Below are 56,720 nucleotides of genomic sequence, written 5' to 3'. Positions count from 1 at the left end.
GGCGGCGACGGGGGCGGATATCCTTTTGGGGAATACCTATCATTTGATGCTGCGCCCCACAGCGGAGCGGATTGACCGTTTGGGTGGGCTGCATAAATTCATGAACTGGGATAAGCCGATCCTCACGGACAGCGGCGGATTTCAGGTGATGAGCCTCGCGGGTCTACGTAAAATGAGTGAGGAGGGGGTTAAGTTTTCCTCTCACATTGACGGGTCCAAACATATGTTGACACCCGAGCGCTCGATGGAAATTCAGAAACTTCTCGGCTCCGATATCGTCATGTGTTTTGACGAATGCCCCGCGTTGCCAGCGACCGATGCCGAAGTTGCGAAATCAATGCAAATGTCGATGCGGTGGGCGCAACGTTCACGCGATGCCTTTGGCGACCGTCCGGGGTACGCGTTGTTTGGTATCCAACAAGGCGGCGTCACGCAGGATTTGCGGGCAGAAAGCGCGGAAAAACTGCGCGAAATTGGGTTTGATGGCTATGCTGTTGGCGGCCTTGCCGTGGGCGAGGGGCAGGAGGCGATGTTTGGGGTGCTGGACTATGCGCCCGACATGTTGCCCACCGACCGTCCGCGTTATTTGATGGGCGTCGGTAAGCCCGATGATATCGTTGGGGCCGTGGCGCGGGGCATCGATATGATGGACTGTGTCCTTCCCAGCCGTTCTGGTCGCACGGGTCAATTGTTCACGCGCAATGGGGTGATTAATATCAAAAACGCGCGCCACGCGGATGACCCACGCCCCTTGGATGAAGCTTGCACATGCCCCGCCTGTTCCAACTATTCCCGCGCCTATTTGCATCATGTTTTCCGCTCGCAAGAGATGATCTCGGGGATGCTTTTGACGTGGCACAATCTGCACTATTTCCAAGAGTTGATGTCGGAAATGCGCGCGGCTATTGCTGTCGGCGCTTTTGAGGCGTTCCAAAAGAAATTCCACGAAGATCGGGCGGCAGGAGACATTGAGCCGCTCTAGATGGGCCTTCAAGATTCAACTCCTGCGCGAAAATGTGCTGAAGGTGAATAATTCGTGAAGTCCCCGTGATTATTGCCAAAAAACGTGGATATCTGCGGATTAACATCTAATTTGGCTGAAAACCCTGAGGGCACGCGTGTTTGTGCCCTTGAAATAAGCCCCACATAAAGGCATTCTTACCCAAAGCTTTGCCGGAAACGGTTGAAAGTTCGGGGACAGGCCCCCAACTATAAATCCGACACGGAGAAGATACCGGTTGCCGCCAAGCGGGGCCATTTCTTCTTGCTAATAATAAGGACTGAACATGCACGAGCAACTTAATTCCTCTTATCCCGTACTTCCATTGCGCGATATTGTGGTGTTTCCACATATGATTGTGCCGCTTTTCGTTGGTCGCGATAAATCTGTCCGCGCCCTCGAAGAAGTGATGGCCGATGACAAACACATTCTTCTCGCAAGCCAGATCGATCCCGCTGTGGATGATCCGGATAGCGACGGAATCTACAAAGTTGGCGTTTTGGCCAACGTGCTGCAACTGTTGAAATTGCCCGACGGGACCGTGAAGGTTTTGGTCGAGGGTATTCAGCGCGTGCGCATTAACGAATATCTCGAGAATGCTGAATTCTTTGAAGCAACGGCGGAGTTCCTTGAAGAGGTACCCGGCGAAGAAGACATGATTGAAGCCCTTGTGCGTTCGGTTGGCGAAGAATTCCAGCGCTATGCAAAGGTTAAGAAAAACATCCCCGAAGAAGCGCTCGCCGCTGTATCCGACGCCTCGGATAGCGCAAAGCTTGCCGACCTTGTGGCCGGTCATTTGGGGATCGAAGTCCAACAAAAGCAGGAGCTTTTGGAAACCTTGCCGATCGACGTGCGGCTTGAAAAGGTTTATGGCCTCATGCAGGGCGAAATGTCTGTGCTTCAGGTCGAGAAAAAGATCAAAACCCGCGTCAAAACCCAAATGGAGCGCACCCAGCGCGAATACTATTTGAATGAGCAAATGAAAGCCATTCAGAAAGAATTGGGCGACGGCGACGAAGAGCAAGACGAAGTTGCAGAGCTTGAAGAACGCATTGCCAAAACCAAATTCTCCAAGGAAGCGCACGAAAAGGCGAATGCGGAGCTGAAGAAGCTCAAAAACATGAGCCCAATGTCAGCCGAGGCAACGGTTGTGCGCAACTATCTCGACTGGATGCTGTCCATTCCGTGGAACAAGCGTAGCAAGGTTAAAAAAGACCTAGCGGCGGCTGAAAAAGTGCTCGACGATGATCACTATGGCCTCGAAAAAGTTAAAGAACGCATTGTGGAATACCTTGCCGTTCAGCAACGCAGCAAGAAGCTGAAGGGCCCCATTCTTTGCCTCGTTGGCCCTCCAGGGGTGGGGAAAACCTCGCTCGGAAAATCGGTTGCCAAGGCCACGGGGCGTGAGTTCATTCGCATCAGCCTTGGCGGCGTGCGCGATGAAAGCGAAATCCGTGGCCACCGCCGGACGTATATTGGCTCCATGCCGGGTAAAATCATTCAGGCTTTGAAAAAGGCCAAAACGTCGAACCCGCTAATTTTGCTCGATGAGATCGACAAGATGGGCCAAGATTTCCGTGGCGATCCCGCGTCTGCTATGCTGGAAGTGCTTGATCCGGAACAAAACTCCACATTTGTGGATCACTATCTTGAGGTCGAATATGACCTTTCTGATGTGATGTTCCTGACAACCTCGAACAGCTATAATATGCCGGGTCCGCTCTTGGACCGGATGGAAATCATTCCGCTTGCGGGTTACACAGAAGATGAAAAAGCCGAGATCGCCAAGCAACATTTGATCTCAAAGCAGATCAAAAATCATGGTCTTCGCAAAAATGAATTTGAGGTCACAGATGGGGCGCTCATGGACATTTTGCGGTACTACACACGGGAAGCTGGTGTGCGGAACCTTGAGCGTGAGTTGGCGAAATTGGCACGTAAAGCTGTGACCATGATTGTGCGCAAAAAGGAAGAAATCGTGCGTGTGACCTCCGACAACCTGTCTGAGTTCCTTGGCGTGCGGCGTTTCCGCTATGGTTTGGCCGAAGAAGAAGACCAAGTTGGTGTTGTAACGGGCCTTGCTTGGACCAGTGTTGGCGGTGAACTGCTCTCGATCGAAGCGCTTAAATTGCCTGGCAAGGGTCGGATGAAAACAACCGGCAAATTGGGCGACGTGATGAAGGAAAGCATCGAAGCTGCGAGTAGTTTTGTGCGCTCCATTAGTCCCGAAATTGGGGTGAAGCCACCGGTGTTCGAGAAAATCGACATCCACGTGCACGTTCCAGAGGGCGCGACTCCAAAAGACGGGCCAAGCGCTGGTGTTGGCATGGTGACGTCGATTGTGTCTGTGTTGACGGGAATCCCTGTGAAAAAGGACATCGCCATGACCGGCGAGGTCACGTTGCGCGGCAATGTGTTGCCCATTGGCGGCTTGAAAGAGAAGCTATTGGCGGCGTTGCGGGGCGGGGTGAAAACCGTTCTCATTCCAGCAGAAAACGAAAAAGATCTGGTGGATATTCCGAACAACGTCAAAGATGGTTTGACGATTATTCCGGTGTCGCATGTGAGCGAAGTTCTGAAACACGCTTTGGTCTCTAAGCCGGAGCCGATTTTGTGGGATGAAGAAGCCGAGGAAGCTGCGCGGTTGGCGTCAATTGCAAGTCAAAGCAGCAATCCGAACCACCCAGTCGCACACTAAGACTAACACCTAAGAAGTTTTAGGGCGTCGAGAAATCGGCGCCCTTTCCGCATGCGCTGTGTTGCGTTTTTGAAATATCTCTTTGAATACTATGCGGTTTCTTTCGAATGAGTAGATTGTTAAGGAGGGATCAGATACGCTGTTCCCATAATCGAAACAATTGGACAGCCTCATGACCACATCTAGCAAAAAAACAACATTGAGCGAAAAAGCCACCACGGTTGAGCCAAAATCTGTCCCAACAGAGGGAACCGCTCCTCGCACGGTGGAGGGTGTTACTCCTTCGGAGAACGTCACAGAGCGCGCTCCCGAGATGAAAAAGAACGATTTGATCGATCGCATCATTGCCAAGAACGGTATGAAGCGAAAAGACGTTAAGCCATTGGTCGAAACCCTGCTTTCCGTTCTTGGAGAGGCGATTGGCAAGGGCGAAACGCTCAACCTTCAGCCCATGGGCAAGCTTGTCATTAAGAAAACAAAAGATATGCCCAATGCAACAGTGACCGTCTGCCGCATTCGGCGCTCCAAATCGCTTTGATCGCTTGGTTCTTCGAAAAGTGGCCATAATCGAGGCCGCTTAGTCCGTGGGACATCCAAGGTTTTCGTACTTTCTTTAGAACCAAAAAGATCGCGTTGGGTTGCCCTCCCTTTGCGTTGGGTTGCTCTCCCTTTGCAGGGGCGTTAGCCGTTTGAAAAAACACAAAGTACGAGGCCCCAATGTCGAAATTCCCTCCTATATTCATATTGCGGCACGGCCAGACCGAATGGAATCTTGGGCATCGGTTGCAGGGATCGCTGGATTCTCCTCTGACTGCGCGTGGCAAGGAGCAAGCGGTCGTGCAGCAACGCCTTCTGGCGGTGGTGTTCGCGCGAGAAGCGGCGCAAGTTGTGGTGAGTCCCCTCGGACGAACCCGTCAAACCGCCGAGATTGCCCTGCGCGGTCATAAGCTTGTTTCCCCTCCAAGATTCGATCCACGTATTGCTGAAATTTCGGCGGGGCTCTGGGAAGGTTTGGAACGCAGCGAAATCAAGCGGCTTTGGCCAAGTTCTTGCCAAGCACCCTGTGATTTCGAGTATTATACGGGGGCGATAAACGGGGAGGGCGTTGATAAACTTCGCAAAAGGTGCACTGCGTTTCTCAACGAACTTACCACGACAACTGTTCTCATAACGCACGGAATTTGCTCAGTAATGTTGCGAGGAATCCTTTGTGGGTTGGACCATCAGGCGATGTGCAAGTTGCCACTGACTCAAGGATGTATCTTTGAAGTTCGCGATGGCGTGGAAGTAATTTTGCAAGAAGCAAAATAATCGCATTTTTGCTCTTGCATCCCCCCATGTGCCTAGGCTAATTAGCGCTTACCGGGTCGTTAGCTCAGTTGGTAGAGCGCTTCGTTTACACCGAAGATGTCGGGAGTTCGAGCCTCTCACGACCCACCATTTATCCCAAAGTACCGTATGAATTTCAAAACGCATCATCTGTTGATGCCTGTTTGACGTCGAGCTATTTCAACGGTTTTCCCTGCTGTTATGGGGCAATTAGAGCTTCGGTTTACTGAAAAAATAAGCCTGAAAATATTTGTTCACTTTCCTTGCTCTTTTCGGACGAACGCGGCTTGACGCCAGCAACCGCGCACCCTAAAAGCAGCCTCACGCTTGGGTAGTTACTCAAGAGTGCAGCACGCGGTTGTAGCTCAGCTGGTTAGAGTACCGGCCTGTCACGCCGGGGGTCGCGGGTTCGAGCCCCGTCAACCGCGCCACTGCACTTTTGGAAGACGCCCGTTGCGATGCGCGGTTGTAGCTCAGCTGGTTAGAGTACCGGCCTGTCACGCCGGGGGTCGCGGGTTCGAGCCCCGTCAACCGCGCCACTTTCCTTTTCTCAAAGTAAAATTTTCGCCGCAGGGCACATTACGCCACTTAAGCGTTCCTAGGTTCCGCAGAAGGTCGCATAGACGCGTTCATCGTCCTTTGGGGCGTCCATGAGCGTTTTATCCTCGGGCCGCTCGTATGGGGTGCTTAGTGCTGCGTGGAGGGCCGCGAAGGGCGCGAGGTCGCCTGTTACTGCAGCTTGGATCGCTTGTTCGACGCGGTGATTGCGGGGAATGACGGCTGGGTTTGCGCGGGCCATCACTGATTCTGGATCGCTCTCCGATTCAAGGCGCTCTTTCCAGCGAATCTCCCAGTTCTCAAAACCTGTGGGGTCGCTGAATAACGCGGCGCTCCCTCCATGCGACAGTGACCAGAAAAACAGCGTAAAATCAACTTCCTCGGCGGCCATGATTCCAAGCAAATCGACGAGAAGAGGGCGGTCGGAGGCTTTGGCCGCATCAAACCCAATTTTCTTGCCAAACACGGAGAGCCACGCGCGATGAAAACGCGGAACAAAGCTGTTTACGGCTTGGGTCGCTTGGGCAATGGCCTCGTCTTGTGGGCCCATAATTGCAATCAAGCTGCTTGCGAATTGTGCGAGATTCCATGCGGCAATATCGGGCTGGCTTTGATAAGCATAGCGCCCTTGCTGATCGATGGAGGAAAACACACGCGTGGGATCAAATCCGTCCATGAAGGCACAGGGGCCATAGTCGATGGTGATTCCACCCACGTGGCAATTATCGGTGTTCATCACGCCATGAATAAAGCCCAAACCCATCCATTGCGCCACAAGATCAGCTTGCGCGTTGACGGCGGCTTGCAAGAGGCCAAGCGGGCCATCTACTTCGGGATAGTGCCGCGCGATGGCAATGTCCGTCAGTAGGGTAAGCGCTTCGGTATCGTTGCGGTAGGCGAAGTATTGAAAGGTGCCGACGCGTAAGTGGCTACTGGCCACACGCGTGAGGATAGCGCCGGGGAGGGCTGTTTCGCGTTGGACGCGCTCCCCCGTCGCGACAATGGCGAGGGCCCGCGTTGTGGGGACGCCGTAGGCATGCATTGCTTCGCTCACGAGGAATTCCCGCAAGACGGGGCCAAGCCACGCGCGACCGTCGCCGTTGCGCGAATAGGGGGTGGGACCAGAGCCTTTGAGCGCGATGTCGAAACGTGCGCCTGTAGGGGTGAGGACTTCGCCCAGAAGATGCGCGCGCCCATCGCCAAGGCGTGGGACGAAGTTGCCAAATTGGTGTCCGGCATAGGCCTGCGCGATGGGCTGCGAGCCTTCGGAAATGGCATTGCCTGAGAGCATGTTGAGCAGGTTGTCGCTGTGGAACAGATCTTCGGAAAGCCCAAGTTCCAGCGCGAGTTCCTGATTGAGCGCCAAGAGTTCCGGCGCGTCAACAGGTGTCGGGGCCGCCTCCGCGAACATAGTTTTTGGAAGGCGTGCATAGGAATTATCAAATTTAAACAGTGCCATGCGCGCGCCTTTTAATGTTGTTTCGGTCTAAAGCCGCCCGATGCGCTCCGTTAAAAGAGCGAAAAACCCGTCGGCGTCAATCTCGCTCATGAAGGTAGCATTCGGCGCGCGGTCCGTCACCCCCCACCAATCGGCAACCGTCATTCCAAGCGTCAATTCGGAGGTGGTTTCGATCTCGACATTGACGAAACGGCCTTGAAATAATTCGGGTGTAATCAAGTACGCAATGACGCAGGGATCGTGGAGCGGCGCGCCGAGGGAGCCGTATTTTTCTTTGTCAAAACGCTCAAAAAAGTCTGTCCACTCGGCGACCATTTTCCCTGGAGCCGTCCCTAGCGCACGAAAGGCATCCACCCGCGCGGCGGTGGTCAAAGCTTTGTGGGTAACGTCGAGGGGCATGACAGTGATTTTTATGCCAGATTTAAAAACAATATCAGCGGCTTCTGGGTCGACGTAGATGTTGAATTCTGCGGCGGGAGTGATGTTTCCTACTTCAAAGTACGCACCGCCCATGAGGACGATTTCTTGGACACGCGCAACGATATCGGGTGCTTTTTCAAACGCCACGCCAATGTTGGTGAGGGGACCGAGCGGGCAAAGCGTAACGGTACCAGCGGGTTCCGCGCGCAGGGTTTCGATGATGAAATCCACGGCATGACCCGCAGTCAGCGCCATCGTCGGTTCAGGCATCACCGGGCCATCAAGACCGGTTTTTCCGTGCACATGCTCTGCGGTGACCAATGGGCGTTTCATTGGCGCGTCGCAGCCCGCAAAAACCTTTGTGTCGGGCTTTCCCGCCAATTCACAAACTATGCGCGCGTTCTTTTCTGTGAGCGGCAAGGGCACGTTGCCAGCGACAGCAGTTATCCCCAAAACGGTTATGTCTTCAGGGCTTCCGAGCGCCAAAAGGATGGCGACGGCGTCGTCTTGGCCGGGGTCGGTATCGATGATGATTTTGCGGGGCGTTTTATGTGCATTCATTAACTTGGCTTCCTATCGTGAAGTCGAAGATTGCGCAGACAAACACGGATTTGCAAGTAAAGACTTGGCTATAAATGCAAACACCCCCGCACAATTGGCAGGGGTGTTTTCGTTTGGTCAGACCGAATATTAACCGTCAAAATCTACTGTTTCCGCAAGGCGAATGGCCTGTGCGCGCAACTGTGCGATTTCCATCAAGTTGGTCTCGTCTGCGGTGAATTCACCCCAGCTTGCAACAACAGGATCGACGCTTGTTCCCGGTGCTATTGGGTATTCAAAATTCTTCGCAGCGTAGATTTCTTGAGCTTTGGAGGACGCCAAGAATTCCATGAATTTCACGGCATTGTCCCTGTTTGGTGCATATTTCGTCATCGCGACACCAGAGATGTTGACGTGTGTGCCAGAGCCTTCAAACGTTGGGAAAACGATATCAACTGAGTCGGCCCATGCCTTTTGTTCCTCGTCGGCCAACATTTGGCCCATGTAATAAGTGTTGCCGATCGCGATGTCGCATTCTGCGGCCCAAATCGCCTTGATCTGTGCGCGGTCGTTGCCTTGGGGTTTGCGCGCGAGGTTGGCTTTTACACCTTCAAGCCATGTGGTGACATAGGCCTCGTCATGGTGCGAAAGCATGGCTGCGATCAACGCTGTGTTATAGGCGTGCGTTCCAGAACGGGTACAGATGCGCCCCTTCCATTTCGGATCTGCGAGGTCCTCATAGGTTGTGACTTCGCCGTCAGCGACACGTTCTTTGGACGCATAGATGACGCGGGCTCGGGTGGTAAGGCCAAACCATTCATTGTTTTCACCGCGCAGGTTAGCAGGGATATTGGCGGTGAGGATTTCGCTCTCGACAGGTTGGGTGAGGCCCGCTTCGATGACCGAATTCAAACGCGCAATATCGACCGTCAAAATGACATCAGCGGGGGTGCGATTGCCTTCGGCGGTCAGTTTTTCAACCATGCCTTTTTCAAGGAAAGCGACGTTCACGTCGATGCCTGTTTCCGCGGTAAAAGCTTCTGTGAGGGGGGCGATCAGTTCTGGTTGACGATAGGAATAGACATTCACTTCGTCGGCAAGAACGGGGGAAGCGAGGGCCAAAGTGGCAAGCGTAGTGATCAGGCGCATGGTATCTCCGAGTAAAAAGGTGCGAATTGTATGAGGGCTTTTAATCTGACTAAAACACTCAGGTCAAGAGTGGAGTGGATAATACCCCACTAAAATAATCGGAATAATTGTCGCGGGTAGATTACCCTGTTGTAACTGCGCGCTTTTCTAGGCGTTTCACAGCATCCCACAACGCGTCCATTTCAGCCAGATTGGACTCGACCGGAGTTTTTCCCTGCTCCGCAAGTAGGGCTTCGATCCCCTCAAAGCGCCGTGTAAATTTGGCGTTTGCAGCACGGAGCGCGGCCTCTGGGTCGACTTTCATATGGCGGGCAACATTGGCCATGACGAAAAGCAAATCCCCGAATTCTTCTTCAACTTCGGTTTGGGTAAGCTCTGCGCGTGCCTCGGCGAGTTCGTGGGTTTCCTCAACAACCTTATCCAAAACCTGCGAAATATCGGGCCAATCAAAGCCGACCCGCGCCGCACGTTTTTGCAATTTCACAGCCCGCAGCAGGGCAGGAAGCCCAACGGCCACTCCCTCCAGAGCACCTTTTTGTTCTTTGTCGGAACGCTCGGCGGCCTTGATTTTTTCCCAATCAACTGTTTGTTGCGCTGCAGATTTGTCGCGGCTTTCGTCACCAAAAACATGCGGGTGGCGGGCGATCATTTTGTCGCTGATGTTTTGGGTGATGCTTTGGAAGGTGAAATCTCCGGCCTCGGCACCGATTTGCGCTTGAAACACGACTTGAAGGAGTAAATCGCCTAATTCGCCCTCAAGTTCCGCAATGTCACCCCGTTCAATCGCGTCGGCAACCTCATAGGCCTCTTCGATCGTATAAGGGGCGATACTGGCGTAATCCTGTTCGACATCCCAAGGGCAGCCCGTTTCGGGGTCTCTTAGACGCTCCATTATGGCCAAAAGTCGTGAAATTTCGCCATTTGACGTCAGGAGAGGTTGTTGTGCCATTGCAGCGCCCTTTTGTTTCAGAAAGACTATGGCGAGTTAGACAAACGACGGCATGGGAGTCCAGAGCAGATGGCAGTTATCAATCGGATAGGGGATCTGAGTGCGGAAATGACCACTTGGCGTCGGGCATTGCACGAGAACCCAGAGCTTGGCTTTGAATGCCACGAGACAGCTGCGTTCGTCGCTCAGAAACTTCGTGAATTTGGGGTGGATTCGATTGAGGAAGGCATCGCCAAAACGGGGATTGTTGCGATCATCAACGGCCAAAAACCTGGCCCCACAATTGGCCTGCGCGCCGATATGGATGCTCTCCCGATGCAAGAAGAAAGCGGCGTAGAATATGCGTCCAAGAATGACGGAAAAATGCACGCCTGTGGCCACGATGGACACACGACGATGTTGCTGGGCGCGGCCAAATATCTCGCGGAAACCCGCAATTTTTCGGGGCGGGTAGCATTGTTGTTCCAGCCTGCCGAAGAAGGCGGCGGCGGCGGCGAAGTGATGTGCCAAGAAGGCGTCATGGACCGCTTTGACATCCAAGAAGTCTATGCCATCCACAACGCGCCCGAAGTGCCTGTCGGCAAGTTTGAAACCTGCGTCGGGCCGAATATGGCAGCGGTTGATAGCTTTGATATTTTCATCAAAGGGACCGGCGGACATGCCGCGATGCCGCACGAAACCGCCGACCCGATTATGGCTGCTGTCGCGCTTGCGCAAGGCATCCAAAGCATTGTGAGTCGCAATCACAAAGCGACCGACGATTTGGTGGTATCTGTCACACAAATTCACGCGGGGACCGCCGACAATATTATCCCCGATACGGCCTATATCAATGGAACCGTGCGCACCTTTTCAAAGGATGTACAGGCCATGGTGATGAAACGGCTTGAGGAACTTTGTAGCGGATATTCAAGCGCTTACGGGGTGCATGCAAAGCTAGTTTATCACAAAGGTTATCCGGCCACGATCAACCACGCCGCGCAAACCGCAAAGGCCGCAGAAGTGGCACGGAGCATCGTGGGAGAGGCCAATGTGGACGAAGACGCAAGTCGGATCATGGCCGCCGAGGACTTCGCCTATATGCTCGAAGAACGCCCCGGGGCCTATCTTCATTTGGGGCAGGGTATGGGCGCGCAAGTTCACCACCCCGCCTATGTTTTCAATGATGAAATCCTACCGATTGGCGCGTCTTTCTTTGCCCGTATGGTAGAAAACTCCCAGCCTTTAACCTGACCTTCATTTAGAGAATTGACACGTAATGATTAAACTACTCATGGGATTGGTGGGGGTCTTGGCCCTTTTTTCGCTCTATGTCCGATTGGCACCTAGTCCTGCATCACTGTGGCACCGTTCGGTTCATGACATAGCGGAACCGTCTGAGAAGAGTTATCGGACCACGCTTCAGGGGATCGATTTTTTGCAACTGCATGATCTTATCCTGCAAACGGACCGCACCAAGGTTCTGGCGGGCTCTCCCGAGGAGCGGCACGTCACCTATATCACCCGTTCAGCGCTTTGGAACTTCCCAGATTATACCACAATTGAGCAATCAGGATCCGAGACGACGATTGTTGGCAGGTCAAGATTTGGGAAAAAAGATCTTGGGGTGAATCAGGCGCGTATCCAAGGATGGGTCGCGGATTTGATACAGACCGGAGGATAGGCAGCCCTCGGATTGTTCGCGCCACATTGGGTTGTTGAGCGACATCTCGCAGCGGGCGGTAAACATACGTCCATCAACCTGTAAGCAGACGGTTTGACCCAGTTCGACGCGACTTCCTGTTTTATCGGTGCAATAGCATGAAACCTCAGGCAGCGGTGGCGCAGCAACGCTTTGGTTGGCCGTTTCGGCAAGGCTTGCTGTGCCCAGCAAAGCAAAAATTAAGCTTAAACCGTTCATATGACGATCTTAGCACATTTCGCCCCCTTGACCAAATCCGGCAGATAACGCATTTCCATAGCATGATAGCAACAGACACACTCATGCAGATCCTGCAACGGTTTCAATTTCTCGAAGCTTCTATGGCGGAGGGAACGTCTGATATTGCGGTCCTGGCCAAGGAATATTCCGACCTTAAGCCCGTGGTTGATGAAATTCAGTCCTATCAACAGCTCACCAGTGATATAGCTGATGCCGAAGAGATGCTGTTGGATCCCGAGATGAAAGAGCTGGCGGATGAGGAGCTGCCCGTTTTGCGCGCCCGTCTTCCCCTCGCTGAATCCGCTTTGCAACTTACACTCCTGCCCAAGGATGAGGCCGATGCTCGTCCCGCGATGTTGGAAATCCGTCCCGGAACGGGGGGCGATGAGGCGGGGTTGTTTGCAGGCGATTTGATGCGCATGTATCAGCGCTATTGCGACAATCACGGGTGGAAATTTGAGATCATTGAATACAATGAAAGTGAGCTTGGCGGGGTCAAGGAATTGGTTGCGCGGATTTCGGGCGAAAACGTCTTTGCGCGCCTGAAATACGAAAGTGGCGTGCATCGTGTTCAGCGTGTGCCGACAACCGAAAGCGGCGGGCGGATACATACGTCGGCGGCAACCGTTGCCGTGCTTCCTGAAGCCCAAGATGTTGATATTAATATCAACACCAATGATATTCGCATCGATACCATGCGGGCTTCCGGCGCGGGTGGGCAACACGTCAACACCACCGATTCCGCCGTGCGGATCACCCATATCCCTACAGGCATCATCGTTGTGAGCGCCGAGAAATCGCAGCACCGCAACCGCGAAATCGCGATGACCGTGCTCAAAACACGGCTCTATGATTTGGAACGTCAAAAGCTGCACGACGAACGCTCTGCCAGCCGCAAAAGCATGGTGGGGTCGGGCGATCGTAGCGAACGTATCCGCACCTATAATTTCCCGCAGGGGCGCATGACCGACCACCGAATCAACCTGACCCTGTATAAACTTGATCAGGTGATGGCTGGCGATTTGGATGAAACCATTGACGCGCTTACCACCCATGCTCAGGCCGAGCTTTTGGCCGAGATGGAAAATTGATCGCTGAGAAGACGGGGGCGGTTGCCCTTTTCGAAGCAGTTCGACTTCTTAAAGGGGCGGGGGTCGCCGATCCCGCCACCGACGCGCGTATTTTACTCGCGCATGCCTTAAAAACGGAACGCGCGCGCCTCACTTTGGTGGATCAGGAGCCGATGTCCAGCGTGGCCCTCGCGGAGTATGAGACACTTATTGCGGCGCGCATGGCCCGCCAACCCGTGTCGCAAATTATCGGCCTGCGGGCCTTCTATGGGCGCGACTTTCGGGTGACGCCCGATGTCTTAGATCCGCGTCCAGATACGGAACTTGTGATTGACTTGGCCCTTGAACGCCCTTTTGAGCGGGTGCTTGATCTTGGCACCGGCAGCGGCTGCATCCTGCTCACTTTGCTGGCGGAGACCAAGGCCACGGGGCTTGCGACCGACGTGAGTGCGGCCGCGTTGGTTGTGGCGCGCGGCAACGCCGAAGCGCTCAACCTTACCAGCCGCACTGAATTCATAACGAGCGATTGGTTCGCTGACATTCCACCACAGGCTTTCAATCTAATCGTGTCCAATCCTCCCTACATCAGTGCACAGGCCATGCAAACCCTTGCACCCGAAGTGCGCGACTGGGAACCGCATGGTGCCCTTACGCCGGGGGGAGACGGACTTGGCCCGTACCAAATTCTTACCCAAAACGCGCCCAGATACCTTGTGCCAAACGGACGCCTCATCGTGGAAATCGGTTTTGATCAAGGTCTACAGGTGGCTCAAATGTTTGAACAGGCAGGCTTCACACAGGTTGCTGTTTCCAAAGACCTTTCCAACAATGACAGGGCTGTTTCGGGGGTTTGGGCGGAAAATTGACGGAAATTTCACACGTATTGTGCGAAAATCGCCTAATGATGCCTCTAAGATGAAATTTATGCTTGTTTTACGCGCGGGGTCGTGTTTACTCCTGATTAAGGTAAGGCGGCGGATGCTTAATAGGCGGTCCCCCTTGCTGATAAGCCAGAAATCGTCAGGGCCGGTATAGAAACCCCACGCAAGAGGCGCGGCATGGACCTTACGACTGCCATATAGGGCTGGATAGAAAAAAATATGAGATCTTCCAAAACACGCTCACGCGGTAAGAATAACCGTAGCCGTTTTCCATCAAACAATGGTGGAAACTTAACCAATCGGGTTTTCGATAGTTCGGGACCTGAAGGTAAGGTGCGCGGGACGCCACAGCAAATAATCGACAAATATAACCAACTGATGCGCGATGCTCAGTTGTCAAATGATCGAGTCGCTGCAGAGAATTTTGCCCAGCATTCCGAGCATTACACCCGCCTGTTGGCCGAAAATATGCGCGAAATCGAAGAGCGCCGTGAAAGCCAAGAAGCCCAAAACCGTGACCGTCAGGCGCAGCGCGACAGCGAGCGCACGGAGCGGTTCGAACGTCAAGAAACGCAGGCCGCAGGTACTTCCCCGATTGAACCGCCCGTACAATCCGCTCCGACGCCGGTTGCCAAGCCAGATACGCCGCGCCCCTTTGTTCAGCCTGATTTGGGTTCTGGCCCACAACCTGATTTGTTGGATACAAGCACTGATAATAGCGGATTGGTGGATACGCCTGAGGCCAAACCGCGCAAGGTTTCTAATCGCCCGCCGCGTAAGCCTAGGACTGAAAACCCAGTTGCCGCCCCAGTAGACGGGGCCGAGCCAGCTTCAGAAAAGCCAAAACGTGCCCCGCGCCGTCGTAAGCCAATCGAGAAAAATGTCGATGCGGGTACACCTGCTTCAGAGGCTGCTCCCCGGTCCGAGCCAACAGGCGAGTAGGTCTTTAAAATTCGTTAAAGAGAGGGCTAAAGGGAAACCTTTAGCCCTTTTTTATGCCTAGAGTTTAGGGTTTGGCTAACTCACGGGCCAAGGCACAGAATTGCTCAATGGACAATTGCTCTGCGCGTTCGGTGGGTTTGATGCCCGCTGCCATCAGACGATCCTCGATGTCGGGTGCTTGCCCTTTGAGGGCTGCGCGGAGCATTTTGCGGCGTTGATTGAAAGCCGCAGCCACAACGCGGGACAAAACTTTGGGGTCGGCCTCAAACAACGGTTTTTCGCGCATTTGTAAATGAACTACGGCAGAGTGAACCTTTGGCGCGGGCGTGAAGGCCTCGGGTGGGAGACTCATGACAATACGGCAATCACAGCGCCATTGCGCCAAAATCGCGAGTCGCCCGTAGGCTTTTCCACCCGGTTCGGCGACGATACGATTCGCCACTTCGCGCTGGAACATCAAAGTCAGGCTCTGCCAAAACGGCGGCCATACGGCGGGGGTGAGCCAGCGTACCAACAGTTCGGTTCCCACGTTATAGGGCAAGTTGGCCGCAACACGGATGGGCGGTGTCAGCATGGACAATGGGTCGATTTCCAGCGCGTCGCCGTTGATCACCTCAAGTTGCCCTGGATAGACAGCGGCAATTTCCGCGAGTGCGGGGAGGCAGCGCGCATCTTTTTCCACGGCCAGTACGCGGCGCGCGCCTTCGGCCAGCAAACCACGGGTCAACCCGCCCGGGCCGGGGCCGATTTCGAGAACATCGCATTGCGTTAGGTCCCCCGCTTGGCGGGCGATTTTGGACGTCAGATTGAGGTCGAGTAGAAAGTTTTGCCCTAGGGATTTCTTGGCGGAAAGTTGGTGGTTTTCGATCACCTGCGCGAGCGAAGGGAGGGAGTCTATTGTTGCCATTGTTCGGTCCTAATTTTGCGCACGCGCAGTCGCCATTTTATGCGCAAGTTTGAGGGCTTCGATAAGGCTTGTGGGTTCAGCAATCCCACGGCCAGCAATGTCAAAAGCGGTGCCATGATCGGGCGAGGTGCGCACGAAGGGAAGGCCCAGAGTGACGTTGACACCGCGATCAAAATCGAGCGTTTTGATCGGGATCAGGGCTTGGTCGTGGTACATACAGACCGCTACATCATAGCTCGCACGGGCGCGCGCATGGAACATGGTATCTGCGGGCAGGGGGCCGCGAAGGTCCATTCCTTCGACCTGCATTTGCGCGATCACACCGTTGATCATGTCGAGTTCTTCACGCCCCATTGCCCCGCCTTCTCCAGCATGTGGGTTGAGGCCCGCGACGGCAACTCGAGGTTTGGATATGCCGAAGTCGCCCTGCAATCCGGCGACTGTAATCCGCAAGGTTTCGCGCAGCAATTCGGGGGTGAGTTGTTTTGGAACTTCGCTCAACGCAATATGGATTGTGACGGGTACAACGCGCAACTGATCACAGGCCAGCAGCATCACTACGCGCTCCACCCCTGCCAAATCCGCTAAAAATTCCGTGTGGCCGGGAAAGGCAAATCCAGCGCCATCTTTAAGGGCTTTTTTGTGGATGGGGTTGGTGCAAACTGCGCTGGCTTGGCCGGATTGAACCAATTTAACCGCCCTTTCTATCACGTCGATCACGCCTTGGGCGTTGGCCGCAGTGGCGGTTCCGAAGTGGTTCTGCGTAGCAAAAGAATGGGGCAAAACGGGTAGGCCACCGGCCATCGCGCTTGCGGCTTCATTTGGGTGGTCAATCAAAACATGGGGCACCGACCCCACCAAGTGGCGCGGATCGGCGATGAGGAAAAACGGCACAGATCCCGACAGTTCAGACCAAGCCTTCTCGGATATTTCCATACCCACGCCCGCAGGTTCGCCACAGGTTAAAGCAATCGGTGGAATCATGGTTCGCGGATCAAAGCGGTTGCCCGCAATTCAGCTAAATACGCATCGGCATAAGATGTGACGCGCTCGTTAATCAGGCGGGTGCGAAGGGCGTTGCGAGTCTCGTCCTCAACGATTTCGGCCGTGCGCCCACAAAGCATAAGCACCACCAAAGTCTGTCCGTAGTTGCGGGTTAAATTCGCCGAGACTTCGCCTTCGTCAAGTTTCGCAAGCTCTACCGCGATGTCGCTTGGCACGTCTGACTGGGCTTGCGAGATGATCTCAAGCTGCTCCTCGGTTGAATTGGGATACAGCCCATATAGATCGTCGCAGGAATCAGCAGTGTAACGCAGACTCATTGCTTGCTTCACGACGTTCGGTGCGCGCCCGCCTGGTAAATAGAGCCGTGCGTATTCCACCGCGAGGGCCGTCGGGATTGGCGCAGCCGTTTCCTGAATTGCACGCATTTGAAAAAACAGCAATGCATTTGGAATTTCAATAGGGTCGGTGATTTCACCGGGGGCGAGTGTCAGGAGAAGAGGGCGAAATGCAGGCGGCAAATCAGCGAGGGACAGCCAGTCTAACTGGCCACCATTTGGCGCGGATTGCGAAACGGAAACGGCTGTTGCTGCTTCGGAAAAAACCTTTGTACTCGTGATCTTCTGGATTTCGGCGCTAATGACGGCCGCGCGTTCTTGGTTCTCGGGCGTGTCAGCCGGAAGGACGATTTCGCCCAACAGCACCCGCACGCCACCGGTTTGGGACGACAGAGAAAGGGCGCGGTCAACTTCCGCCTCTGAGACGCGCCCGCGTTGACCAAAGAGCGTGCCCACTACCTCGCGCCAAAGGATGCCTGAAGCGACGAAATCCCGAAACGTTTGAACGTCAATGCCCTCTTCGGCCATGGCTTGGATGAACTCTTCTGGCTCAAGCTTTGCGCGCCCAGCGAACTCAATCATGCCTTGGTTTATGGCCTCGTCCTCAACGGAAATACCGAGGCGCTCAGCGGCATCCAAATAGAGACGCTCATCAATCAAACGGTCGGTGGATTCTTGGGTGAGGTTGCCAGCGGTGCCCAACGCTTTCAAGAAGAGGGCGCGTTGTTCGAGTTCATATTGTGTGATGATGCGCTCGTTGACTCGCACCACAATGTCAAATGGACCCTGAGCCTGCGCACTAGGCACGGCGCCAAGCACGAGAAAAACGGCAAGGATCGTATGAAAGAAGTGTTTAGGTACTGTCATTGCTACTGGGCCTTGTTATTTGTCATTCTGGTCGTCACGTCGCATGATTAATTGAAACGCCTGCATTTTTGAACCGACTTCTTGGGTTTTGAGCCATCCGAGCCAAACCCAGTAAGAGCAACGGTCATGCCAACACTCGTTGAAGGGTCCACGTTATCGGAGGAAGTGAAGCGGTGCGAGAGCGAAAGGTCAATCTCAACGCATTCATTTTGATAGGTTAAGCCGAAACCCGCTTCTGTGGGGGTGACGGCGGCCAAATCATAGCGCCAATATACATCACCAGACCACGTTGAGTTGATCAGGTAGTCAGCATCAAACGTCCATTCCGAAGTGTTTGTATATCGATCAAGCGCTGGTTCCGGTGTAAGCCAAATATAGCCTGTTGAAATATTATACCGATCATCGGTGTAAGTCAGGAGGTTTTCACTACGCGTAAACGAGAAGTCGTCGTCAATCAGGGAGTGCGATGCAAAGGACAATCTGTTTAGGATATCGACTTCAAAAGACGCTAACCAATCCGATTGAAAACCGGCTAATCCCGACCCTTGGTAGAACAAATCGGGGTCTTGGGCGCGCACCACCCTCCCAACGGTTGCTCCAAAGGTTAATCCGTCTGGGCTAACGCGTTTGTAAGTTAACCCAATATTGGCCCATGTCCCCGCTTCGCGTCGATCCAATCCGGGAAAACGGTTGCCCGAGAACATGTTACCCGGGTCCAATGTGGCGTCTTGGCTGTCTTCATTTGGCGGGAAGTCGCTTTGAAGAGGGCTGTAAAACACTTGAACGATGGGTTCCAAAAGGTGCTTTGTGCCATCCTGAGATGACTTCATGAGCGGCCAGCGCAATTCGGCCCCAAGGGTGCCATAAGTTAGGAACTCGGACGGCGGATATGTCGTATCTTGCTCAATACCATACAGTTCGGCCCCCACATCCGCCCCCGCGGAAAAGAGCATGCCGTTGCCAACGAGCGCTGTCTTTTTCCAACTTAGAAAGGCCGCGCCGCGTTGCACGTCCCGTCCGACAATGTTTTCGTCGGATTGGCGCTGTGCGGCATGAAAGGAGGCAGAAAACGTTGCCGATCCACCAACGCCGACAGGAAAGAAACGTCGCTCATAGACCGAGTCAAAGGCGAGGTTGGGCAAGGTGGCATTGTCGTCGCCTTCGCGCAGGGATTCCGCATTGGAAAGCGCGGTGCTAATATACTCATATCGTTTCGCCCGCGACAAATCGATGGTGCTGTTGAGCAAATCTTGGTCCGAGAAATCATAGGTCAAAAGATAGTCATGATCCGAAACGATTTCGGCGCGAATTTTCAAGATAAAGTCCTGTGCCACAGCGAGTTCACCACCGCCAAAGAGATACCCGCGCGTGATGTCGGGCATGATGTCGTCCTTCGAAATCGCACCCTCAAATTCAAGCAATCCGTTCTGGAAGGCTTGGCGGTAACGATACTCCATCGTATTGGTATTATTGGTAACAAGAGGGGCGAGGGTGAGGTCTTTTGAGGTGCCAAAGGGCAGAAAATACGGAATCCGCACACCTTGGCCCAACTGGGAATTCGACACGAGGGACGGGATGAGAAAACCACGTGTGCGTTCGAGCGATGGGCCGGGAAGGCGCATGTATGGCAAGTAAAAAATAGGCACCCCCATGACCCGTAGTTGCGCTTTTTCGAAATAGAGTTGTTTTTCCAATTGGTCGTGTACGATGCTTTCGGCCCGTATTTCCCAAAGCGGTGTCGGGTTGCTCGCACAGACCTCACAGGAGGACGCAACCGTTTTGTAAAGGCGGGTATAGCGGCCGTCGACGCGTTGAATTTGGTTCGCGGCCATTTGCAATTGCTGGTTTAGAACAAGACGCGCGCCGACAAGAAGACCCTCTTGAAGGTCGCGATCCAACGCACCACTATCCGCCAAGATCAGAGTTTCCGTGCCCCTTGTTAGGCTCATGGGCCCCTCGATCAGCAGCGTTTCTTGTTTGGATTGATAGGTGATTTTGTGCGCCTTCAAATGCGCTCCGTCAAAGAAAACCTCGACGTTCCCCGTTGCGACCAAATCGCCGTCACTGTTCACTGAAATTGCATCGGCCACCAGACTTGCAGGACCATTCTGTCCCTGTTGGGTCGTGGTTTGCGCATGGGCAAACGTGGTGGGGATTGCAAACGCCACAAGTACCGCGCTAGCCAAAATGCGTGTCACAGGACGGATTTCGAACATTACCCGTCCTCCATATGTAACAAAAGGGCCATCGCGATAAAGATCGACACGATCGGCGGTGACCACGTGGCAAGGGCAATCGGCAATTGTCCGTTTTCTCCAAAAATTTGAAGGAAATCCCGAAGGAAGAAAAGGCTAAAGGCGAGGAGAATCGCGGCTAAAATCATCACCCCAGTACGGCCAAAACGCGTGTGGCGCATCGTGAAACCCGCGCCAATCATCACCATAGCCACAAACATCAACGGCATTGCCAACTCGCGATACAGCCAAGCCTTGTGTTTAAGGGCAGAGAAACCGGCGCGTTCCAGCTGATCGATATAATTTGGTAAATCCCAAATCGAGATCGCATTGGGCGTTCCAAAACTGTCGCGAATTTTGTCAACAGTCAGGTCGCTTTCAAGGGCAAAATCTTCCAACAGAATGGCATCGCGCTCTGGGTTTGTACTGCCTTCAAGGGGCCATCTTTTGACCCCGCTCAATGCCCAGTATCCGTCCTCAAGCACCGCTGTTGCGGCCTCAATGCGCGTCAACGGGTCGCCTTCCTGACTGAAGATAAGGAACGTCACTTGCTGCAATTCGGTGCCGTCAAGATTGGCTCCTGCGGCGCGAATTACCGTTTGGTTTTCGCTGTCCACCTGCCGAAGCCAAAGGCCCTCCGCGCTGATCGACATAACAGAGGATTGGTCCGTCGTGAATTGGCGCGACACATATTCATATTGCTTTTTTGTGGCGGCCACGATGGGATTGAAAACCGCAACTGTGATGACCCCAAACAGAAACGCGACGATCACCGGCGAGATCAAACTTTTGATCGCACTTCGACCAGAGGCGCGAATGACAACCAATTCGCTACTACGTGCAAGCCCCAGAAACAGCGCAAGGGTCGCGAGCACAACAACAAGTGGCAAAATAGCATACATCGAACTCGGGGTATTGAGCGCCGCAAGGGTAATCAGATCGGAAAATCCAAGATCGACATTGCCAAATTTGCGAATTTGTTCAGCAATGTCGAGCAGAAAGGCAATGCCCAAAAAGACGGAAAAGACACCAAAAATGGCTTTCAAATACTTGCGTGCCAAATAGAAATAGAGAGTCATCGCGCCCACCTCCGCAATTGGGCAAGGACTTGCGGATTGGCGGCAAACCAAAGCAGGGTACCGGACATTCCGACACCAACAAGCGCTGGAAGATAGGCTGCCCACCAAAAGTTTGCGGCACGTAAACTCATGTCGAGGGCTGCCGAGTCGACAGCCTTCACAACAATCAACAGCACAAAGGCAAATCCAATCTGCGGCCAGAGTCCGAAGCGGCTAAACCCACCCAAAAGAAGGCAGGAAAACCCGATAAGTGCGCTCACCAACGCCAAGAGAGGTTGGGAAAGCCTTTGATGCGCGGCAGACAGCATACGGGCTTCATTGACCTTCGTTTCCGCGAGGAGGGCAGGTGTCGGATGTAACAACTCCCAAGTGGATAACTCGCTGATCGTTCGGTTTCTTGTCGAGGGCGCGGCGATTAGGTCATTGATATCAAAAACTAAATCCTGAAAACTTGTGGTAAACAGCCGTTGCCCCTCCGCCCGCAAACTTTGCGCAATGCCTTCAAGCATCAACAACTTTGGTCCAGAGGCGTCTTCCACCAAAAGCGCGCGTTTGGCCGTATATGTGGTTCGGACGCCCTTAGAGCGTGCATCCGATAAAAGGATCTCATTCAGGGCTCCGTCAGGTGAAATATTGCGAATATAGAGCGTAATTCCCTTGGTCGGATTTAAAAATGTCCCGTCCACCAAAAGGCGCGCGGTGATGTTTCGCGACAATTCTAACGATCGGATTCCAATCTGTTTCGTCGCCGCAGGGATAAGAACGTGGGACAGAATGCTCATCATAATCGCCACAATAAACCCGAAAACGATCACCGGACGCGCCATGCGATACGGGCTGAAACCTGCCGACTGGACAACAACCATTTCGCTCTCAGACGAAAGTCTATTCACCGCGTAAACCGTTCCAACAAAAGCAGAAAATGGCAAAACAAGGACGATGACGCGTGGCAAAGCAAGCGCGGTAAGTTCAAGGAAAACGCCAGCCGATTGACCGCTTGAGATGATTTGATCAAACAGAGATACCGCGCGATTGACCCAATAGACCAGCACGAGAACCAAGGAAAAGAAACCAAAGAGCACCATCAGTTGCGACAGGACATATCTGTCGAATCTCGCCACGTGAATCCCCTCGAAATCTTGGTTGAATTGGGTAAACTTATCGGAATATTGCGCTGGGGAAAACTGCTATCTGGTCATGTCGCCGTTTGGAGGCTACCAATATGGGGACACATTCAAAGGAGTCTCTGATGACCACACCCATTGCCCTGTATTTTGACGACATAAGTTTAGATTCGATCGCAAAACAAACTGGACGCATTGTTGTGTTTTTAGAGCCTCACGGGAGGCTTGATCGTTCATCTCGGCGGATTAACCGTATTACAAAGGGTGCACTTGGACGGTTTATCTTGAGTGATGCTTTTGAAGAAATGAAGGAAGGAATGGGGCTTGATTTGGCCTATCCGTCGGGCATGTTGGCAACTGCCATTCAGGTTATTCGCCTTTCCCGCAATCCAACAATCGAAAATGCACGCAAAGCAGGGGCCACTATCGCCAAGGGCTTAACCAAAGAAAGCACTTTGGTTTGCGCCAATACAATTGGCAAAGCCGCCGAGATATCGTTTGGGCTTGCCTTGCGGTCCTATGATTTTACACCCCATAAAACCAGCGGTGTAAAAGAACGCGGCGAAGTGCGCTTTCAAGTCGGAAAGCCTGAAGATATTGCTGCGAAGGCCGCTCCGTTTGCCGCTCTTGCAGAAGGGGTATTCTTCACCCGCGATTTGGTGAACGAGCCTTCGAATGTTCTGACAACCGATGATTTTGCAGCGCGTTTGGCGGCCATGCAAGACCTCGGTTTAGAGGTGGAAATCCTTGAGGAAGCCGAGCTTGAAAAACTTGGTATGGGCGCGCTCTTGGCCGTTGGGCAGGGCAGCGAAAGTGCTTCTAAAGTTGTTGTTATGCAGTGGAACGGTGGCGGAAAAGAAGCGCCTTTGGCCTTGGTCGGCAAGGGCGTTGTGTTCGATACGGGGGGCATTTCCATCAAGCCCGCCGCGGGCATGGAAGACATGACAATGGACATGGGCGGTGCGGGTGTTGTTGCGGGCGTTATGCGCAGCCTCGCGCTTCGTAATGCCAAAGCAAATGTCGTGGGGCTCGTTGGAATCGTTGAGAATATGCCCGACGGCAAGGCCATGCGTCCGGGCGATGTTGTGACCTCGATGAAAGGCGACACGATTGAGGTTTTGAACACGGACGCGGAAGGGCGTCTCGTTTTGTGCGACGTGATGTGGTATGCGCAGGAACGGTTTAAACCCTCAGGGATGATCGATCTGGCGACGCTGACGGGTGCAATTATCGTTGGGTTGGGCCATGACAACGCTGGCGTGTTTTCCAATAATGACAAATTCTGTGATCGCTTCCTCAAGGCGGCGCGCACTGAGAATGAAGGCGCATGGCGGATGCCCCTTGGCGCCAGCTATGACAAGCTTTTGAAATCCCCGATTGCCGACATGAAAAATATTGGTGGACGCGCGGCAGGATCGATCACGGCGGCGCAGTTCCTTCAACGGTTTGTCCAAAAGAAAACGCCATGGATACATCTCGATATCGCGGGTGTGGCTCATATTAAAACCGGCACAGATCTTGCACCGGGCGGGGCAACTGGATGGGGTGTTGTTGCCATCGACCGCCTAATTCGCGATCGTTTTGAGGACTGATGGGACAGGTCTATTTCTATCACGTCACCCAAAGTCCCATTATTGCAACGCTGACAACCCTGCTTGAAAAATCGCTTCAGGCAGGGTGGCGTGTCGCTGTGCGCGGGGTCGATGCGGGATCTCTGGCACAAATCGATGATGCTTTGTGGCGCAACCCGCGTGACGGATTTTTGCCGCACGGCCTTGCGGGTGGCCCACATGATGCCGACCAGCCGGTATTGTTGACCACTAAATCGGAGATCCTTAACGGCGCGACCTGTTTGATTTCCCTCGAAGGGGCGACGCTTTCACCCGAGGAAATTTCTGCATCCGAACGGGCCTGTGTTTTGTTTGACGGGACCGACCCCGAGTCCGTTGACCGCGCGCGCGCGCAATGGAAAACCCTGACGTCTGAGGGGGCGAAGGCGATTTATTGGTCAGAAGAAACGGGCTCTTGGGTAAAAAAGGCCGAGAGCTCCTAACGGCGCAAAATCATTCTGTCGCCAGCGATTTCAATGCTGCTCATTTGGCTCAGATAGGACATCCCCAAAAGGGATATATTGAGGTCGCCTTGATTTACATATGCGGCAATTCTGGGCGTTTTGATCCCATTAAACTCAATATCCGCCAATTGGACCCGCGCGGTTTTTACAACGCCATTTGCGGTATTTGCTGTGCCGAAAAACTGTAGGTCGTTTACATCAATTCCCAGTTTTTGGGCATCAGTTTGGCTCAAAACAATGTCAGTGGCTCCCGTATCGACAAGGAATTCGAGACGAGTATTCGAGATCGTGAGTTCGGCGTAAAAATGGCCATCGCGGTGGCGCACGAGCGTGATGATTTCACCGTCGCCGTCCTGAAAGGATGACTGCGTCGCGTGGTCGGATTTGATGTTTTCCCAGAGGCCGTAAGCGGCGACGAACCCGACGAAAATCAGGCCCCAAAGCGCGCCCTGTTGTAGAGTTTTTCCCATGGATTGGCGGTTTTGGACAAAGAACCAACTGGCAATGACAGTGCCAAGAAGAACCAAGTAGATCAATCGTCCTGTGTCGTCTCCGCTCATGAAAACCTCTTTAGTTCAATGGATTAAAGGGCAGACTGAATGAAGCCCTGTATGCCGTCTAGTATGAATTGAATGGCGAGTGCTCCCAATAGCATCCCAAGAAGACGTGTTACAACGTTGATCCCCGTTGGCCCTAAAATGCGCTCAAAAGGGCTTGCTGCAAAGAAGAGCGCAAGGGCACACAGCAGCACCGCAAACATGGTGAGCAAAATTCCGATCAAGCCGATTGTGCCCTCGGAATGGCCGACAAGCAGGATCATAGTCGCGATGGACCCAGGCCCTGCAATCAGAGGGGTTGCGAGGGGGAAAACCGAGGGGTCGTCGAAATCTTCCTCGCTTGTCGCTTCGGCGGCTTGGTCGCCACGGCGTTTTGAGCGGCGATCAAACAGCATATCAAGCGCAGTTAGGAACAAAAGAGCGCCGCCCGCTATGCGGAAAGCGTCCATTGAAATGCCGATAAATCCCAGAACGGTTTCGCCGAGAAGTCCAAACAGAGTGAGCAAAACGGCCGCGGTTGCCACGGAACGCACCGCTATTGCGCGGCGGCGATGTTGGGACATCCCTTGGGTCATCGCCACAAAAAGCGGCATCAATCCAATCGGATCAATGATCACGAAAAGGGTCGCGAATGCCGGAATTAAGATCGTAAAATCCAAACTTAACCTTCTGCTTTTTCAAGCCTCTCTAGCGATTTCATCCACATGGCTTCGGCACGATCCGTCGCGTCACGTACTTCGCCGTATTTCTTTTGCCAAACCTCGGCTTCACCCGATTTACCTTCTTCATAGATAGACGGATCGGCAAGTTTCTTGGCAAGACGATCACCCATATCGTTGAGTTTTGCGACTCTTTGTTCACAAACTTTCACGTCGGCGCGCAGCGCTTTCATCTGATCCCCAGTTGGACGTTTGCTCTTGGCGGCAACTTTTGGGCTGCGTGCCTTTTTGGGGGCATCGCTCGTGAGTAGCAACTTGCGATAGGCTTCCAGATCGTCCTCGAACGGATGCACGGTGCCATCTTTTACAAGCCACAACCGATCCGCGACCAGCGAGAGGAGGTGCATGTCGTGCGACACCAAAATAACGGCCCCTGTATAGGCGGTGAGCGCCTCAACGAGCGCTTCGCGGCTTTCGATATCAAGGTGGTTGGTGGGCTCATCGAGGATGAGGAGATGCGGTGCGTCGATTGTTGCCAAGAGGAGCGAAAGCCGCGCTTTTTGGCCGCCAGAAAGCCGACCTACAAGGGTGTCGGCCTGATCTGCCCCAAGGCCGAAGCCTGCGAGCCGCGCACGGTGACGGGCGGGCAATTCTTTGGGGCGCACCCGACGCAAGTGGTCGAGCGGATTTTCATCCACATGGAGTTCGTCGACTTGGTGCTGGGCAAAATATCCGATCCGCAGCTTATTGTGCGAATTCATCCGACCACTCATGGTTTCCAAACGGCCTGAAAGCAGTTTCGACAGGGTCGATTTCCCTTCGCCGTTTTTCCCAAGCAGCGCGATGCGGTCGTCTTGGTCAATCCGCAGGTCGAGGCCTTTCAGGATCACCTTGTCGCCATAGCCCACGCTTGCGCTTTCCATATTAATAATCGGTGGTGACAACTCTTCTGGCTCAGGAAACGAGAACCGTTTGAGCGCGGATTCGCTCGGTGTGCTGATTGGCGTCATTTTTGCGAGCATTTTTACGCGGCTTTGGGCCTGAGTCGCTTTAGAAGCTTTCGCCTTAAAGCGGTCAACAAAGCTCTGAAGGTGGGCGCGGCGGGCGTCTTGCTTCTTAGATTCGGAGGCCGCAGCGGCCAATTTCGCGGCGCGTTGTTCGGCGAATTTGTCGTATGGCACCTGATAGAATGTCAGTTTCTTGTCTTCAAGATGCAGGATCGAACCAACCGCCCGATTGAGCAACCCACGGTCGTGCGACACGATCAAAACGGTATGCGGATATTTGCCCAAATAGTTCTCAAGCCACAAAGCGCCCTCAAGATCGAGGTAGTTTGTCGGCTCATCGAGGAGCAATAAATCGGGTTTTGAAAACAGCACAGCCGCAAGAGCGACCCGCATGCGCCAACCGCCCGAGAAATCCGAACAGGGGCGTTTCTGGGCCTCGGAATCAAAGCCAAGACCCTTAAGAATCTGGGCTGCGCGGGCTTCGGCACTCCATGCGTCAATGTCGGTTAGACGGGTCTGCACTTCGGCAATCCGGTGGGGGTCGGTGGCGGTATCGGCTTCCGCCATCAAGGAGGCGCGTTCCGTATCGGCGGCCAAAACTGTATCAATCAAGGACACTTCGTTTGACGGCACTTCCTGTGAAATGCCGCCCATGCGCGCGCCTTTGGGCATCGTGATGGAACCGGTTTCCAACACCAATTCGCCCCAGATGAGGCGGAAAAGAGTCGTCTTCCCCGTGCCATTACGACCGACGATGCCAACTTTGTGGCCATCAGGAATCGTAACAGATGTGTTCTGCAGGAGCGGGCGGCCATTGACCGAATAAGATATATCAGAAATTTTCAACATGGGCGGGGTTTGCCCCATTGTGAGGGCGCGGTCAATCGCCGCTTTTCAACCGAGCAAGGGCATGCTAGCAGAGCGGCGATATTTTCGCGGGCTTTTGCCTGATTGTCCAACCCGATAGGAGCCCATCATGGCTGTTCAACGCACTTTCTCGATCATCAAACCAGACGCTACAAAACGCAACCTTACAGGCGCAATTGCAGCAAAATTCGAAGAAGCTGGCCTGCGCATCGTTGCATCCAAGCGCATTCAAATGACACTTGCTCAAGCAGAAACATTCTATGGCGTACACTCCGAGCGTCCTTTCTTTGGCGAACTTTGTGAATTCATGATCTCCGAGCCAATTGTTGTTCAAGTTCTTGAAGGCGAAGACGCAATCGCGAAAAACCGCGAAGTTATGGGCGCAACTAACCCAGCAGACGCAGCAGCCGGCACAATTCGCAAAGAATTCGCACTTTCAATCGGCGAAAACTCGGTTCACGGTTCCGACGCTCCAGAAACAGCAGCAGAAGAAATCGCGTTCTTCTTCTCTGGCCTTGAATTGGTTGGCTAAGCCTTTTTAGGTTTACCAAAGGAAAGCCCGCGCCTTAACTGGTGCGGGCTTTTTGCTTTTTGGGGAACAGGGGCAGAAACGCTGGATTAACCTTTGGCGAAGTCTGATTAAGCGCTGAGGTGAAACGATATTCAGTGCAAACGTCCGATTTAGCCACGGCGGTTGATTGAGGCCTAGATCAACAAGCTGATTGCGCTTGAAAATGCGCGGGCGTCTATTTCTTTGCGCGGACCCCGATTTCGTCGAGAATTTTTTCGATCCCGGCCAATGGCGCGGCCTGTGTGCTATCTTTTATCTGATCGAACCGCACCCTAAGCGCTTCTTTCTCGGCACCTTTACAGTCGTTCCACGGGCGGCCCTGAAGACCCATCACCAGAGCGTAATAGCCAATGAAATGCGGACGCGTGCCTGCCGTGACGAGTTTGCGATAGGTCGCATCCGGTCCAAGCTCGCGTACCTGCTCGGCGGAGTGAATTCCGGCGCGCGCAAAAAGGTCGACCGAGGCTGGCCCAATATTGCGAATGACTGAAACGGGTTCGTTCTGTGACACTTAAATGTTCCGTTAATCGTTGGTGACTGGGAGCGACACTGCCTCAGGGTTTGCGTCTGGTGCCATGTCGCGGATGGTTTGCCAAACGGTTGTGAAAAGCCCCGCCAAAACCGGCCCCAAGACAAGGCCAACCGCGCCAAATACCACCAGCCCGCCCAAAGTTCCGATCAAAATCTGAATGTTGTGGATTTGCGCGTCCCGCCCAACAAGGATCGGACGCAGGAAATTATCAATCGTCCCGACAACAAGGACCGCCCATAGTCCGAGCGCAATGGCTGGACCCGTTTCCCCCTCAACACCCAAATATATCGCCCCCGTGAGCACAACTGCGGTCGGGCCGAGCGCAGGAATGATGGAGACAATTGCCATCACAACGGCCCAGAAAACGGGCGCACTAATTCCGGCAACCCAGAAGCCTAGGCCACCGAGGGCCCCTTGGGCGATGCCAATTAAAAGCGTGCCTTTCAGGGTTGCGCGGCTGACGGAAATAATTCGTTCGTTGAGCGCAGCTTGGAGGGGGAGGGGGAGGGTTGAATACGCCAAAACCTGCGAAATAATGGAGGTTTTCATTTGGAGGAAATAAAACATGGAGTAAATAAACACAAAAAGGTGCAGGAAAAAGAAGGCGGTTCCTTTTGTAAGCGCTCCTAAAACGCTGGCGAAATACGTTGCGAAAGTTACAACCAATTCCTGAATTTTCGCGCGAATTTGGGGCAAAGCATCTTCAAGGTCGCTTTGAAAGGGAACCCAGTCGGGAATCTCAAAATGCGGCGGATTCTTTGCAATGGTTTGATAGAGACCCACAGCCCCCGTCGTGAGAGACGAGGCTTGCTCGGCTGCCATAAACGCGACGCCGATCAGCGGGGTAATAATAGACGCGAGTAATACGAGCAGTGTCACGACGGTCGCGGGGCCGCGCCGATTTCCCAGATGTCTCAGCACGAAATTATACAAAGGTTCCGACATCTCGGCGACAATTGCTGCCATGATGAGAGAGACCAAAAACGGACGTGCGACGTCCAAGTAAAGAAATGTAACGATAACCGTCAAAACAACGACAGGTATCCATTGTTGCGCGCTGGATTGGGTGAAACGAATGTTGCTTGGGCGGTCAGTGTCCAATCGTCTTCCCCTTTTTTGCGACGCGTAAAGAATCCATTCTCCGAAATAATCCTATACTTTAGAGGGGGCGATGTTAAACTCTTTTGTGCACGGGGGATTGAATGAAATTTATTTAACGATTGTAATTGGCTGGGGGGCTTTGTTGCGGAAAAACGCGTGCAGTTTTTCGCGCAATTATGGCTAACAGGATGGCTGCGGAACCAAGAAAATGAACAGGAGCACAAGCTATGGCGACGAAAGCGGAACTCGAGGCGGAGCTGGCTCAACTTCGAAAGGCGTTAAGCGAAATCAAGAACGTGACCTCGCAAGAGGACGTTCAAACGGACACTGCAGCAGCCCAAGCCGACTCGTCTGGGCTGTTTGAAGAGGGCGAGTTTGCGGGGCTGGTCCATCAAGCATTGGAAGACCTCGAAACACTGCCGCACCGCAAGCCAGTCCTGACAGCGTTGGGAATATTTTTCGTTGGCTATCTGTTCGGACGTTCTGGGCATAGGGGGTAGTTATGAGCCGTATTAGCAGGAATATAACAATCATTTTACGTGCTGAGCGCCTGATGGCGCAACGGCGCATGGCGGTTTTGCGGCGTCAAACCGTGATGATGGTGATGGCAGGGATTGCCGCGGGTCTTGGCATAGTCATGCTAAATGGCGCCGCGTATTTTGAACTAGCGACCCAAGTGTCAAAGCCGATGGCGGCCTTGATCGTGGCGTTTGCCAACTTCCTCGTGGCGGGTCTCTTTGTGTCCATTGCCAATCACCAAAACGCAGATGCCGACGTCGCAAGCGTTGCCGAAGTGCGGGATTTGGCTCTTGAAGATTTGGAAGCAGAAATTCAAGATGCGACCCAAGAAGCAAAACTCCTCGCTCAAAGTGTGCGCTCTATGGCGCGCGATCCATTTGCGATGTTTGCACCGGGTTTACTCAATGGCGTTGTTGCAGCCTTGTTAAAGGCGTTGAAAAAATAGGGTCCTAATCTGTGGCTTCTAGGAGCCAAAGTTTAGCAGTAAAGGAATTAACAAATGAAACATTTAACACTCAAAGCTGCGATTTTAGGGTCCGTTTTGTTTTTACCGAGCGTTGCAGGCGCTCAGACCAGCGCCACGGAGGCGGCAGAAACGACCGCGGTCGCGGCCACAGAAGAAGCGCTCTTAACCGCTGAAGAGCTACAAACACTCGTTGGCCCCGTCGCGCTGTATCCAGACACGTTGTTGATCCAAATATTGGTTGCGGCGACGTTCCCGCTTGATGTGATGAAGGCGGATCGGCTGATTAAAGACAACGAAGGTGTCGAACCTGAAGCGTTGAAGGAAACCATTGATGCGCAAGGCTGGGACGAAAGCGTTGCTGTTTTGGCTGCGGCCTTCCCAGATGTTTTGGCCGATATGGCCGAGCATGTCGATTGGACGGATACCATAGGCACAGCAATGCTGGCCCAAAGTGACGACGTTATGGTCGCCGTCCAAAACCGGCGCGAAGTGGCGAATGCCAGCGGTGTTTTGGTGTCAGGGGACGAGCAAACAGTTGAGGTTACGAAGGGGGCGAGCGGCGAGGAAGCCATCGTCATTCAACCCACCGACCCCGAAATTGTCTATGTGCCTCAATATGATTCAAATGTTGTTTATGTGCAGGAAAGTAACAGCACAAACGACGTCCTGACCGCAGGTTTGATCGGATTCGGTTCATATTTAGTGTTGGATGCAATTTTCGACAATAACGACCCTTGGAACGATTACTGGGGATGTCGCAACTGTGGTGGTTGGGGCGGTGGGCCGATTTATCGAAATCCGAATATTGATATCGGCGTTGATGGAAATGTGAATATTGGCAACAAAATTGGGAATAATAACGGTAACAACCTTGGCAAAAATAATGGGGATAGAAGCCGTGCGGGCAATTTTGGCGGTTGGCAGCCCGACGAGCGCCGCAAAAAAGATGCTCAGAAGAAGATAACTAATAAACGCGGCCCGAATGGCGCCACAACCTTGCCTGCGAAAACGCCCAATCGGGGCGACGACATGCGGGCCAACCTCGCGAAGTCGACGGGAACAAAAGACATTTCAAGAGTTCAGAAGCCCCGTGATGCCGTTGCCAAGTCCAAACGGCCGGCTGGAGCAGCTAAGGTCGGAACCGCAAATAAAAAGGCTGCGGTAAACCGGACGGGGGCACCTCCCACGAGAGACGGTGCCAAGGCAAAAGCTGGTGGCGCAAACAAGGCAAAGGCAACGAAGAAAAAGGCGGCGATACAAAAGCCAAAGGCAGCAAAAAAGCCAAGAGCCAAACCCGCAGCAAAGAAAAACACAGCCATGAAAAAACGGCCGTCCTCTCACAGTGCTAAATCAGGTAAGGCTCGTGGTAAGGCTGCTAGTGGCGGAAGAAGGAGATAAGAGCATGAAACACAATCTTAAAATGAGCATCTCAGGTTTCGCGTTTTTGGCGTCAACTCTTCCGACTTTTGCCGCAGACGGACCTGCAACCTATGCCACTCCGCAAGATGCGCTCGAGGCATTTGTCGCCGCTCTCGGGAACCGCGAAGCTGTGCTTGAGGTTTTTGGCACCGATGCGACGGATGTCTTAGTGTCTGGTGATGCCCAAGAAGATGCTGAAAACCGCGCCGAAATCGAAGCGCTGATTCAAGAAGGGTACCGCTTCCAACTTGACGAAGAAAACCGTGTAACGTTGCTTTTGGGAGCCGAGGCTTGGCCGTTTCCAATCCCATTGGCCAAAACGGATACGGCGTGGGCTTTTGATATTGAGGCGGGGCGTGACGAAGTGTTTTACCGCAGCATTGGCCTGAATGAACTTGAAACGATCGATATGATTGAAGCGTATGTCGAGCTTCAGTTGGCCTATCGCCTTGTTGATCACGACGCGGACGGGGTGTTGGAATTTGCCGCCTCTATTCTCTCAAGCGACGGCGCGCGGGACGGGTTGGTTTGGGCTGATGAAGACAGCCCGCTTGGCGAACGCATCGCATTGGCATCGTTAGATGGCTTTTCGGATGGCGAAACTGATCAAGAAGCCGAGCCATTCGGCGGCTACTATTATCGTGTGCTTCAGGGGCAGGGCGCGTCCGCTCCGGGAGGCGCGCTTGACTATATCGTCGGTGGCAACATGATCGCGGGCCACGCGCTTTTAGCGGTCCCTGCGACCTATAATGAAACCGGTGTTCACAGCTTCATCGTCTCGGAAAACGGGCGCGTCTTTGCGGCGGATTTGGGGGAAAACAGCCTTGATGTCGCCCTTGAAATTCTGACGTATAATCCGGACACCGCCTGGAGCCCTGTGGAATAATCTGTCTAAAAGCCTCAAGGCTTCTATAATCTTGTGGCTGCTTTAGAGACAAAAACTTCAGGAGCCGCCACAAAATAGCGTGGGGCTCCTTTACAAATTTACGACAGGTACGGAGACGTGCCTAAAAATTGTTTCTTACACTTCGTGGGGAAATAAAATTGAACTCATGGGGTAGGGTACGCATGAAACTCACAGGCCAATCGTTTTTCCAAGCAATCACTTTTGGGGCCGCACTTTTTGCGTCATCACAGGTCAGTGTTGCCCAAGAAGCGCCCTCCGGGCCGATGGTTTCGATTGCCGTAGCGCATACCGAGGGGTTAGTTTTGGAAGCTACCTTTATCGGGCGTGGCAAAGCGATTGATAAGGTTGATATTGTCGCGCGCGTTAGTGGATTTCTGCAGGATTTCTTGGTTAAAAACGGCGCAGATGTCAAAAAAGGTGAAGTCCTGTTTAAGATTGAACCTGGAACTTATGCTGCCAACCTTGCCGCGCGCAAGGCGGATAAGGCTTCTGCCGTTGCCCAACTTAAACTGGCGCAAATCGAACTTGATCGAAAGTCGGAATTGTTGCGGCGTGAGTCTGGCACCGTCGCGGATCGTGATATCGCGCAGGCAAATTTTCAGGTCGCCGAAGCCAATATCGAAATTGCGGATGCGACGATTCAGTTGGCAGAACTTGACCTAAGTTATACCAGTGTCGCCGCGCCTTTTGATGGGCGGATTGGCCGCGCGAACCCAAGTGTGGGCGAATTGGTTGGCCCGACGACGGCGCCCTTGGTCACCCTCATTCGCACCGCACCAATTTACGTCGAGTTCTCGCTCACCGAAAAGCAGTTGGTGAACTTTTTGCAGGTTCATGACGCTTCGCTTGAAAACCTTGCCAATGGCTCAAAAGCGCTGGATGTATTTGTTTCCCTGCCAAATGGGACGCAGCTTGAGGAGGTTGGCCACATCGTTTTTGCCGACAATCGGATTGATCCCGAAACCGGAACGGTGAGTTTGGATGTCGAATTTCCCAATGATAATGGCCTGATTTTTGATGGATCTTTTGTGAGTTTACGTATCGAAGATAACGCGCCAACCGATGCACTCCTTATCCCCCAAGCCGCCGTTCAGCGCGATCAGCGCGGCGATTTCGTCTTGGTGGTTGGGGCCGAGCAAACCGTCGAGCAACGTTACGTGACTTTAGGTCGTCAAGACGGGGTTTCGGTTGTCGTCGACGACGGTCTTGTCGAAGGTGAAGCCGTCATTATCGAGGGCCTACAGCGCGTGCGCCCAGGGGTTGAAGTCAATGCCATACTCGCGGGCAGTGCAACCTCCGCAGAAGGGAACTAAAGCGTGTTTTCTTCTATTTTCGTCGCACGCCCCAAAATGGCGATCGTTATTTCCTTGGTGTTAACCATCATGGGCGTCATCGGGTATTTCGCCCTTCCGGTTGAACAATACCCCTCCATTACCCCGCCCGTCGTCAAGGTGAGCGCCAATTATACAGGCGCAAACGCGGAGACCGTCGAAAGCACGGTTGCTGCGGTTATTGAGGCCCAAGTGAACGGCGTGGATGACATGATTTATATGTCCTCCGACAGTACGGACACAGGCTCGTATTCGCTCTCGGTCACATTCAAAGTTGGAACCGATCCCGATCTTGCTGCCGTCAATGTGCAAAATCGTGTTGCACAAGCGATGTCCTCTTTGCCCGCTGAAGTTACAAATTCGGGGGTGGTCACGCAGAAAGCCTCGACCAATATGTTGCTTTTGGTGACACTTCTGTCGCCCAATGGGACCTACGACGAGGTGTTCCTGTCGAACTATGCGGCGATCAACCTTCGGGACGCGTTGGCGCGGGTGAGTGGGGTGGGCGAAGCCACCATCATGACCAATTTCGAGTATGCGATGCGCATGTGGATGGACCCAAATCGCATGGCCAGCCTTGGCATTGCGCCCAGCGATCTCATTGCGGCAATTCGTGAGCAGAACCTCGAAGTATCCGCCGGTCAAATCGGATCAAGCCCTGTCCCAACGGGCCAACAATTCCAATATACCATCGTGTCCAGAGGGCGCCTCACGACGGTTCAAGAGTTTGAAAACATTGTTCTGCGCACGGGCGAGGCGGGCAGTATTGTCTTGATGAAAGACGTGGCGCGCGTGGAATTAGGCGCGGGATATTACAGCGCATCGGGCCTGTATTCGGGCCAAGCCTCAACCGTTTTGGCAATTTACCAAGCGCCAGGAGCCAATTCGCTGAAGGTTGCGGAGGGGGTTTCGCTGGAGCTTGAGCGGCTTGCTCAAGCGTTTCCCGACGATATCGTCTATGACGTTCCCTTTGATTCTACACGATTTGTACAGCAATCTTTGGATGACGTTTTAACGACACTGATGCAAACATTCGTCATTGTTATGGCTGTTGTGTTCTTCTTTTTGGGCAGTGCGCGCGCGACACTTATTCCGGCGATTGCGATCCCTGTTTCCTTGATTGGCGCCTTTGCGTTTATGCTCATGTTTGGCATGTCGCTCAATACAATCTCGCTTTTCGCTTTGGTGCTCGCCATCGGGATTGTGGTTGATGACGCAATCATCGTGGTTGAAGCCGTTGAATCCATTATGGAAAAAGAGGGCCTGAGTGCCCCCGACGCCACACGCAAGGCCATGGGGCAAATCACGGGGCCTATTATTGCGACGACCCTCGTTTTGCTCGCGGTTTTCGTGCCCGTGACGTTTATGCCGGGCATTACGGGGCGCCTCTATTCACAGTTCGCGACGACGATTTCCGTGGCCGTGGTGATCTCCTCGATCAACGCGCTCACACTTTCGCCCGCTTTGTGTTCGATCATTTTGAAAAAACGCGGCGGCCCTTCAAAAGGCGTTCTTGCCCTTTTTGACAAGGGCATCGGGTTTGTACGCGGCGGATATGTGGGCATCGTAAGCCGCCTTGTGCGTGTTCCGTTGATCGGCCTCGCAATCGTTGCGGCGGTTATTTTTGGCTCCGGTGGTTTGCTCAAATCCCTTCCTGCAGGGTTCCTTCCCATCGAAGACAACGGCTATTTGTTTGTTGATATCCAACTTCCGGACGCAGCATCGCTTGAGCGCACAGAAGCCGTTACGGAACGTTTCGACGCGAAAATACGGGAAATCCCCGGAGTTTCGTCAACAGTAAACGTGAACGGATTCAGCCTGTTGAATGGCGGTGGATCGAATGGCGCGATGATTGTGACCAATTTGGAGTCGTGGAATGACCGCACGACAGAAGCCCTCAGCGCGAACGGCGTTTTGAGCGAAATTCAAGCCCTCGCCAGTCAGGAAATTGGCGCTAGTATTATTGCGTTCAATCCGCCAGCGATTTCTGGTCTTGGCATGAGTGCAGGTGTCGAAATGAAGGTGCAGCAAACGGGGGGCGGGACGACCCAAGAACTATCTGCGGCCCTTGGCTCCCTCGTTTATGCCGCCAATCAACGTCCCGAAATTGCACAGGCCTATACGACCTTCCGTGCCAATGTTCCGAAGGTCTATGTGGATTTGGACCGTGAAAAGGCCAAATCCCTCGGGGTTTCGGTCGCAGATGTTTTCTCCACGCTTCAGGCCTATATGGGGTCGTTTTATGTGAATGATTTCAATCTGTTCGGGCGCGTTTATCGGGTGATGATCCAAGCTGAAGGCGAATATCGCAACAAGATCGAGGATCTTGACGCTCTATATGTGCGGTCGCAAACGGGCGCGATGGTTCCGATGGGTGCGCTGATTACCATATCTAATGAGCTCGGCCCTGTGGCGCTCAATCGCTATAATATGTTCCGCTCCGCAACTGTGACCGCAATCCCCGCTGAAGGGCTTTCTACGGGCGATGCGATCCGCGTGCTGCAAGAAGAGGCGGTGAATGCGCTGCCACCGGGGTATTCCCACGAGTGGACGGGTATTGCGCAACAACAGCTCGACGCGGGTGGTTTGGTCGTTGTTATTTTGATCTTGGCGATTGTCTTTGGCTATCTGTTTCTCGTTGCACAATATGAGAGTTGGAGTCTGCCGGTTGGCATCCTTCTGTCGGTGACTGTGGCACTGTTTGGGGCCTTGTTGGCGGTTCAATTCACAGGAGGGGACGTCAACCTGTATACCCAAATCGGGATGATTATGTTAATCGGACTCGCCTCCAAAAACGCGATTTTGATCGTGGAGTTCGCGATCGTGCAACGCCACAATGGCATGACCATCCGCGAAGCCGCAGTTGAGGCCACATCAAAACGGTTCCGCGCAGTTATGATGACGGCCTTGTCCTTCCTTTTGGGGGTCGTTCCGCTTGTTGTTGCCAGTGGCGCAGGAGCCGCGAGCCAGCAAGCCATCGGGATTGCAGTGTTTGGAGGGATGCTTTTGGCGACAGTTCTTGGGGTTATACTCGTGCCAGTGTTGTTTGTTGTCCTGCAAAGTCTGCGTGAGTGGTTCAAGGGGTTAACGACAAAAGGGGCCAAGCAAACGGACAGCTAAACCTTTGCCCGCTTTCAATACATCAAGAGGGCGGGCAAATATTACACTTATGCCCGCCGCTAGCCTTAAGTCGGCGTCTTGATGCGAAATGGGTATGCTTTTCGCCATTAGGGCGCTCGCGCGTACAATCTGTCGGCAAGGAAACTACCAATTTTGGCTGCTATCTCCATTGTCAATCCGGTGTATGCATCCCATTCAGCATCGAGGCTCGGTGGTGCATTTGGGAACAACACACCGCCTTCGCGTCCTAAATAATCCCGTGCAACTTTGGCGTTTGAGGTCGCGACATCCTAATATAATTTCAATCTTTCCGCGGGGCAAAATACTTTCCCACCTAGAAAGGTCAGTTTTTTTTCCGAAAATTGTCCCAGAAAAATGAAATAGAGGGTGAATTTGGACCGATACGTCGCTTGGTTGGCATCGCGCTAAGAAAGGCTTCCGTTGTGGTCGCCAAAGAGTACCTAATCATCGCTAAAGTTAATTCCAATTTCGTCAAAAGACATTTTCACAACGGTTAGGTGCCCGTTGCCTATGTCAAAAAACGCAATCAAAATATTGTCCGCTTCAAACACACGCGCCCATTGCGAAAGTTTATCATTGTAATCGGACCAACTTTGACGCGCTTTTAAGTATTCTGTGCGGTCAATAACTTCGCCGCCGTTTTTCTTGTTTTCTTTAAGTGCTGCATCTATCAAATGGTCCTGTCTGCGTAGGAAAATTGTTGGAAACACGTCGAAGCCTGAAAAGGGCTCCGCATTTTCTCATGGAGAGTGGCGAAAGAGGTTTCCGAGCAGTTGATGCGCTTCGTACCAAGAAACCTTCAATGGTTGTCGGTGCTGTTTTGGGCAGCCCTCCGTGTAATAATAGCTTTGGCATCCAACCTCGTCCTTGATTATTGAAACTGCGCAAACGTTGGTTCTGTTGGAACACTGGATGCTGGGGAACAGATATTTTTTCATTGAAATGATCAATTTAGTCGGTGGAAAGATTTTAGTGTGAAACCCGCCACATAAGTGCGCCAAATTTCAAGCAGTGCTCGCTGCCAGATGCTTAAGGGGGCATTTCCGTGTTTTTCCGAGGAGGACAATCTTCATGGGGAGACCCTTGGATAGAAGGTACTCGTTTTGGGAAACCACTGGTAAGATGTGAGCCATAAGTTGCTGCCAAAACGAGGGCCAAACCTGAGTGGTTAGATGATTGACGCGGGGTGACGCAAATTCGGGCTGGCTTCAGCTGGGAATTTTTCGCGCAGAGAGAGTTTATCGTATCGTGCTATTTTGTCTAATTTGCTAGTAATAGGACGATACCTCTCGTTTGGGGGCAGCTTTGGAGAATCTCTTCCCTTTGTCTAGGAAAACCACCCTCATTCTTTTGATCTTGGCCACCGCTTTTCTATGCGCGCTGCTGGTGTATTTTGTTGGTTTGAACCTTCCATCACCCGAAGAGTTGACAATTTGGCTGCGTGGTCTTGGTGCATGGGGACCGTTTGCGATTATCGGTCTGATGATACTGCACAGTTTCATCCCTTTCCCCGCCGAGATTTTGGCCATTTGCGCTGGAGCTGTCTACGGAACACTTGTTGGTAGTGCGCTGGTTTGGGCTGGGGCGATGTTAGGGGGGGTGCTGGCTTTTTATCTTTCTCGACTGCTGGGGCGGGATGTTGTCCACGCGTGGTTGTCGCCTAGCCAAGCTAACACGCTAGACCGCTGGGCGCAGGATCAGGGCACGTTCACCTTGCTCATCAGTCGCTTTATTCCGGTGATCTCCTTTAACCTTGTGAACTATGCAGCAGGCCTCACAGGTGTTCGTGTTTGGACCTTCGTTTGGACCAGTGCTGTGGGAATTCTCCCAATGACGGTGATGTCGACATATTTAGGGTCACAAATGAAAACAATGGACTGGCCAATACTTTTGATTGTTTCGACCACGGGGATTTTTGTCGTCATTCTGGGGCACAGCTTCGCAAAGTCGAGGAAATGGATTTAGCAAAGTGGAGAAAAAATGACACGTCTGCCCTTTGCGATACACCGATAAATTACCTCTACTATTGAGCGGAACTTCTGCTAAGTTCACCCCCGAAACGGCATCACGCGCCCCATAGGAAAGCTGAATGATATGAACCGACTAGAGGGAAAATCCGCCATGATCACAGGGGCGGCGCGGGGGCTGGGGCTTGGCTTTGCCAAGGCGTACCTTGCTGAAGGCGCAACCGTCGCCATTGCTGATATCAACTTGGAGGCGGCCACGCAAGCAGCGGCCAATCTTGGGCCCGCAGCCTATGCGGTCGAAATTGACGTGACCCAGCAGAGTAGCATCGATGCGGCGATTGAGGCTGTGGTCTCGCGGGCAGGGAAGCTGGATATTCTTGTGAATAACGCGGCGCTTTTTGATGCGGCGCGCACGGTGGATATCACGCGGGCGAGTTATGAAAAGCTTTATGCGGTGAATGTCGCGGGCACGTTGTTTACGATGCAAGCGGCCGCGCGCCAAATGGTCAAACAGGGGCACGGTGGCAAGATCATCAACATGGCGTCACAGGCGGGGCGGCGGGGCGAGCCACTTGTCGCGGTCTATTGTTCAACCAAAGCGGCAGTGATTTCGCTAACGCAATCAGCGGGGCTTGATCTTATCAAGGATGGGATCAACGTTAACGCCATTGCGCCGGGAGTTGTGGACGGTGAGCATTGGAAACACGTCGACGCGATGTTCGCCAAGCTTGAAGGCAAACCGCCGGGCCAGAAAAAAGCAGAGGTGGCTGCGAGTGTTCCTGCGGGGCGCTTTGCGGTGCCCGCAGATTTGGCGGGAATGGCGGTGTTTTTGGCGTCTTCCGATGCAGACTATATTGTTTCGCAAACCTACAACGTCGATGGCGGTCAATGGATGAGTTGAAATTCATGCGCTAGATGCGCGTGTAAACGAGGCGCCTTGCCGCCAGTCCATCTCGCAGCGGGCGTTTACCCCTTGAACTCTGGAATGATGAAGGTCAGCATCTTATACTATTCGAAGGGTCGACTAAATTGATACCCGAGAACGTGTGACACCCCACATAGAATAAAGGATTTTAAGAATGAAAACTGCACAGGACTATCTGGACGAAGCAAATGCAGTCGTCCCAAAAATTACTGTCGAAGAAGGCATTGCAAAGCATAGAACTGGCAATTCTGTATTTGTCGATGTGCGTGACAGCGCGGATATCGCGGCGTCAGGCACCATCGCCGGAGCGGAAATGGTTAAGCGCGGGATGATTGAATTTCTAGCTGACGACTCTCATGCATTGCACAATCCAGCCCTCAAAAAGGACGCCGATATTGTTCTTGTATGTGGTGTCGGTGGACAGGCCGCGCTCAGTGGCAAGACGTTGAAGGATATGGGTTTTAAGAACGTTTCAAACGTTGGTGGTTTTTCATCATGGAAAGACGCCGGCGGACCAGTCGAAGGCTAGTCGATGAATGTGTGAACCGATTGGGGGGCTCAGGTCCCTCGATTGGTCTGATTTTTTGTGACGAGGGGCGTGTCTGTGATCCCGTGGGGGGGAGAATTCTCCCACTTGGCGAGAGCACGCATCTTTGGTCGAATTTTGGGTTATCGTAAGGGGAATAATCATGCAGTTTGAAAGTATTATCGTCATGTTGGTGGTCGGCGCTCTCGCTGGCTGGTTGTCTGGCCGGATTATGAAGGGGCGAGGCTTTGGGGTTGTTGGCAATATTATCGTGGGTGTCGTCGGGGCGTTTTTGGCTGGAATAATTTTTCCCGCACTTGGGGTTTCGGTTGGCGGTGGCTTCATTGCTTCGATCATTTACGCGACCATTGGGTCCGTAATCCTGCTCTTCGTCATTGGTTTGGTTAAACGCGCTTAGTTCGAAGAACGCACCGGTTATTCGGTGATCGCGTAGGCCGTGCTTGAACTGAAAACTAACTTTCAGTTCAAGCACTCAGCCCCTTTATTCGCCGTCGGGCAGCGGCGGCATTGCCCGCAAGTAAAGAACAATCGCGGCCAAATCGTCGTCCGTCATATTGGCGAGATAGGGATAGGGCATCGGTGGCATCATTTGGGTGCCGTCTGGCTGTTGCCCATTCCGAATTATTGTGCCCAACTCGGCATCATTATACTTGCTGAGGCCTGTCGGAGTGATATTGGCCGCAATCGATGTGCCCCACGGCCCATGGAAAGCAAATCCGCCAGCCCCGAGATGGGTCTCAAACATCGGCCCCTGCGGGCCAAAAGATGTATGGCATTCAACGCAATGCGCGATAGGGCCAGCAAGATACGCTCCGTATTCGACAGTCTTGCCCTGCGGGATTGCGGGTACAGATTCAATCGGCGGCCCATAGGCGGGAGGGAGCGGAATATTGTACTCACTCACTCCAGGGTCGTTATCAACAGCGGGCACCTGACGCAGATACAGGATAATGCTCATGAGATCGTCATCGGATAAACCACGATAGAGCCCCATAGGCATTGGTGGCCCAATCACGCTTCCATCGGGACGAATGCCTTCACGAATGGCCTTGGCCAACTCGATATCCGACCAATCTCCAACACGCCCCCCGGGTGTAATATTCGGTGCGATGGCAGTGAAGTTTTCGTTTTTATCAACGAGCATTCCAGCAAGCGCCATATCAGGAAGCTGTCCGTCGGGCCCTTGGGGCGTATGGCAATTGCCGCAAGCAGACGGGCCTTCAACCAAATACGTGCCCCGCTCCAGCGAGGGTTCTGCAAAAGCCGCCCCCGTGGTGAAAGCCACAATAGCTGCTGCCATATGGACAGTAGAATGAATTTTATAGGGTTCTAATCTGATCATTGAAGTGGCCTCCATTGTCACAGTGCATTGGACAACATAACCGAAAATTTGATTCTCTCAAAGACTTTGAATCGAAGGGGCTTTGAGATCGATCAAGAGGTGTAGGCAATTCGAGCGAACTGAAACTTCGGGCATAATTGGGGGGGCAGCGCAGGCGAAAACAATCTGTGGCAATTGAATTTCACTTTCAGGGATCGTAGGGAGCGATTTTTTGCCCTCCGTACTCAGATTTTTACAAACAGTAACGCCGCTTTTTCATGCAGCATATTCAGGGCACCGCGTACTGTGTTTTAGGCAATGGATTTTGGTGCCATTTTCGGAAACTTAGGCCGGTTTCTTTGGGAAATAAACGGGCCACCCTGCGCTCCGATGCAATGGCAATCTTGGCCCGATCCGACAGTGAATTGGGATTGTTCGGCTGCGCGTGAAACGCATCCACAACCCGCCGCAGATGCTGCTGTTTCTTCTCTACACGGTATGTCCGTTGTTAACCCGTATTCGCAGATAACTGATGCGTAAAAGCGAGGAATGGCGGTACTGGAGGCAGTTCTAGCTGATCTGGGCGATAAGAACTTAATAAAACGGCGGCTAAAAAGTACAGACGACTAAGAGACACACTCACACCCAAGTTTCAAAAACAGCACCTGACATATCTCCATATTGACGAAATCGCGACTCTCATTGTCTTACTTTCGAATGGGGCAGATGATGAAAAAACTTGCCCGCGTGTTGGAAGGATACGAGGGAAAAAAGAAGGTTTAGACAATAGCTTACAAAAACTGGGAGCGGGAACTTTCCATGGCCTCCATCAAATGGATGGATTTTGACCTGAGGTCCAAGTTTCCTCCAGCTTTGCGCGGAGCCCTTGTGGCCAAAAAATTGGCCTTAAGCAGCCATCTTGTCCATGAACCCTCTCCGCAAGAATTTCATCGGTGTCCCGTTGGCTAGAGCTGAATGTGGTCTGCGCCAGTTATACTCCTCCTGCTACTCTTCAAGCGTTTCACGGGCATCGCGCAATGTGCCAAAAAGTGTCCCAATCAGGCATTCGTCCCCCAGCTTACCGTTCTCGTCGTCAAGTGCCCGTAATCGCTTCGCATAGGACAGTTCTATCCCGCCGCACTTGGGTTTATTTTTGTAAAATGTCGCTGGGCTGCTTCTGGGCCAATGCCTTGCATTAACCTGCCAGCCAATGAATACCGTGCCGCCGACATAGGTCCGTCCTTTTGTTGCGCGATCGCGGGCTGAAAATATGGGCTGGGATGTTTGAAGTCACTTTTGTCTCATTTGTTGCGTCCCAAGCTCAAATCTAAAAGGACGCAGGTTGCTTCGTAGGCAAGCTGCTGCCAATCGGCGGAATTCTCGTCGAATTCCACCCCGAGGCGCTTTACTTCATCCAGAGCGGGAGTCTGTGCAGCATCTCTGTTGCGCAGAAATAGAGGCTCTCTCAAAGTTTCTTATAGTGCGAAATTCCGCTGAAGGGCAATTTTGGCTTCGGCGCGGAACCGTTCAGGAGCGATGACACGTGCATGATCGGATGCTGAGGTTGCAAATTGCAACAGGTCTGACAATACGCGTTCCATAACTCTCACTTCCGTCTCTTTCGCACCTTTCACGTAGCTAAAAGCGGGGGGGGCTGAGTGAGGGACGTGAAAGGACGGGCCGGCACCTCGGCCTCGCTAACCACATGCGCACGGAGCGCAAAAACTAAAAACGAGATTGGATTGTTTTTTGAAAAAAACTTCGGAATGCGACGCCAAAAATGGAAAGAAGAGCCTCTAAATTCCAAATATTGGTATACTTTCTGCTGTGCCATTACTCCGACTCCGTGTTGTTTGTGTCAGAGAATGTGTGCAAAAACGCGACAAACGCCCCGTGCGGATCGCTTTATCGTTTATTATCAACGTCTTAATGGGAGTGTTGGCTCCGACGGTAGGGATCTGGGCCATCGTCAATGTCGTTGTAAGTCATTGAAAAGTAAAGATATGATCGTAACGTAACCGTGGGTGATGCCGCGGTATGATGTAGCACTTTAAAGCGGATGCAAATTGGTGACGCAACTAAGGTTCCTGAGTTGGCTTTTGACACTGCTTAAAAGGTCCAAGACGATGCCCGTAAATATGGTATCAAATCCAAAACCACAGTCCTGTCGTTGCGCAGGCTAGCGTAAGGAATTAATTCTTTTGAAAGTCGCCTCATCGTTCCTTGTTCTAATTTATTGGGTCAGCAGTTGGTTTCCTGTGTCGGCGGACAGATGGGCGGTTTTTACTGTTGCTGGCTGTATCCTTGGACTAATTGCCGCGCTGCTCGCCCAAAAATCCCTTGAGGAACACCGATGGCCAGCAAAAGTGTTCTCGGTACTGGCATTCCTGCTCCTAATAGGCGGGACATTTTTTGCATTTATGACAAGTGCGGTTGGAACGCCAGCGGTCGGTTTTATCGTGCTATTTTTCACATTAGGGGGTGTGGGTTATCTGCTGATGATCCGTACTGTTTTCGCGCTCGGGCAAACCAATCGGATGTCTCATGGCGCAGGGTTCGCCGTTCTTTTCCTTCTTGCCACTTGGTCTTGGGCTTCAGCGTTGGGCATGTATTTCCACGTCGGGGCAGCCAATGACACTACCGCTGCATGTATTCTTGTGCCCAAACCCAATAATTACGACACCGAACTGAACTCCGTATGGGAAATGCGCCTTCCCGAGTTCGCGACGAGCAGAACAGGTCCGACAGGAACGACAATTCTGGATTACCATGCCATTCTTGTCACGTCCTCTCGCGGACAAGCAGAGCTCTACAACTGGTCAAAAAAAAGGATGCGCTTTGAAATTCTTAACCTTGAACGCAATCCATATCTCCCAACAGAATGCCCATAGATCTGGTAGGTATGGGCTTATTCTGTTGAAAAACTCTTCTTGATTTGAGAACGTTTTGCTGCTTCAATTTCCTTGTAGATATGAGGGATTGATTGCGGTTTTGGTGCCAAAGCTGGAGACACAAAGCGCCCTATTCTAGGACTTCTCGATTGAGGTCATGTTCCATCCGACCACGTATTGAGGGCAATAGGTGGCGTCATTGTTTTATCCAGTGTTCGCCAACATCTGTCCGAGTTTTTTCGTTCGACTGAACGACCTTCGGTTGATCCAGAACTAATGATGCGCATGTTGTTGGTCGGATACCACAGTGCTTGCAGCGTTTCTCAACTTTTGGGTGAGGGGGTAACCCTAAGATGCGCTTGGTGGATGCCCGTAGCATGCTCAAACCGATCGACGGGACGGGCGGGAACCGGACTTTTTTCATTTGGCGAGAAGTCGAATTTTGGTAGCCCTATTTTCAAGACGAGTCCTTTGGGTGCCTTAAACGGGCCTTAAAGCTATGAACTGCCAACTCGGCAGAAAACTGGACGCCTTCTATATCACTATCAGACAACGTTATTTTGTCGCACCGGCGGTGTCATCAACATTAATCGAGAACGCTGCGACTTTGGTCTGGTCGAAATCGTTCAGTTTGAGAAGAATGACTTGTCCGCCGTTTGTCTCGTTCGGTTGTGACCAACCGACCTCAAGTTGCTCACCTCGCTAAAGGAACAGCATATTTTCTAGCTGCAAAAATCAGAGTTGAGACCATTGACGAATGACGCAATGAAAGCTCAGTAAAAACCGATTTCTTTTATGTCGACGTCTGCTTCGTGGTCTCGCCCAAAGGCCACGACGCCAATGGATTTCAAGCTGCTTGCCCGAGGGATAGCGCGAAGAAAGCCACCAGATGGTTTGAAGTCGGTGAAAGGCAGCATGACTTCTTTCCAATCGTTGCTGACATCAAAACCGGCTTGATAGTATTGCCACGGGAGGCGTGTTCCAGAAGTGCGAAGATGGATAAAGTACTCTTGATTATTGCCGCGCACGACGAGCCTCACGCCCTTGGCATCCTCTGGCGCTCCATCTGGTAGTTCCATGCGTATTTGAATGAAACCCCCGTTGTTTTCAGTGCTCACATTTCCAGTCATATGTGCATGGACATCATCGTTCTCTGTAACAAACGACGCCTGCCCAAGGGAAACCCCGCCCATGACGCCATCCGTGAAAAACCCCCATCGTGTCTCTGGCTGTGATTTAAAATCTTCCAAAACGGTATCTCCTGCCGTGGCCATCATGGGCGCGAGAAGTACAAAGAATGTGACGATTGAACGTTTAAAGAAATGATACATACTGGTCTTCCTACTCGGGTTTTTTTTCAGTTAGGTTCGTTCTCAGAAATATCGCTCGGATGTTTATGATCACCATGGAATCGGTTTTCCAGCCCAATCTAAAAATTGTCCTGTCTCTCGCGGTGTTAAGCCGTCAATTACGTTCAATAAATTTTTGGACGACACGGATGAGGAAACGGACGTGTGGGTTGTGTAATTTCGGGTGAATTCAGTCGCGACGGTGCCAGGATGAAGAGCCACACATATTGACCTTTTATGGGTGCGCGCCAACTCAATGGACGCTGTACGAATGAATTGGTTTAGGGCCGCTTTTGATGCTCGGTAAGAGTACCAGCCACCAAGATTATTGTCGCCGATTGATCCGACTCTCGCTGAGAGAACTGCAAAAACCGCCTTTGAATCCCGGGGTAATAAATGCGCGGTGTGCTTGAGTATCATCATCGGACCAATTGAATTTACCGCGAACTGAAGAGCTGCAGTTTCGGCATCTAAAACCTTATAAGTTTTTTCCGGTCCTTGATCTCGCGGCGAAAGAGAACCTGTCGCGACTAAAATGGTATCAAACGTACCCTTAAGTCCTGCAGTGACACTTATTATGCTGGCTTCATCCGTTATATCGAGTCCGTTTTCTGTCCGCGATAGGCCTACAACGTCGCATCCCGTGCCCTCAAGCTCTTCTTTTAATGCCTTCCCTATACCGCCAGATGAACCGATGATTAAAGCTCTGCACATTGATGTCTTTCTCTTCTCTGAGGTCAGTTGAGTATTAAAATAGCCGCGTTAAGAAGCAACACGAATGCTCCCTCCGACAACAATGGCAAGAAAAATAAGTAAATTAACGCTATTGGACCTCGACTTCGTCATAGCGGCTTCCTTCACATGAATTTACGTCGAAAAATCACTACGCCTTCTGTTCGCCGCGTATGTAAAGGAACCCCCTGACAGTAAGTGGCCTTATAACTAAAAAGGCGCGATATACCCTCTCTAGGAGCCATGTAGCACCCGGGAAATCTGCACCTCTTGCAAGCCATTTCCACCTTGGCAGGCCGCGCCAGACTTCTTTAAATGCTTCGGCGCCAGACAGGAGTTGGTTCGACGATGAAAGAACATGGAACCGCACCATCGCTGTTTTATGTGGCAACAGATTTAGCTCAAGAAACGCGTTGGTGTTTACGTCGATCGCCTCGAACGATCCCGCGTTATCGATGGTTTGGTAATAGCCTATTTCAGCAGAACACAGTGGGCAACTTCCATCAAAAAACACTTTTGTTTTGGTGTGGAGCGGATTTAAGGATTTCACCACGTCGCTCACCTACAAAATGGCATCGGAATTGAACCGGTCATGTAATACAACCCGCCATATCTAAGCGTACTTCGGAACGATCTTGTAGGGTTGCTGAGAAGAGCTTCTCGCCCATAGTTGCAGAGACCGACACGCCTTCAAATTCGCTGTCGGATACGGTGATTTCACGCGCTCCCGTAGTGTCGTCAACGTCGATTGTGAATGCCACAACTTTGTTAGGGCCAAAATTCTGTAGCTGAAGTGTAATAGATTGATCGCCGTCTGATACTTTTGGAATCGTTGAAAAATGTTCAGCCCCAGATGTGATTTCAAGGGGTTGAAAAACCTCCACTCCGGACCCCGCGGCGGTCACGTCAAAAATCAGCCCAGCAGCCGCACCGGAAAGGTCAATTTTAACCAGGGCGTTTTTGACTTGGCATGAACCTTCGTTCGTTAATATAAATTTGTCCTTCGGCGCACCTTCGAGGAATTCCAAATGAATGTCAGCATAGGATTGCGAAGCTGTGAGGCAAGCGAGTGTGAGAACGCAAAACAGTTTCATTTTGGGGTATCTCTCTAATTCTTAAAACGTGCAGAATAATAATGGCGGCCTCCTTTGGGGAAAAAGGCCGCCATTTCGACGTGTTACTTGGGCAAAATAACTGCGTCGATAACGTGGATGACACCGTTCGAAGCTTCAATATCAGCGGAGACTACATTGGCTCCATTAACGGTTACGCCACCCTCAGTCATGATTGTGATGTCGCCGCCTTGGACGGTGGTTGCCATCATGTTGTTCGATAGATCGCCACTCATCACTTTTCCAGCGACAACGTGGTACGTCAGAATAGCAACGAGTTGATCTTTGTTCTCTGGCTTCAAGAGATTTTCAACAGTGCCTTCTGGAAGGGCAGCGAACGCTTCATCTGTTGGGGCAAATACAGTGAAAGGACCTTCACCCTTCAATGTCTCAACAAGTCCTGCTGCGCCAACGGCTGCGACCAATGTGTTGAATGATCCTGCTGCAACTGCTGTGTCTACGATGTCTTTTGGGTGCCCATCGGCGAAAGCAAGATTGGCTGACGACAGCATAGCTGCGGAAGTGATTGCGAAAAAAGTACGGCGGAACATAGGGTCTCTCCAAATTGTAAAATTGACGCCAGCTAGCTGCTGGATAAAAGGTATACGGCCTCTAAGCGAGGTCGGATCACTTTTTAGAAAAAATTGTGAATTGGGCTATCTCAAACTTGACAGCAATTGTCATAGAGGGCGGAATCCGGACCTTCGCCGAAATTGCATACTGTTAAGTCGATGTATGCAAAGCCGTCATTCAACCCACAAATATTGACAGCAGAGGTCATTGGCAGCTCCAAGGCCAAACTGAGTATCTAGGCTAATCCTTGACCTAAAGTTGCTTTGGCCTGATTAATTGTTGCATACTTGCTCCCAAGACCGCTTAGCCAAAAGGGATATTCCATGATTTCTCTCTCGAAGACCTCCAGCCTATTGTTGTGTGCATTGGGCACATTCCCGATTGTCGCCAACGCTCAAGACAAACCGAGGCTTATCCTGCAGATCACCGTGGATCAGTTGCGGGGAGATCTTCCCACCAGATATTTGGACCAACTCGGCGAAGGTGGATTTCGATATCTGCTTGAACAAGGCATCCATTACAACAATGCACACCATACGCACGCCAATACCGAAACGATTGTGGGGCACACCTCACTGGCAACCGGTGCAAACCCCGCTGCGCATGGAATGGTGGGCAACCTGTGGTACGACCACACCGCGGGTCGGACAGTCTACAACATTGAGGACGCCGACTATTCCATCCTGACCAGCGGCGCCGACGTGGACGATACCACCGAAATCGACCCCACGCAGCGCGCCGCGACAAGCGAAGGGCGTTCACCGCGAACTATCCTGACATCGACATTTGGCGATGAGCTGGCAGTCAGTACCGTTGGGCAAGCTAAAGTCTTCGGTGTCTCAATCAAGGATCGTGGCGCGGTTTCAATGGCCGGACATGCTGGCAAGGCCTTTTGGTTCTCAAAAGCGGCGGGTCAATTCGTAACAAGCAACTACTACTATGATGCATATCCAACATGGGTTGAGGATTGGAACGCTAAGGGTCTACCTCAAAGCTATAGCGGCCAGTCGTGGGAGCTGTTGAACCCGATTGGCACCTATATGTTCGGCGAACACGATGATCAGGATTGGGAACCGGATTTCGCAGGGTTTGGTCGCACGTTTCCGCATCCGCTGGGAACGACAGAGGACACATACTATACGACTATGCTGACGCTGAGCCCTTTTGGGGACCAGATGACGGCCGATTTCGCAAAAACGCTTGTCGACGCAGAGGGACTGGGCGATGACGACGTGACCGACTTCCTTAGTGTCAGTTTCTCTGTCACCGATTACGTTGGCCATTTCTTCGGCCCCTCAAGCCTCGAAGCCGAAGATAATCTGCTTCAACTTGATCGCACGCTGGCCGATCTCTTTGCTTACGTCGATGCCGAGGTGGGGCTTGAGAACACCCTGATTGTACTGACGGCCGACCATGGGGCTCCTGAAGCACCCGGCTATCTGGCCTCAATCGGGATGCCGGGAAGCTATGTTTCGCCCGATGAATGGGACACCGCGCCTGCGATTGAGCGGATCAAAACAAGGTTTGGCATAACCGGCCCACTTTTCGAAGGCTATGATCACCCCTATTTGACCTTGGCCGCAGATGTCCGCGATAATCCCGAAATCGACAGGGTTGCACTTGAGACCGCCATTGCAGATGAATTGGTGTCCTTCGAAGGCGTGGCCTATGCGGTGCCCAGTTCGCGCCTGCGAGAAGGTTCGCTCCCTGACAACGCCTTGATGCAAGCCGTGTTGAACAACTATCACCCGGACCGATCCGGCGATATCTATGTCGTGTTCCAGCCGGAATCGTTCATCAATGATATGGATGGGTTGTCGGTGACAGTTACCCACGGATCACCATGGCGCTACGACACGTTCGTACCAATCTTGTTTGCCGGTCAGGGGATCTCTCCACAAACCGTGTCACGCAGGGTTCATCCAATCGACGTGGCGCTGACCCTTTCCGTCCTCGCCGGCACACGGCCACCGTCAGGTGCCACAGGAGAGGTTTTGCTCGAGGTCTTGGGACAGTAGCTTGCTTAGATCACGGGGCCCAGATGCAAGTTCAAGTTCAAGTTCAAGTTCTCCGACGGCACCTTTGTCTGCAGATGATGTTTTAGCCTTACCACTGGCCAGTGGTCGGCGATGGCGCGAAGATTGGTCTGCTTGTGCCAAGGCGTCAGGGTCGAAAATTGCCAATCCTGAGAGAGCTATCGCGTACGTAAGCCGCGCATTCATGTTTGACGCGGCCCTGTCGGGGCAAGCCGTGATCCTTGCGGATTTGAGAATGACGGCAGCGGATGTGGCCGCCGGTAGCCTCGTTCGAATAAGCCCGATTGAGATTGACCGTCACGGTCGCGAACTCCCCAAGCCGCCCTTGGTATTCACCGCAGCTAAAGTCCGGAAAAAGCCCAAAGCGGACGGCATTTCCATGAAAAGTTGATGAATTTCACGGTTTGGATTAGCTATCGAAATATCGAATAGGAGCATTGATTATGAAGAAGTGGCTTTTTGCTCTGTGTGTTGCTTTGGTTAGCGCATTCTCTCTTTGGCCTAGGTCGTATGAAGCGACTGCGAAACTGACTAAAGGACCAAAAATAACAATGTCGATCTCGCCAATGTTCGGAATACATAGCGATTGGAAGCGAAAAATTTTCGTGGAATATAGTGGCAAACGGATTGCCAAAGAACTGATGTCAGATACTGGGTGGTGGCGTGGTTCTAATTTATACCGCCATACATCGGGGGCTTACGTCATTCACGAAGGCCAAGGATGGTGTTTTAGTTTCACATTTGAGCCTTTAGAGTTTGACAATACGCCTGAGGTATCATGCGTCAAGAACTCTATTATTCGCGCAACCTCTGACAACATATCTCCGTATTATCGTGACATGAGTTATCTAGGACTGTTCATGGAAAGCTCGCGTCTTAGTGACGAGCAAAGAATCTACTTTACCGGTGCAGATCAAACACTCGAACATGAACTGCCTGATGGTCCTTAGACGCTTCGAGAGCATCATTACCTTGTATTGCGCGAACGGCAGCAAAGTCCGCACATCAGTCAATGGTACATTGAGCGGAAGTTGGGCCAAATCAATCGCCAGTTCCTCGGAATGTCATTATTTCGGCATATTTTCTTTTTAGTTTAGGCTTTTGGACAAAGAGGAGCGGTAATGTCTGGCCAGCCAACCGATTCAAAGAGCAAAAGCATTCAAATAGAGGATTTCGAAGGTGGGCGCCGTTTTATCCAAGGACGGGTCATCGGTTTTTCGTTCGGCAAACTTTTTGGCATCTCCTTTGGTGTGCTCTGGATTGGACTGGGGTTGATGATGCCTTTCCTTTCTGAAGCCACCGCACCAGGAATAGCTCCAATGCTCAAGATTGTAACCGGTAGTGTAATGGTGCTTTTCGGTGTGTTCATAGTCTATGCGGTGCGCCGCAATATTGGCCGCGTACTGGAAGTTGACCTTGCTAACAGATCAATTCGCGCGTTCGTGATTGACAACAATAACAGACGCCGAGCCTTTCGCGAAATTGCCTTTCAAAACATAACGGGCGTTTTTAGCGAATTTGACGAGAGCGAATTGCAAAATACCAATTGTTCGGAAAGCCTTATCATCAATTATCGTGGCTGGCCGGGCCGTCTGTATGCACTTTCTGGACGTTCCGAACAGATGGCTATGGTTCGCGACTTTATCCTGACAGAGGCGTTGCACCGACAGCCCGCGCCGATCGTTGATGGGGTGGATTCATTCATTGCGCACACCAAATGGGCCTTGAAACAGCGCATGAAATGGCAATAATTCAGCGCTGAGAGAACTGCTATCGGCAAGATCTCGACACTAGTCCGCTTCGCGAACCTTGGAACATACCGCAGTGAATGTCGGCAACGGTCGCCGTCAGAAAGCCGGGGCGGACATTCGCGAAAACTTCTCTAAAGGTCAGCAATCCCAGTCCTTTCACATTGGATGATGAACCCCTTGCGGGTTGAGTGGAATACAAGGCCAGTGCGGGTGGTTCCCGTGTTGTGACTTAACAGAGCAAACCTCTTAGTGATCCCGTCCACAGAAACCCCAGGAAATAGGACCCTTTCGTTGGGAAGCATGGCTAGGGTAGCCAAAAGGCCATCGTGTAGCGGAATTTCACGTTCTTGGCCCAGGTGGGGTTGCTGGTGTTTGGGGTAGTTGCGGCGATTGAGTTAGGTTTTGTGCTTGAGGTGTTGGACAACGCAATGTTGCGAGACATCAATTCCATAAAATGGTGACGCCCGCAGCAAAGCGGAATGCCGTGGTCCACCTGTGCGAGGCGCATGGTGTGAGCCAGCGGCGGGCGTGTGATGTTTTACAATTCGACCGATCGTCGGTGCGGTATCAGTCGCGTCGGGACAATGATGCTGCACTTCGGGATGCGATTTGACGGGTTTCGAGGGAGCGGCGGCGATTTGGTTGCCGCTGTGTTCACCTGATGATCGCCCGAGAAGGTATTGTGGCGAACCACAAGAAGGGGAGGCGCATTACGGTGTCAAACTACAGCCCGTTCTTTTTGCGATCTTCTGGTCAAAGTTATCGCATAGTTCACACGGCAATCTTTGAACCGATTTGATAAATCCAGTTTCCACGCTTTCGGCGGCCGTGTTAGCACCTTTGACCAGGACGAAAAATCTGGTTCAATGAGTGTTGCAATGTAACTGTTTTGTGAGCCCCACACCGCCGGACTTCCGGTTTCGGAGTGCGGTTGTGTGAAGCAAACATGGTTTTAAATCCAGGCCTTAGGCTCGAGTCTCAGACTTTCCCATACCTCTATTTAAGCTTTGAAAGTGCGGTGCGGATTTTGTCGACGGCTCCGTCAACGTCTTGCAATTTGTCCAAACCAAAAAGCCCAAGGCGGGCAGGATTAGATTCCAATCAGGTTCGCCGTAGGCACCCTTGAACGGTCCTGTTAGGGCGGTGCCGCAAATGCAGTCTTCATGCAACTCTGACACCAAGAACAGGTGCTCAGGGATGTCATCGAAGGCGGTGATCACCACACGCATTCCGCTTTGGAGGGGCAGGGCTGATTTGGGGTTCATTGTCATTGCGCGCCCCTCCGAAGCAGCAGGTCAGGGAGGAAGAACCCGAGGGTCAGGCGGAGGGGGAGCGGGAAAGGAATGGGCTTGAGGATGTCAGGCAGTTCCGCCAGCACAATCAAGGCACCCACGAGGATTTGCGGGACACTTATGCGATAGTCGGTTTTGGTCTTGAGGCCCCAATTGAGGCCAAGACGGAAGGCAGTGCTTCCTAGGGTGAGGAGGGTAAAGGTCGAGAGCATCTATATAAGTCTCCATGAGGTTTTTTATATAGAAGCTTGATGTTGCTCAGTTTTTATGGATGGTTGGCCGGGGTTTCGATACCCGTGAGACATAGCCGTCATTCGTCGGAGGAGCAGCAAACTGCAGATTTGAGCCCATACCTGCCAGAGATATAGTGCAGTACTTGACAATCGGATCCGTACAAGCCAATTAATCACTCCCGTGAGGACGACCTCCCAAAATGGATAAACGCTGGGACGACCCGGCACTTTTTTTGAGGTTGCTATGCGCTCTCCGCTTGATCGTTTACGTCATGCCATTAGTTTTGAAATCATCGCCTTGATCTTGGTCATTCCATTGGGATCGATCTTGTTTCACTTACCTATTGAAGATTTTGGTGTTGTTGGCGTCGTAAGCGCTACACTCGCCACGATATGGAGTCTGGCATATAATTACATTTTCGATTTGAGCTTGAAGCGCACTTCCGGGACCACCAAAAAAAGAGGTTTTGTGCGCATTTTGCATGCCGTCTTATTCGAAGCCGGGTTATTGATTGTTCTTATGCCATTCATTGCGTGGTATCTTGGCGTCACACTTTGGCAGGCCTTTCTGATGGATGTGTCGTTCGCGTTGTTCTATGTGGTTTATGCGTTTGGTTTCAATTGGGCCTACGATGTGCTCTTTCCCTTGCCAGAGTGGAAAAAAGATCAGCTCCCCGAATAGCTGCATTGATCCCTTACGGGTCGCATATATGAGGAGGGGGAGACCCCATAGTTAATCTAATAGGACACCTCACTGGACCCTATTTCCCGCTTAATACTATTTATTTAACTATATGATTAGTAATGATAAATACTATTTAGTCATCAATACTTACCCCTATGATCACCAAGCCTACCTCTCAATGACCAGTGATATCTGCTGATATTCAGGAGCCCTCAACCGATACATCAGGGGCAAGCCCAACACGTCCTTTGAATACCACTTTCATCACCTCGGTAGCCTCCTGTTCAAATCTAGGTTCGACCAAGATTGCGTCATGGATGGGGAGGGCAAAGATACCCCTAGATTTGAGTTCCAACAAGTTAGCCATCAGGATGTCGGCCTCTGTTCGCATCAACTGTAAGCCAACGCCTGTGCCAAAGAGATGAACGATCGCGGGATGGCGTTGCCCAATGGCCGCTAGGGTGGCACTGAAGGACTTGCTGGCAGGGATGGTCTTGCGGACCCCTTTCGGCATACGGATCAGAGGCTTACTGGCGTTGATCGAGGCTTGAATGACCTTCTTGATCCCAGGACGGCATTCTTGCGCGAAGCCATACTCTGTCAGATCAAAAAGATCACCCGTTGGCGGTGTCGCGCCAATTAAGCCATAGAGCAACAAGAGCCCTGCCTGACCGTAATCAAGCTCGACCAAGCTGTCATCATTGATCAAGAGGGTTTCCAACCGCGCATCATGCTTCATCCCCTGCCAAAAACCACCAAAGAGCCGTCCCCCTTGGGCAAAGTCTTTGTTGTTGAATATCCGGCGGAGGCGTCGCTCGGTGGTGTTGATCTGTGGATCGGTGCAAGAAAGCGGAGCCGTTTCAAGCCAAGCATTCAGGGTTCGCATCTCTTGGCGGAGGGTGTTTGTTTCCTCTGTGTCATCATACTCAACCAGTGCAGCCGGTTTGTCGTCCCGCTGTTTTGTTCCGCGCAGTAAAACCACCTCTTCATCTGAAGCACGACCAATGCCAGTAAACGTCACCCCAAAGTGTTCCTGGAGCGCAAGCAAACTTGGTCCTGCCGTGAGGATGGTCTGCCGCCCAGCGCCTGCAAGAAGAGGGCTGTAATCCTTGCCCTTGAAGGTCTTTGATCCCGGGGTGATTTCGACGACGCCCACTTCAGGGATTGCCATGATCTTGAGGATATCAGGCAGTGTCTTGCCCAAGGCCTGACCCTTGTAACGCGACTTCTTCCTCAAGATTTGATTGCTCTGACTGACATGAAGTTGACCACTGGGCACTTCAAGGTGGCGATACAGGAGGTCGCAAACAATGGCTTCAACCATGATCTCATAGGTCGCTTGATCCGCCAATCTACGTTTACGTTTGCGAAGGCCGTGCTTATCCTCATAGCGGCTGACCACATGTAGAACGGACTTAGCGATGGTCTCGGCGGCTGCTGATTTGGCGCGACGAAACGGATCAAAAGGACGGGCAGGGACAACAGAGGTCACTGGCTTGGCTATTGGTAAGATTTTTCCATCCACTCTCGAAGAACCTCCAGGCGATACCCCGCACCATACCGCGTAGCGGCTTCCTGGCTACTGTGGCCAAGGATCACCTTGCTGATTTCTTCGGGACAGCCAACATTGCGCAGGTCATCTTTCTTCTTGTGGCGCAGACTATGTAGGGATTTCTTGGGGTCGGTGA

General features: G+C 52.4%; 55 protein-coding genes, 3 tRNA genes and 1 pseudogene (1 of these 59 running past the window's edge). 32 read left to right on the top strand and 27 right to left on the bottom strand.

All coding sequences use genetic code 11. The features are described 5' to 3' along the window. From tgt to AB9F26_RS11765, 7 genes are all read left to right on the top strand, one after another. Positions 1 to 982, top strand: partial view of a tRNA guanosine(34) transglycosylase Tgt gene (tgt, locus tag AB9F26_RS11795; protein WP_335585474.1) — the 3' portion only. Its footprint begins 149 nt before the window's first position; the window shows 982 of its 1,131 coding nt (coding positions 150-1,131); its start codon lies beyond the left edge, outside the window; its stop codon occupies positions 980 to 982. 304 nt (positions 983 to 1,286) lie between these two features. Beyond that, positions 1,287 to 3,698 carry an endopeptidase La gene (gene lon, locus AB9F26_RS11790; protein ID WP_335585473.1) on the top strand — a complete coding sequence of 804 codons (2,412 nt, stop codon included), beginning with the start codon at positions 1,287 to 1,289 and terminating at the stop codon, positions 3,696 to 3,698. 172 nt (positions 3,699 to 3,870) lie between these two features. Further along, positions 3,871 to 4,236 (top strand): HU family DNA-binding protein, encoded by a 366-nt coding sequence (locus AB9F26_RS11785; protein WP_369768127.1) that lies wholly within the window; start codon positions 3,871 to 3,873, stop codon positions 4,234 to 4,236. Between the two features lie 179 nt (positions 4,237 to 4,415). Then, positions 4,416 to 5,009 carry a histidine phosphatase family protein gene (locus tag AB9F26_RS11780; protein ID WP_369768126.1) on the top strand — a complete coding sequence of 198 codons (594 nt, stop codon included), beginning with the start codon at positions 4,416 to 4,418 and terminating at the stop codon, positions 5,007 to 5,009. Between the two features lie 53 nt (positions 5,010 to 5,062). Beyond that, positions 5,063 to 5,138: transfer RNA gene (locus tag AB9F26_RS11775), tRNA-Val, on the top strand. 243 nt (positions 5,139 to 5,381) lie between these two features. Further along, positions 5,382 to 5,458: transfer RNA gene (locus AB9F26_RS11770), tRNA-Asp, on the top strand. A gap of 31 nt (positions 5,459 to 5,489) precedes the next feature. Continuing rightward, a tRNA-Asp gene (locus AB9F26_RS11765) sits at positions 5,490 to 5,566 on the top strand. Between the two features lie 59 nt (positions 5,567 to 5,625). Here the strand turns inward: AB9F26_RS11765 and AB9F26_RS11760 are convergent. The 4 genes from AB9F26_RS11760 to mazG all read right to left on the bottom strand — a co-directional run bounded on the left by AB9F26_RS11760 (position 5,626) and on the right by mazG (position 10,102). Then, positions 5,626 to 7,044 carry a YdiU family protein gene (locus AB9F26_RS11760; protein ID WP_369768124.1) on the bottom strand — a complete coding sequence of 473 codons (1,419 nt, stop codon included), beginning with the start codon at positions 7,042 to 7,044 and terminating at the stop codon, positions 5,626 to 5,628. Between the two features lie 27 nt (positions 7,045 to 7,071). After that, positions 7,072 to 8,025 carry a nucleoside hydrolase gene (locus tag AB9F26_RS11755; RefSeq protein WP_369768122.1) on the bottom strand — a complete coding sequence of 318 codons (954 nt, stop codon included), beginning with the start codon at positions 8,023 to 8,025 and terminating at the stop codon, positions 7,072 to 7,074. Between the two features lie 129 nt (positions 8,026 to 8,154). Next, positions 8,155 to 9,153: a Fe(3+) ABC transporter substrate-binding protein gene (locus tag AB9F26_RS11750; protein WP_369754537.1), complete on the bottom strand. Its 999-nt coding sequence runs from the start codon at positions 9,151 to 9,153 to the stop codon at positions 8,155 to 8,157. A gap of 121 nt (positions 9,154 to 9,274) precedes the next feature. Further along, positions 9,275 to 10,102 carry a nucleoside triphosphate pyrophosphohydrolase gene (gene mazG / locus AB9F26_RS11745; RefSeq protein ID WP_335585467.1) on the bottom strand — a complete coding sequence of 276 codons (828 nt, stop codon included), beginning with the start codon at positions 10,100 to 10,102 and terminating at the stop codon, positions 9,275 to 9,277. Positions 10,103 to 10,171: 69 nt separating this feature from the next. Between mazG and AB9F26_RS11740 the strand changes: the two genes are divergently transcribed. From AB9F26_RS11740 to AB9F26_RS11720, 5 genes are all read left to right on the top strand, one after another. Next, positions 10,172 to 11,335: a M20 aminoacylase family protein gene (locus tag AB9F26_RS11740; RefSeq protein ID WP_369768121.1), complete on the top strand. Its 1,164-nt coding sequence runs from the start codon at positions 10,172 to 10,174 to the stop codon at positions 11,333 to 11,335. A 25-nt stretch (positions 11,336 to 11,360) separates the two neighbouring features. Continuing rightward, the gene (locus AB9F26_RS11735) at positions 11,361 to 11,765 is read left to right on the top strand and encodes a DUF1499 domain-containing protein (RefSeq protein ID WP_335585465.1); all 405 of its coding nucleotides are present in this window, start codon (positions 11,361 to 11,363) and stop codon (positions 11,763 to 11,765) included. Positions 11,766 to 12,064: 299 nt separating this feature from the next. Then, positions 12,065 to 13,114: a peptide chain release factor 1 gene (gene prfA, locus AB9F26_RS11730; protein WP_039000620.1), complete on the top strand. Its 1,050-nt coding sequence runs from the start codon at positions 12,065 to 12,067 to the stop codon at positions 13,112 to 13,114. Continuing rightward, positions 13,111 to 13,959, top strand: a complete 849-nt coding sequence (gene prmC, locus AB9F26_RS11725; RefSeq protein WP_369768120.1) for a peptide chain release factor N(5)-glutamine methyltransferase — start codon at positions 13,111 to 13,113, stop codon at positions 13,957 to 13,959. The genes prfA and prmC overlap by 4 nt, the downstream gene beginning before the upstream one ends. Positions 13,960 to 14,193: 234 nt before the next feature. After that, positions 14,194 to 14,916 (top strand): DUF4167 domain-containing protein, encoded by a 723-nt coding sequence (locus tag AB9F26_RS11720; RefSeq protein WP_335585462.1) that lies wholly within the window; start codon positions 14,194 to 14,196, stop codon positions 14,914 to 14,916. Positions 14,917 to 14,980: 64 nt separating this feature from the next. Here AB9F26_RS11720 and rsmA read toward each other — a convergent pair whose 3' ends face one another. From rsmA to lptF, 6 genes are read right to left on the bottom strand one after another with little or no spacing between them, the layout of a single operon-like run. Then, positions 14,981 to 15,823 carry a 16S rRNA (adenine(1518)-N(6)/adenine(1519)-N(6))-dimethyltransferase RsmA gene (rsmA, locus tag AB9F26_RS11715; protein ID WP_335585461.1) on the bottom strand — a complete coding sequence of 281 codons (843 nt, stop codon included), beginning with the start codon at positions 15,821 to 15,823 and terminating at the stop codon, positions 14,981 to 14,983. A gap of 9 nt (positions 15,824 to 15,832) precedes the next feature. Next, positions 15,833 to 16,807 carry a 4-hydroxythreonine-4-phosphate dehydrogenase PdxA gene (pdxA, locus tag AB9F26_RS11710; RefSeq protein ID WP_335585460.1) on the bottom strand — a complete coding sequence of 325 codons (975 nt, stop codon included), beginning with the start codon at positions 16,805 to 16,807 and terminating at the stop codon, positions 15,833 to 15,835. Continuing rightward, entirely contained in the window at positions 16,804 to 18,030 is a 1,227-nt protein-coding gene (locus tag AB9F26_RS11705) for a SurA N-terminal domain-containing protein (RefSeq protein WP_369768118.1), read from the bottom strand. The genes pdxA and AB9F26_RS11705 overlap by 4 nt, the downstream gene beginning before the upstream one ends. 47 nt (positions 18,031 to 18,077) lie before the next feature. Further along, positions 18,078 to 20,246, bottom strand: coding sequence for an LPS-assembly protein LptD (locus AB9F26_RS11700; protein ID WP_369768117.1), 2,169 nt, complete (start codon positions 20,244 to 20,246; stop codon positions 18,078 to 18,080). Next, entirely contained in the window at positions 20,246 to 21,343 is a 1,098-nt protein-coding gene (gene lptG, locus AB9F26_RS11695) for an LPS export ABC transporter permease LptG (protein WP_369754529.1), read from the bottom strand. Before lptG ends, AB9F26_RS11700 begins: the two co-directional genes overlap by 1 nt. Then, complete coding sequence (gene lptF, locus AB9F26_RS11690) at positions 21,340 to 22,464, bottom strand: LPS export ABC transporter permease LptF (protein WP_335585456.1); 1,125 nt, start codon at positions 22,462 to 22,464, stop codon at positions 21,340 to 21,342. Before lptF ends, lptG begins: the two co-directional genes overlap by 4 nt. A 128-nt stretch (positions 22,465 to 22,592) precedes the next feature. Here lptF and AB9F26_RS11685 point away from each other — a divergent pair, with 128 nt between their 5' ends. Next, positions 22,593 to 24,059 carry a leucyl aminopeptidase gene (locus tag AB9F26_RS11685; protein WP_369768115.1) on the top strand — a complete coding sequence of 489 codons (1,467 nt, stop codon included), beginning with the start codon at positions 22,593 to 22,595 and terminating at the stop codon, positions 24,057 to 24,059. Beyond that, positions 24,059 to 24,520 (top strand): DNA polymerase III subunit chi, encoded by a 462-nt coding sequence (locus AB9F26_RS11680; protein WP_335585454.1) that lies wholly within the window; start codon positions 24,059 to 24,061, stop codon positions 24,518 to 24,520. Before AB9F26_RS11685 ends, AB9F26_RS11680 begins: the two co-directional genes overlap by 1 nt. Here the strand turns inward: AB9F26_RS11680 and AB9F26_RS11675 are convergent. The 3 genes from AB9F26_RS11675 to AB9F26_RS11665 are packed head-to-tail and all read right to left on the bottom strand — an operon-like array spanning position 24,517 to position 27,613. Continuing rightward, positions 24,517 to 25,101, bottom strand: a complete 585-nt coding sequence (locus tag AB9F26_RS11675) for a TIGR02281 family clan AA aspartic protease (RefSeq protein ID WP_369768113.1) — start codon at positions 25,099 to 25,101, stop codon at positions 24,517 to 24,519. The genes AB9F26_RS11680 and AB9F26_RS11675 overlap by 4 nt on opposite strands. A 23-nt stretch (positions 25,102 to 25,124) precedes the next feature. Next, the gene (locus AB9F26_RS11670) at positions 25,125 to 25,757 is read right to left on the bottom strand and encodes a MarC family protein (RefSeq protein ID WP_335585452.1); all 633 of its coding nucleotides are present in this window, start codon (positions 25,755 to 25,757) and stop codon (positions 25,125 to 25,127) included. A 2-nt stretch (positions 25,758 to 25,759) separates the two neighbouring features. Then, entirely contained in the window at positions 25,760 to 27,613 is a 1,854-nt protein-coding gene (locus AB9F26_RS11665) for an ABC-F family ATP-binding cassette domain-containing protein (protein ID WP_369754527.1), read from the bottom strand. A 127-nt stretch (positions 27,614 to 27,740) separates the two neighbouring features. Between AB9F26_RS11665 and ndk the strand changes: the two genes are divergently transcribed. After that, positions 27,741 to 28,163: a nucleoside-diphosphate kinase gene (gene ndk / locus AB9F26_RS11660; RefSeq protein ID WP_335585450.1), complete on the top strand. Its 423-nt coding sequence runs from the start codon at positions 27,741 to 27,743 to the stop codon at positions 28,161 to 28,163. A gap of 214 nt (positions 28,164 to 28,377) precedes the next feature. Here ndk and AB9F26_RS11655 read toward each other — a convergent pair whose 3' ends face one another. Together AB9F26_RS11655 and AB9F26_RS11650 are read right to left on the bottom strand one after the other, a co-directional pair. After that, positions 28,378 to 28,713: a TfoX/Sxy family DNA transformation protein gene (locus tag AB9F26_RS11655; RefSeq protein ID WP_369754526.1), complete on the bottom strand. Its 336-nt coding sequence runs from the start codon at positions 28,711 to 28,713 to the stop codon at positions 28,378 to 28,380. Positions 28,714 to 28,725: 12 nt separating this feature from the next. After that, entirely contained in the window at positions 28,726 to 29,835 is a 1,110-nt protein-coding gene (locus tag AB9F26_RS11650; protein ID WP_369768112.1) for an AI-2E family transporter, read from the bottom strand. A 227-nt stretch (positions 29,836 to 30,062) separates the two neighbouring features. On the opposite strand from AB9F26_RS11650, the gene AB9F26_RS11645 reads away from it, so the two are divergent. The 6 genes from AB9F26_RS11645 to AB9F26_RS11620 all read left to right on the top strand — a co-directional run bounded on the left by AB9F26_RS11645 (position 30,063) and on the right by AB9F26_RS11620 (position 37,597). Next, positions 30,063 to 30,335: a hypothetical protein gene (locus AB9F26_RS11645; RefSeq protein WP_335585447.1), complete on the top strand. Its 273-nt coding sequence runs from the start codon at positions 30,063 to 30,065 to the stop codon at positions 30,333 to 30,335. Positions 30,336 to 30,337: 2 nt separating this feature from the next. Further along, positions 30,338 to 30,799, top strand: a complete 462-nt coding sequence (locus tag AB9F26_RS11640) for a hypothetical protein (protein ID WP_335585446.1) — start codon at positions 30,338 to 30,340, stop codon at positions 30,797 to 30,799. A gap of 54 nt (positions 30,800 to 30,853) precedes the next feature. Then, positions 30,854 to 32,218: a DUF3300 domain-containing protein gene (locus tag AB9F26_RS11635; protein WP_369768111.1), complete on the top strand. Its 1,365-nt coding sequence runs from the start codon at positions 30,854 to 30,856 to the stop codon at positions 32,216 to 32,218. A gap of 4 nt (positions 32,219 to 32,222) precedes the next feature. Further along, positions 32,223 to 33,125: a DUF2950 family protein gene (locus AB9F26_RS11630; RefSeq protein WP_335585444.1), complete on the top strand. Its 903-nt coding sequence runs from the start codon at positions 32,223 to 32,225 to the stop codon at positions 33,123 to 33,125. 182 nt (positions 33,126 to 33,307) lie between these two features. Next, the gene (locus AB9F26_RS11625) at positions 33,308 to 34,459 is read left to right on the top strand and encodes an efflux RND transporter periplasmic adaptor subunit (RefSeq protein ID WP_335585443.1); all 1,152 of its coding nucleotides are present in this window, start codon (positions 33,308 to 33,310) and stop codon (positions 34,457 to 34,459) included. 3 nt (positions 34,460 to 34,462) lie between these two features. Then, positions 34,463 to 37,597, top strand: coding sequence for an efflux RND transporter permease subunit (locus AB9F26_RS11620; protein ID WP_369768110.1), 3,135 nt, complete (start codon positions 34,463 to 34,465; stop codon positions 37,595 to 37,597). A gap of 461 nt (positions 37,598 to 38,058) precedes the next feature. Here the strand turns inward: AB9F26_RS11620 and AB9F26_RS11615 are convergent, their stop codons facing one another. Beyond that, positions 38,059 to 38,292: a hypothetical protein gene (locus AB9F26_RS11615; protein WP_335585441.1), complete on the bottom strand. Its 234-nt coding sequence runs from the start codon at positions 38,290 to 38,292 to the stop codon at positions 38,059 to 38,061. A 649-nt stretch (positions 38,293 to 38,941) separates the two neighbouring features. Between AB9F26_RS11615 and AB9F26_RS11610 the strand changes: the two genes are divergently transcribed. The 4 genes from AB9F26_RS11610 (at position 38,942) to AB9F26_RS11595 (ending at position 41,454) form a co-directional block, all read left to right on the top strand. After that, positions 38,942 to 39,583: a TVP38/TMEM64 family protein gene (locus AB9F26_RS11610; RefSeq protein WP_369768109.1), complete on the top strand. Its 642-nt coding sequence runs from the start codon at positions 38,942 to 38,944 to the stop codon at positions 39,581 to 39,583. 129 nt (positions 39,584 to 39,712) lie between these two features. Beyond that, positions 39,713 to 40,486, top strand: a complete 774-nt coding sequence (locus AB9F26_RS11605; protein WP_369768108.1) for an L-iditol 2-dehydrogenase — start codon at positions 39,713 to 39,715, stop codon at positions 40,484 to 40,486. A gap of 178 nt (positions 40,487 to 40,664) precedes the next feature. Further along, entirely contained in the window at positions 40,665 to 41,039 is a 375-nt protein-coding gene (locus AB9F26_RS11600; RefSeq protein WP_335585438.1) for a rhodanese-like domain-containing protein, read from the top strand. A 160-nt stretch (positions 41,040 to 41,199) separates the two neighbouring features. Beyond that, complete coding sequence (locus tag AB9F26_RS11595) at positions 41,200 to 41,454, top strand: GlsB/YeaQ/YmgE family stress response membrane protein (protein WP_335585437.1); 255 nt, start codon at positions 41,200 to 41,202, stop codon at positions 41,452 to 41,454. A gap of 84 nt (positions 41,455 to 41,538) precedes the next feature. On the opposite strand, the gene AB9F26_RS11590 is transcribed toward AB9F26_RS11595, so the two are convergent. Both AB9F26_RS11590 and AB9F26_RS11585 read right to left on the bottom strand, forming a co-directional pair. Further along, a complete protein-coding gene (locus AB9F26_RS11590; protein WP_369768107.1) occupies positions 41,539 to 42,399 on the bottom strand; it encodes a c-type cytochrome in 861 nt (286 codons plus the stop codon). A 1,454-nt stretch (positions 42,400 to 43,853) separates the two neighbouring features. Beyond that, the gene (locus AB9F26_RS11585) at positions 43,854 to 43,979 is read right to left on the bottom strand and encodes a hypothetical protein (RefSeq protein WP_369768106.1); all 126 of its coding nucleotides are present in this window, start codon (positions 43,977 to 43,979) and stop codon (positions 43,854 to 43,856) included. A 600-nt stretch (positions 43,980 to 44,579) separates the two neighbouring features. Between AB9F26_RS11585 and AB9F26_RS11580 the strand changes: the two genes are divergently transcribed. Further along, positions 44,580 to 45,269 carry a hypothetical protein gene (locus tag AB9F26_RS11580; RefSeq protein ID WP_369768105.1) on the top strand — a complete coding sequence of 230 codons (690 nt, stop codon included), beginning with the start codon at positions 44,580 to 44,582 and terminating at the stop codon, positions 45,267 to 45,269. 773 nt (positions 45,270 to 46,042) lie between these two features. Here AB9F26_RS11580 and AB9F26_RS11575 read toward each other — a convergent pair. The 5 genes from AB9F26_RS11575 to AB9F26_RS11555 form a co-directional block, all read right to left on the bottom strand. Then, positions 46,043 to 46,600, bottom strand: a complete 558-nt coding sequence (locus AB9F26_RS11575; protein WP_369768104.1) for a CIA30 family protein — start codon at positions 46,598 to 46,600, stop codon at positions 46,043 to 46,045. A 69-nt stretch (positions 46,601 to 46,669) separates the two neighbouring features. Then, positions 46,670 to 47,332, bottom strand: a complete 663-nt coding sequence (locus tag AB9F26_RS11570; protein ID WP_369768103.1) for an SDR family NAD(P)-dependent oxidoreductase — start codon at positions 47,330 to 47,332, stop codon at positions 46,670 to 46,672. 169 nt (positions 47,333 to 47,501) lie between these two features. Continuing rightward, positions 47,502 to 47,864: a thiol-disulfide oxidoreductase DCC family protein gene (locus tag AB9F26_RS11565; RefSeq protein WP_369768202.1), complete on the bottom strand. Its 363-nt coding sequence runs from the start codon at positions 47,862 to 47,864 to the stop codon at positions 47,502 to 47,504. 76 nt (positions 47,865 to 47,940) lie between these two features. Beyond that, a complete protein-coding gene (locus AB9F26_RS11560) occupies positions 47,941 to 48,444 on the bottom strand; it encodes an aggregation factor core (protein ID WP_369768102.1) in 504 nt (167 codons plus the stop codon). 83 nt (positions 48,445 to 48,527) lie between these two features. Further along, positions 48,528 to 49,013, bottom strand: a complete 486-nt coding sequence (locus AB9F26_RS11555) for a fasciclin domain-containing protein (protein ID WP_335585430.1) — start codon at positions 49,011 to 49,013, stop codon at positions 48,528 to 48,530. A 345-nt stretch (positions 49,014 to 49,358) separates the two neighbouring features. On the opposite strand from AB9F26_RS11555, the gene AB9F26_RS11550 reads away from it, so the two are divergent. The 5 genes from AB9F26_RS11550 (at position 49,359) to AB9F26_RS11530 (ending at position 53,484) form a co-directional block, all read left to right on the top strand. Next, positions 49,359 to 51,053: an alkaline phosphatase family protein gene (locus AB9F26_RS11550; protein WP_369768101.1), complete on the top strand. Its 1,695-nt coding sequence runs from the start codon at positions 49,359 to 49,361 to the stop codon at positions 51,051 to 51,053. A gap of 202 nt (positions 51,054 to 51,255) precedes the next feature. Continuing rightward, positions 51,256 to 51,462, top strand: a complete 207-nt coding sequence (locus AB9F26_RS11545) for a hypothetical protein (RefSeq protein WP_335585428.1) — start codon at positions 51,256 to 51,258, stop codon at positions 51,460 to 51,462. 52 nt (positions 51,463 to 51,514) lie between these two features. Next, on the top strand, positions 51,515 to 52,021 hold the full coding sequence (locus tag AB9F26_RS11540; protein ID WP_369768100.1) for a hypothetical protein: 507 nt from the start codon (positions 51,515 to 51,517) through the stop codon (positions 52,019 to 52,021). 171 nt (positions 52,022 to 52,192) lie between these two features. Continuing rightward, complete coding sequence (locus AB9F26_RS11535) at positions 52,193 to 52,822, top strand: hypothetical protein (RefSeq protein ID WP_335585426.1); 630 nt, start codon at positions 52,193 to 52,195, stop codon at positions 52,820 to 52,822. Between the two features lie 533 nt (positions 52,823 to 53,355). After that, positions 53,356 to 53,484 carry a hypothetical protein gene (locus AB9F26_RS11530; protein ID WP_335585425.1) on the top strand — a complete coding sequence of 43 codons (129 nt, stop codon included), beginning with the start codon at positions 53,356 to 53,358 and terminating at the stop codon, positions 53,482 to 53,484. Between the two features lie 303 nt (positions 53,485 to 53,787). On the opposite strand, the gene AB9F26_RS11525 is transcribed toward AB9F26_RS11530, so the two are convergent. Both AB9F26_RS11525 and AB9F26_RS11520 read right to left on the bottom strand, forming a co-directional pair. Continuing rightward, complete coding sequence (locus AB9F26_RS11525) at positions 53,788 to 54,093, bottom strand: hypothetical protein (protein ID WP_369768099.1); 306 nt, start codon at positions 54,091 to 54,093, stop codon at positions 53,788 to 53,790. Next, positions 54,090 to 54,326 (bottom strand): hypothetical protein, encoded by a 237-nt coding sequence (locus tag AB9F26_RS11520; protein WP_369754503.1) that lies wholly within the window; start codon positions 54,324 to 54,326, stop codon positions 54,090 to 54,092. The genes AB9F26_RS11525 and AB9F26_RS11520 overlap by 4 nt, the downstream gene beginning before the upstream one ends. A gap of 265 nt (positions 54,327 to 54,591) precedes the next feature. Between AB9F26_RS11520 and AB9F26_RS11515 the strand changes: the two genes are divergently transcribed. Beyond that, the gene (locus AB9F26_RS11515; protein WP_369754502.1) at positions 54,592 to 55,029 is read left to right on the top strand and encodes a PACE efflux transporter; all 438 of its coding nucleotides are present in this window, start codon (positions 54,592 to 54,594) and stop codon (positions 55,027 to 55,029) included. A gap of 205 nt (positions 55,030 to 55,234) precedes the next feature. Here the strand turns inward: AB9F26_RS11515 and AB9F26_RS11510 are convergent, their stop codons facing one another. Together AB9F26_RS11510 and AB9F26_RS11505 are read right to left on the bottom strand one after the other, a co-directional pair. Next, positions 55,235 to 56,557, bottom strand: coding sequence for a hypothetical protein (locus tag AB9F26_RS11510; protein WP_369768098.1), 1,323 nt, complete (start codon positions 56,555 to 56,557; stop codon positions 55,235 to 55,237). Continuing rightward, a pseudogene (locus AB9F26_RS11505) lies at positions 56,533 to 56,720 on the bottom strand (integrase); the annotation flags it as partial. The gene AB9F26_RS11510 and the pseudogene AB9F26_RS11505, both read right to left, overlap by 25 nt.

The sequence above is a fragment of the Falsihalocynthiibacter sp. BN13B15 genome (assembly GCF_041205415.1).
In the GTDB taxonomy this organism is placed as follows: domain Bacteria; phylum Pseudomonadota; class Alphaproteobacteria; order Rhodobacterales; family Rhodobacteraceae; genus Falsihalocynthiibacter; species Falsihalocynthiibacter arcticus.
This window is presented reverse-complemented; position numbering and strand designations above follow the sequence as displayed.

Coding starts and splice junctions, on each gene's coding strand:
- lon (WP_335585473.1), top strand. CDS start 1,287: ATGCACGAGCAACTTAATTCCTCTTATCCCGTACTTCCATTGCGCGAT.
- AB9F26_RS11785 (WP_369768127.1), top strand. CDS start 3,871: ATGACCACATCTAGCAAAAAAACAACATTGAGCGAAAAAGCCACCACG.
- AB9F26_RS11780 (WP_369768126.1), top strand. CDS start 4,416: ATGTCGAAATTCCCTCCTATATTCATATTGCGGCACGGCCAGACCGAA.
- AB9F26_RS11760 (WP_369768124.1), bottom strand. CDS start 7,044: ATGGCACTGTTTAAATTTGATAATTCCTATGCACGCCTTCCAAAAACT.
- AB9F26_RS11755 (WP_369768122.1), bottom strand. CDS start 8,025: ATGAATGCACATAAAACGCCCCGCAAAATCATCATCGATACCGACCCC.
- AB9F26_RS11750 (WP_369754537.1), bottom strand. CDS start 9,153: ATGCGCCTGATCACTACGCTTGCCACTTTGGCCCTCGCTTCCCCCGTT.
- mazG (WP_335585467.1), bottom strand. CDS start 10,102: ATGGCACAACAACCTCTCCTGACGTCAAATGGCGAAATTTCACGACTT.
- AB9F26_RS11740 (WP_369768121.1), top strand. CDS start 10,172: ATGGCAGTTATCAATCGGATAGGGGATCTGAGTGCGGAAATGACCACT.
- AB9F26_RS11735 (WP_335585465.1), top strand. CDS start 11,361: ATGATTAAACTACTCATGGGATTGGTGGGGGTCTTGGCCCTTTTTTCG.
- prfA (WP_039000620.1), top strand. CDS start 12,065: ATGATAGCAACAGACACACTCATGCAGATCCTGCAACGGTTTCAATTT.
- AB9F26_RS11720 (WP_335585462.1), top strand. CDS start 14,194: ATGAGATCTTCCAAAACACGCTCACGCGGTAAGAATAACCGTAGCCGT.
- rsmA (WP_335585461.1), bottom strand. CDS start 15,823: ATGGCAACAATAGACTCCCTCCCTTCGCTCGCGCAGGTGATCGAAAAC.
- pdxA (WP_335585460.1), bottom strand. CDS start 16,807: ATGATTCCACCGATTGCTTTAACCTGTGGCGAACCTGCGGGCGTGGGT.
- AB9F26_RS11705 (WP_369768118.1), bottom strand. CDS start 18,030: ATGACAGTACCTAAACACTTCTTTCATACGATCCTTGCCGTTTTTCTC.
- AB9F26_RS11700 (WP_369768117.1), bottom strand. CDS start 20,246: ATGTTCGAAATCCGTCCTGTGACACGCATTTTGGCTAGCGCGGTACTT.
- lptG (WP_369754529.1), bottom strand. CDS start 21,343: ATGACTCTCTATTTCTATTTGGCACGCAAGTATTTGAAAGCCATTTTT.
- AB9F26_RS11685 (WP_369768115.1), top strand. CDS start 22,593: ATGACCACACCCATTGCCCTGTATTTTGACGACATAAGTTTAGATTCG.
- AB9F26_RS11680 (WP_335585454.1), top strand. CDS start 24,059: ATGGGACAGGTCTATTTCTATCACGTCACCCAAAGTCCCATTATTGCA.
- AB9F26_RS11675 (WP_369768113.1), bottom strand. CDS start 25,101: ATGAGCGGAGACGACACAGGACGATTGATCTACTTGGTTCTTCTTGGC.
- AB9F26_RS11665 (WP_369754527.1), bottom strand. CDS start 27,613: ATGTTGAAAATTTCTGATATATCTTATTCGGTCAATGGCCGCCCGCTC.
- ndk (WP_335585450.1), top strand. CDS start 27,741: ATGGCTGTTCAACGCACTTTCTCGATCATCAAACCAGACGCTACAAAA.
- AB9F26_RS11645 (WP_335585447.1), top strand. CDS start 30,063: ATGGCGACGAAAGCGGAACTCGAGGCGGAGCTGGCTCAACTTCGAAAG.
- AB9F26_RS11640 (WP_335585446.1), top strand. CDS start 30,338: ATGAGCCGTATTAGCAGGAATATAACAATCATTTTACGTGCTGAGCGC.
- AB9F26_RS11635 (WP_369768111.1), top strand. CDS start 30,854: ATGAAACATTTAACACTCAAAGCTGCGATTTTAGGGTCCGTTTTGTTT.
- AB9F26_RS11630 (WP_335585444.1), top strand. CDS start 32,223: ATGAAACACAATCTTAAAATGAGCATCTCAGGTTTCGCGTTTTTGGCG.
- AB9F26_RS11625 (WP_335585443.1), top strand. CDS start 33,308: ATGAAACTCACAGGCCAATCGTTTTTCCAAGCAATCACTTTTGGGGCC.
- AB9F26_RS11605 (WP_369768108.1), top strand. CDS start 39,713: ATGAACCGACTAGAGGGAAAATCCGCCATGATCACAGGGGCGGCGCGG.
- AB9F26_RS11600 (WP_335585438.1), top strand. CDS start 40,665: ATGAAAACTGCACAGGACTATCTGGACGAAGCAAATGCAGTCGTCCCA.
- AB9F26_RS11595 (WP_335585437.1), top strand. CDS start 41,200: ATGCAGTTTGAAAGTATTATCGTCATGTTGGTGGTCGGCGCTCTCGCT.
- AB9F26_RS11590 (WP_369768107.1), bottom strand. CDS start 42,399: ATGATCAGATTAGAACCCTATAAAATTCATTCTACTGTCCATATGGCA.
- AB9F26_RS11585 (WP_369768106.1), bottom strand. CDS start 43,979: ATGGAACGCGTATTGTCAGACCTGTTGCAATTTGCAACCTCAGCATCC.
- AB9F26_RS11575 (WP_369768104.1), bottom strand. CDS start 46,600: ATGTATCATTTCTTTAAACGTTCAATCGTCACATTCTTTGTACTTCTC.
- AB9F26_RS11570 (WP_369768103.1), bottom strand. CDS start 47,332: ATGTGCAGAGCTTTAATCATCGGTTCATCTGGCGGTATAGGGAAGGCA.
- AB9F26_RS11560 (WP_369768102.1), bottom strand. CDS start 48,444: ATGAAACTGTTTTGCGTTCTCACACTCGCTTGCCTCACAGCTTCGCAA.
- AB9F26_RS11555 (WP_335585430.1), bottom strand. CDS start 49,013: ATGTTCCGCCGTACTTTTTTCGCAATCACTTCCGCAGCTATGCTGTCG.
- AB9F26_RS11550 (WP_369768101.1), top strand. CDS start 49,359: ATGATTTCTCTCTCGAAGACCTCCAGCCTATTGTTGTGTGCATTGGGC.
- AB9F26_RS11545 (WP_335585428.1), top strand. CDS start 51,256: ATGTTTGACGCGGCCCTGTCGGGGCAAGCCGTGATCCTTGCGGATTTG.
- AB9F26_RS11540 (WP_369768100.1), top strand. CDS start 51,515: ATGAAGAAGTGGCTTTTTGCTCTGTGTGTTGCTTTGGTTAGCGCATTC.
- AB9F26_RS11535 (WP_335585426.1), top strand. CDS start 52,193: ATGTCTGGCCAGCCAACCGATTCAAAGAGCAAAAGCATTCAAATAGAG.
- AB9F26_RS11530 (WP_335585425.1), top strand. CDS start 53,356: ATGTTTTACAATTCGACCGATCGTCGGTGCGGTATCAGTCGCGTCGGG.
- AB9F26_RS11525 (WP_369768099.1), bottom strand. CDS start 54,093: ATGACAATGAACCCCAAATCAGCCCTGCCCCTCCAAAGCGGAATGCGT.
- AB9F26_RS11520 (WP_369754503.1), bottom strand. CDS start 54,326: ATGCTCTCGACCTTTACCCTCCTCACCCTAGGAAGCACTGCCTTCCGT.
- AB9F26_RS11515 (WP_369754502.1), top strand. CDS start 54,592: ATGCGCTCTCCGCTTGATCGTTTACGTCATGCCATTAGTTTTGAAATC.